The 57,671-nt window shown below is 39.5% G+C and carries 52 protein-coding genes and 1 pseudogene (1 of these 53 running past the window's edge); 17 read left to right on the top strand and 36 right to left on the bottom strand.

From position 1 onward, the window contains the following. The 12 genes from I2483_RS11905 to corA all read right to left on the bottom strand — a co-directional run. Positions 1–494: the 5' end (the start) of a DEAD/DEAH box helicase gene (locus I2483_RS11905; RefSeq protein ID WP_186671838.1), read on the bottom strand. 952 nt of this gene lie to the left of the window's left edge; only the first 494 of its 1,446 coding nucleotides appear in the window; it begins with the start codon at positions 492–494; the stop codon falls past the left edge of the window. Between the two features lie 157 nt (positions 495–651). Further along, a complete protein-coding gene (gene ptsG, locus I2483_RS11900) occupies positions 652–2,697 on the bottom strand; it encodes a glucose-specific PTS transporter subunit IIBC (protein WP_207277420.1) in 2,046 nt (681 codons plus the stop codon). Between the two features lie 310 nt (positions 2,698–3,007). Beyond that, positions 3,008–3,850 (bottom strand): glucose PTS transporter transcription antiterminator GlcT, encoded by an 843-nt coding sequence (gene glcT, locus I2483_RS11895; RefSeq protein ID WP_207277419.1) that lies wholly within the window; start codon positions 3,848–3,850, stop codon positions 3,008–3,010. Positions 3,851–3,935: 85 nt separating this feature from the next. Continuing rightward, positions 3,936–4,910, bottom strand: a complete 975-nt coding sequence (locus I2483_RS11890; protein ID WP_207277442.1) for a quinone oxidoreductase family protein — start codon at positions 4,908–4,910, stop codon at positions 3,936–3,938. 15 nt (positions 4,911–4,925) lie between these two features. Then, positions 4,926–6,698 (bottom strand): acyl-CoA dehydrogenase family protein, encoded by a 1,773-nt coding sequence (locus I2483_RS11885; RefSeq protein ID WP_255550415.1) that lies wholly within the window; start codon positions 6,696–6,698, stop codon positions 4,926–4,928. Next, positions 6,688–7,449 (bottom strand): 2-phosphosulfolactate phosphatase, encoded by a 762-nt coding sequence (locus tag I2483_RS11880; RefSeq protein ID WP_207277418.1) that lies wholly within the window; start codon positions 7,447–7,449, stop codon positions 6,688–6,690. Before I2483_RS11880 ends, I2483_RS11885 begins: the two co-directional genes overlap by 11 nt. After that, positions 7,446–8,510, bottom strand: coding sequence for a phosphotransferase family protein (locus tag I2483_RS11875; protein ID WP_481886340.1), 1,065 nt, complete (start codon positions 8,508–8,510; stop codon positions 7,446–7,448). The genes I2483_RS11880 and I2483_RS11875 overlap by 4 nt, the downstream gene beginning before the upstream one ends. Positions 8,511–8,560: 50 nt before the next feature. After that, positions 8,561–9,424: a 3-hydroxyacyl-CoA dehydrogenase family protein gene (locus I2483_RS11870; RefSeq protein WP_207277417.1), complete on the bottom strand. Its 864-nt coding sequence runs from the start codon at positions 9,422–9,424 to the stop codon at positions 8,561–8,563. 3 nt (positions 9,425–9,427) lie between these two features. Then, positions 9,428–9,997 carry a TetR/AcrR family transcriptional regulator gene (locus tag I2483_RS11865; protein ID WP_207277416.1) on the bottom strand — a complete coding sequence of 190 codons (570 nt, stop codon included), beginning with the start codon at positions 9,995–9,997 and terminating at the stop codon, positions 9,428–9,430. Further along, entirely contained in the window at positions 9,994–10,767 is a 774-nt protein-coding gene (locus I2483_RS11860; protein WP_207277415.1) for an SDR family oxidoreductase, read from the bottom strand. Before I2483_RS11860 ends, I2483_RS11865 begins: the two co-directional genes overlap by 4 nt. Positions 10,768–10,769: 2 nt before the next feature. Next, positions 10,770–11,996 carry an acyl-CoA dehydrogenase gene (locus I2483_RS11855; protein WP_207277414.1) on the bottom strand — a complete coding sequence of 409 codons (1,227 nt, stop codon included), beginning with the start codon at positions 11,994–11,996 and terminating at the stop codon, positions 10,770–10,772. A gap of 441 nt (positions 11,997–12,437) precedes the next feature. Beyond that, positions 12,438–13,400, bottom strand: coding sequence for a magnesium/cobalt transporter CorA (gene corA, locus I2483_RS11850; protein ID WP_207277413.1), 963 nt, complete (start codon positions 13,398–13,400; stop codon positions 12,438–12,440). A gap of 301 nt (positions 13,401–13,701) precedes the next feature. On the opposite strand from corA, the gene I2483_RS11845 reads away from it, so the two are divergent. After that, complete coding sequence (locus I2483_RS11845; RefSeq protein ID WP_207277412.1) at positions 13,702–13,968, top strand: DUF5658 family protein; 267 nt, start codon at positions 13,702–13,704, stop codon at positions 13,966–13,968. Positions 13,969–14,158: 190 nt separating this feature from the next. Here the strand turns inward: I2483_RS11845 and I2483_RS11840 are convergent, their stop codons facing one another. Further along, complete coding sequence (locus tag I2483_RS11840; protein ID WP_186671681.1) at positions 14,159–14,476, bottom strand: spore coat protein; 318 nt, start codon at positions 14,474–14,476, stop codon at positions 14,159–14,161. Next, positions 14,473–14,670 carry a ferritin family protein gene (locus I2483_RS11835; protein WP_255550414.1) on the bottom strand — a complete coding sequence of 66 codons (198 nt, stop codon included), beginning with the start codon at positions 14,668–14,670 and terminating at the stop codon, positions 14,473–14,475. Before I2483_RS11835 ends, I2483_RS11840 begins: the two co-directional genes overlap by 4 nt. A 56-nt stretch (positions 14,671–14,726) precedes the next feature. Here I2483_RS11835 and I2483_RS11830 point away from each other — a divergent pair, with 56 nt between their 5' ends. The 3 genes from I2483_RS11830 to I2483_RS11820 all read left to right on the top strand — a co-directional run bounded on the left by I2483_RS11830 (position 14,727) and on the right by I2483_RS11820 (position 18,396). Beyond that, positions 14,727–15,056, top strand: coding sequence for a hypothetical protein (locus I2483_RS11830; RefSeq protein ID WP_207277410.1), 330 nt, complete (start codon positions 14,727–14,729; stop codon positions 15,054–15,056). A 204-nt stretch (positions 15,057–15,260) separates the two neighbouring features. Beyond that, positions 15,261–15,878, top strand: coding sequence for a YIP1 family protein (locus I2483_RS11825; protein WP_207277409.1), 618 nt, complete (start codon positions 15,261–15,263; stop codon positions 15,876–15,878). A 541-nt stretch (positions 15,879–16,419) separates the two neighbouring features. After that, entirely contained in the window at positions 16,420–18,396 is a 1,977-nt protein-coding gene (locus I2483_RS11820) for a methyl-accepting chemotaxis protein (protein WP_207277408.1), read from the top strand. 165 nt (positions 18,397–18,561) lie between these two features. Here the strand turns inward: I2483_RS11820 and I2483_RS11815 are convergent, their stop codons facing one another. The 3 genes from I2483_RS11815 to I2483_RS11805 all read right to left on the bottom strand — a co-directional run bounded on the left by I2483_RS11815 (position 18,562) and on the right by I2483_RS11805 (position 20,583). Then, positions 18,562–19,083, bottom strand: coding sequence for a 5' nucleotidase, NT5C type (locus I2483_RS11815; RefSeq protein ID WP_207277407.1), 522 nt, complete (start codon positions 19,081–19,083; stop codon positions 18,562–18,564). Between the two features lie 474 nt (positions 19,084–19,557). Further along, positions 19,558–20,112 carry a hypothetical protein gene (locus tag I2483_RS11810; protein ID WP_218624946.1) on the bottom strand — a complete coding sequence of 185 codons (555 nt, stop codon included), beginning with the start codon at positions 20,110–20,112 and terminating at the stop codon, positions 19,558–19,560. Between the two features lie 93 nt (positions 20,113–20,205). Further along, entirely contained in the window at positions 20,206–20,583 is a 378-nt protein-coding gene (locus tag I2483_RS11805) for a PH domain-containing protein (RefSeq protein WP_207277405.1), read from the bottom strand. Between the two features lie 594 nt (positions 20,584–21,177). Between I2483_RS11805 and I2483_RS11800 the strand changes: the two genes are divergently transcribed. From I2483_RS11800 to I2483_RS11780, 5 genes are all read left to right on the top strand, one after another. After that, complete coding sequence (locus I2483_RS11800; RefSeq protein ID WP_207277404.1) at positions 21,178–21,687, top strand: ferritin; 510 nt, start codon at positions 21,178–21,180, stop codon at positions 21,685–21,687. A gap of 532 nt (positions 21,688–22,219) precedes the next feature. After that, positions 22,220–22,552, top strand: a complete 333-nt coding sequence (locus I2483_RS11795; RefSeq protein WP_186671695.1) for a DUF485 domain-containing protein — start codon at positions 22,220–22,222, stop codon at positions 22,550–22,552. A gap of 15 nt (positions 22,553–22,567) precedes the next feature. After that, complete coding sequence (locus I2483_RS11790; RefSeq protein WP_186671697.1) at positions 22,568–24,118, top strand: solute symporter family protein; 1,551 nt, start codon at positions 22,568–22,570, stop codon at positions 24,116–24,118. Positions 24,119–24,177: 59 nt separating this feature from the next. After that, positions 24,178–26,121, top strand: a complete 1,944-nt coding sequence (locus I2483_RS11785) for a DUF294 nucleotidyltransferase-like domain-containing protein (RefSeq protein WP_255550413.1) — start codon at positions 24,178–24,180, stop codon at positions 26,119–26,121. 32 nt (positions 26,122–26,153) lie between these two features. Continuing rightward, on the top strand, positions 26,154–26,819 hold the full coding sequence (locus I2483_RS11780) for a 3'-5' exonuclease (protein WP_207277403.1): 666 nt from the start codon (positions 26,154–26,156) through the stop codon (positions 26,817–26,819). A 93-nt stretch (positions 26,820–26,912) separates the two neighbouring features. Here the strand turns inward: I2483_RS11780 and I2483_RS19415 are convergent, their stop codons facing one another. The 8 genes from I2483_RS19415 to argC form a co-directional block, all read right to left on the bottom strand. After that, positions 26,913–27,041, bottom strand: a complete 129-nt coding sequence (locus I2483_RS19415; protein ID WP_255550412.1) for a hypothetical protein — start codon at positions 27,039–27,041, stop codon at positions 26,913–26,915. Beyond that, positions 27,034–27,342 carry a hypothetical protein gene (locus tag I2483_RS11775; RefSeq protein ID WP_346267724.1) on the bottom strand — a complete coding sequence of 103 codons (309 nt, stop codon included), beginning with the start codon at positions 27,340–27,342 and terminating at the stop codon, positions 27,034–27,036. Before I2483_RS11775 ends, I2483_RS19415 begins: the two co-directional genes overlap by 8 nt. A 165-nt stretch (positions 27,343–27,507) precedes the next feature. Then, positions 27,508–29,049 carry an S-layer homology domain-containing protein gene (locus I2483_RS11770; RefSeq protein ID WP_207277401.1) on the bottom strand — a complete coding sequence of 514 codons (1,542 nt, stop codon included), beginning with the start codon at positions 29,047–29,049 and terminating at the stop codon, positions 27,508–27,510. A gap of 173 nt (positions 29,050–29,222) precedes the next feature. Continuing rightward, positions 29,223–30,170 carry a stalk domain-containing protein gene (locus I2483_RS11765; protein WP_207277400.1) on the bottom strand — a complete coding sequence of 316 codons (948 nt, stop codon included), beginning with the start codon at positions 30,168–30,170 and terminating at the stop codon, positions 29,223–29,225. A gap of 219 nt (positions 30,171–30,389) precedes the next feature. Continuing rightward, a complete protein-coding gene (locus I2483_RS11760; RefSeq protein WP_207277399.1) occupies positions 30,390–31,544 on the bottom strand; it encodes an acetylornithine transaminase in 1,155 nt (384 codons plus the stop codon). After that, entirely contained in the window at positions 31,541–32,320 is a 780-nt protein-coding gene (gene argB / locus I2483_RS11755) for an acetylglutamate kinase (protein ID WP_207277398.1), read from the bottom strand. The genes I2483_RS11760 and argB overlap by 4 nt, the downstream gene beginning before the upstream one ends. Next, positions 32,283–33,509 carry a bifunctional ornithine acetyltransferase/N-acetylglutamate synthase gene (gene argJ / locus I2483_RS11750; protein ID WP_207277397.1) on the bottom strand — a complete coding sequence of 409 codons (1,227 nt, stop codon included), beginning with the start codon at positions 33,507–33,509 and terminating at the stop codon, positions 32,283–32,285. Before argJ ends, argB begins: the two co-directional genes overlap by 38 nt. Positions 33,510–33,524: 15 nt before the next feature. Further along, positions 33,525–34,559 carry an N-acetyl-gamma-glutamyl-phosphate reductase gene (argC, locus tag I2483_RS11745; RefSeq protein WP_207277396.1) on the bottom strand — a complete coding sequence of 345 codons (1,035 nt, stop codon included), beginning with the start codon at positions 34,557–34,559 and terminating at the stop codon, positions 33,525–33,527. A 216-nt stretch (positions 34,560–34,775) separates the two neighbouring features. Here argC and I2483_RS11740 point away from each other — a divergent pair, with 216 nt between their 5' ends. Beyond that, a complete protein-coding gene (locus I2483_RS11740) occupies positions 34,776–35,555 on the top strand; it encodes an enoyl-ACP reductase FabI (protein ID WP_207277395.1) in 780 nt (259 codons plus the stop codon). A gap of 189 nt (positions 35,556–35,744) precedes the next feature. Here I2483_RS11740 and argH read toward each other — a convergent pair whose 3' ends face one another. The 5 genes from argH to I2483_RS11715 all read right to left on the bottom strand — a co-directional run bounded on the left by argH (position 35,745) and on the right by I2483_RS11715 (position 42,418). Beyond that, on the bottom strand, positions 35,745–37,073 hold the full coding sequence (argH, locus tag I2483_RS11735; RefSeq protein ID WP_207277394.1) for an argininosuccinate lyase: 1,329 nt from the start codon (positions 37,071–37,073) through the stop codon (positions 35,745–35,747). After that, a complete protein-coding gene (locus I2483_RS11730; RefSeq protein WP_255550417.1) occupies positions 37,074–38,588 on the bottom strand; it encodes a Na+/H+ antiporter NhaC family protein in 1,515 nt (504 codons plus the stop codon). Positions 38,589–38,756: 168 nt separating this feature from the next. Next, positions 38,757–39,860 carry a Ger(x)C family spore germination protein gene (locus tag I2483_RS11725; protein WP_207277392.1) on the bottom strand — a complete coding sequence of 368 codons (1,104 nt, stop codon included), beginning with the start codon at positions 39,858–39,860 and terminating at the stop codon, positions 38,757–38,759. A gap of 2 nt (positions 39,861–39,862) precedes the next feature. Next, entirely contained in the window at positions 39,863–40,942 is a 1,080-nt protein-coding gene (locus I2483_RS11720) for a GerAB/ArcD/ProY family transporter (protein ID WP_207277391.1), read from the bottom strand. Between the two features lie 3 nt (positions 40,943–40,945). Further along, positions 40,946–42,418, bottom strand: a complete 1,473-nt coding sequence (locus I2483_RS11715; protein WP_255550411.1) for a spore germination protein — start codon at positions 42,416–42,418, stop codon at positions 40,946–40,948. Between the two features lie 353 nt (positions 42,419–42,771). Here I2483_RS11715 and I2483_RS11710 point away from each other — a divergent pair, with 353 nt between their 5' ends. Then, on the top strand, positions 42,772–43,674 hold the full coding sequence (locus I2483_RS11710) for a cation diffusion facilitator family transporter (RefSeq protein WP_207277390.1): 903 nt from the start codon (positions 42,772–42,774) through the stop codon (positions 43,672–43,674). A 48-nt stretch (positions 43,675–43,722) separates the two neighbouring features. Here I2483_RS11710 and I2483_RS11705 read toward each other — a convergent pair whose 3' ends face one another. Then, entirely contained in the window at positions 43,723–44,706 is a 984-nt protein-coding gene (locus I2483_RS11705; protein WP_207277389.1) for an LCP family protein, read from the bottom strand. A 276-nt stretch (positions 44,707–44,982) separates the two neighbouring features. On the opposite strand from I2483_RS11705, the gene I2483_RS11700 reads away from it, so the two are divergent. Together I2483_RS11700 and I2483_RS11695 are read left to right on the top strand one after the other, a co-directional pair. Continuing rightward, positions 44,983–45,564, top strand: a complete 582-nt coding sequence (locus I2483_RS11700) for a branched-chain amino acid aminotransferase (protein WP_207277388.1) — start codon at positions 44,983–44,985, stop codon at positions 45,562–45,564. 14 nt (positions 45,565–45,578) lie between these two features. Then, positions 45,579–46,523 (top strand): TRM11 family SAM-dependent methyltransferase, encoded by a 945-nt coding sequence (locus tag I2483_RS11695; RefSeq protein WP_255550410.1) that lies wholly within the window; start codon positions 45,579–45,581, stop codon positions 46,521–46,523. Positions 46,524–46,592: 69 nt separating this feature from the next. On the opposite strand, the gene I2483_RS11690 is transcribed toward I2483_RS11695, so the two are convergent. Then, positions 46,593–48,140 (bottom strand): sensor domain-containing diguanylate cyclase, encoded by a 1,548-nt coding sequence (locus tag I2483_RS11690; RefSeq protein WP_207277387.1) that lies wholly within the window; start codon positions 48,138–48,140, stop codon positions 46,593–46,595. A gap of 328 nt (positions 48,141–48,468) precedes the next feature. Here I2483_RS11690 and I2483_RS11685 point away from each other — a divergent pair, with 328 nt between their 5' ends. After that, positions 48,469–49,650: an ABC transporter permease gene (locus tag I2483_RS11685; RefSeq protein WP_207277386.1), complete on the top strand. Its 1,182-nt coding sequence runs from the start codon at positions 48,469–48,471 to the stop codon at positions 49,648–49,650. A 51-nt stretch (positions 49,651–49,701) separates the two neighbouring features. On the opposite strand, the gene I2483_RS11680 is transcribed toward I2483_RS11685, so the two are convergent. The 3 genes from I2483_RS11680 to I2483_RS19675 form a co-directional block, all read right to left on the bottom strand. Beyond that, on the bottom strand, positions 49,702–51,087 hold the full coding sequence (locus tag I2483_RS11680) for a leucyl aminopeptidase family protein (protein WP_207277385.1): 1,386 nt from the start codon (positions 51,085–51,087) through the stop codon (positions 49,702–49,704). A 62-nt stretch (positions 51,088–51,149) separates the two neighbouring features. Further along, positions 51,150–52,061: a hypothetical protein gene (locus I2483_RS11675; protein ID WP_207277384.1), complete on the bottom strand. Its 912-nt coding sequence runs from the start codon at positions 52,059–52,061 to the stop codon at positions 51,150–51,152. Between the two features lie 178 nt (positions 52,062–52,239). Further along, entirely contained in the window at positions 52,240–53,946 is a 1,707-nt protein-coding gene (locus tag I2483_RS19675; protein ID WP_207277383.1) for a MutS-related protein, read from the bottom strand. 144 nt (positions 53,947–54,090) lie between these two features. Here I2483_RS19675 and I2483_RS11665 point away from each other — a divergent pair, with 144 nt between their 5' ends. The 3 genes and pseudogenes from I2483_RS11665 (at position 54,091) to I2483_RS11655 (ending at position 56,506) form a co-directional block, all read left to right on the top strand. After that, a complete protein-coding gene (locus I2483_RS11665) occupies positions 54,091–54,765 on the top strand; it encodes a DNA alkylation repair protein (protein ID WP_255550409.1) in 675 nt (224 codons plus the stop codon). Positions 54,766–55,232: 467 nt separating this feature from the next. Next, the gene (locus I2483_RS11660) at positions 55,233–56,144 is read left to right on the top strand and encodes a DMT family transporter (protein ID WP_207277381.1); all 912 of its coding nucleotides are present in this window, start codon (positions 55,233–55,235) and stop codon (positions 56,142–56,144) included. Between the two features lie 33 nt (positions 56,145–56,177). Next, positions 56,178–56,506 (top strand): annotated as a pseudogene (locus tag I2483_RS11655) (tRNA-binding protein). 344 nt (positions 56,507–56,850) lie between these two features. Here the strand turns inward: I2483_RS11655 and I2483_RS11650 are convergent. After that, a complete protein-coding gene (locus I2483_RS11650; protein ID WP_207277380.1) occupies positions 56,851–57,288 on the bottom strand; it encodes a VOC family protein in 438 nt (145 codons plus the stop codon). Positions 57,289–57,671 lie beyond the last annotated feature (383 nt).

Here is a 57,671-nt window from a genome sequence, read left to right as displayed (position 1 = left end):
TCAATAAAGCCCATATTTAGCATTTCATCAGCTTCATCAAGTACGAGATATTTAATTTGGTCAAGCACAAGCGAACCTCGCTCAATATGATCAAATACACGCCCTGGTGTTCCCACAACTACGTGGCATTTTTGCTTCAGTTCTTCTTTTTGATAAGCATATGGAGATTTCCCGTAGACAGCAGCTGCTTTAATACGCTTAAAACGGCCAATGTTTGTAATGTCTTCTTTGACCTGGTCTGCAAGTTCACGCGTCGGTGTTAAGATTAGCGCCTGTGGTTTATTCTCATCCCAGTTCACCATTTCACAGATGGGAATTCCAAAAGCCGCCGTCTTACCGCTACCCGTCTGTGATTTGACAACTAAATCGTTTTTAGTAAGTGCCGCAGGAATTACTTTCTCCTGCACTTCTGTAGGTGAAGAATACCCAAGCCCGTCTAGCGCCCGTGTAATCTCCTTGCTTAAGTTATAATTTTGAAATGTCATTGTAATCAGCCTCTCATTCTAAGTGTATTATCTCACAAACAGGGGCCATTCGTCAGTTAAGGAAGTCTTCTGACACTAATTATAAGGGTGATATATATATAAAAGAAAGGAATCAGCCATTTTATTCATGGCTGATTCCTTTCTAAAAGTGCGTGGTACCCATTATTTATTTTTTAATGGTGACAATGTTTTCTTCTTTCAATTCAACAGTACCTGACTTATTAATAACGACTGATTCACCCTCAAATAGATTAGTGAAGATAATCGGAGTAATGATTGAAGTCGCATGTTCCTTAATATAATCAACATCGAACTTCAACAAAGGTTGTCCTTTTTTAACACGATCACCTTGTGCAACTAAAGCTTCGAAACCTTTACCCTCTAATTTTACTGTATCAATCCCAACATGAATTAAAATTTCTCTTCCTGAATCAGCTAGAATCCCTAGTGCATGTTTTGTCGGGAAGAAAGTAACAATTGTCCCGTCAACCGGTGACACAACAGTACCTTCTGATGGTACAATCGCAAAACCGTCGCCCATCATTTTTTCGGCAAACACAGCATCAGGTACTTCTGAAAGCGGCTTAATCTCTCCTTGTATCGGTGAAACAAACGCTTGATTATTTTCATCCAAAGAAACTTTTCTTTCAGTAATAACCGGCTGTTTTACTTCTTCAGAACGAGATCTTTTTCCACTGATTACGTCTTGAATTTGACCTTTAATAATCTCAGATCGCGGTCCAAATATTGCTTGAATATTATTTCCAACAGTAAGCACTCCAGCTGCTCCAAGTTGTTTCAACCGCTTTTTATCTACTTGGTTCTCATTATTCACAGATACACGAAGTCGCGTAATACAAGCGTCAAGGCTTAAGATATTTTCTTTTCCGCCCATTGCTTGTAATATTTCAAACGCCAAATCATCCGCTGCTACACCAATCTCACTAGACGCATTCTCTTCTTCAGGTTCGCGGCCAGGCGTCATGAGGTTAAACTTCTTAATAGCAAACCGGAAACCAAAGTAGTAGATGACTGCAAATACGAGACCAACAGGAATGACCATCCAAGCATTCGTCTGCGGATTTATCGCACCAAAGAGAATATAATCAATTAAACCTCCAGAGAACGTCATACCAATTTTCACATCTAAAAGATGCATGATCATAAATGAAAAACCTGCAAAAAGTGCATGGATTCCAAATAATACTGGCGCTACGAATAAGAATGAGAATTCAATTGGCTCAGTGATTCCCGTCAAAAATGACGTAAGGGCCGCGGATCCCATAATTCCCGCCACAATCTTTTTCCGTTTAGGATCTGCGCAATGATAGATGGCAAGAGCTGCCGCTGGAAGACCAAACATCATAAATGGATATTTCCCAGTCATGAATGTACCGGCTGTAAGTTCTTGTACACCATCTTTAATTTGTGCTTGGAAAATCGGGTTATCACCTCTGATAACCTCTCCCGCTTGATTGATATACGTTCCGAATTCGAACCAGAATGGTGTATAGAAAATATGATGGAGTCCGAATGGAATTAACGAGCGCTCAACTACACCAAATACGAATGCTGATAGAGCAGTATTCCAGTTAAGAACAAAGTTTGAAAACACATTTAATGCTTCTTGTATTGGTGGCCAGATTAAGATCATTAGTAATCCGAGGACAACGGCAGAAGCTGCTGTAGCAATCGGTACAAATCGTTTCCCGGCAAAAAAACCAAGGTATGATGGCAACTCAATATCGTAATAACGATTGTACATCGCTGCGGCAAGCACCCCAACTATTATTCCTCCAAATACACCTGATTGGAGCGATGGTACTCCGAGTAATAGTGCATAAGCCGGGTCTCCCCCTTCTAACACCGTTTTTGCAGAAAGACCGAGACCCGTTCCCATCGTGGCATTCATAATTAAATAGCCAACAATTGCGGCAAGTGCAGCAACGCCTTCACCGCCTGCAAGACCGAGGGCAACCCCAACTGCAAACAGAATAGGTAAGTTACCAAAAATGATAGCTCCCGATTCCTCCATAATAGATGCAATCTTTACAACCCACCCACTATCAAGGAATGGGGCAAAATTCGTTAATACTGGATTTTGCAAAGCATTACCAAATGCTAATAATAGACCTGCCGCCGGTAAAATCGCTACCGGAAGCATAAGTGATTTACCGATTTTTTGTAAAACACCGAAAACTTTTTTAAACATAGTAAAACCTCCCTTTATACATGATTCAGTCATTGGATCTCTTCATTGCCCTGAAAAACGGCATAAAAAAACATGAGTATAAAAGAAATTGAAATAGCCATCAAAAAGTTTCCCTCTCGAAGCTGTATCAATCATCTTTGTACTCATGCCTGATTCTATCAGTAACACGTATGAAGATAATATGTTATTAAATTATATACGAATAGCTAGTAAAATACCTATTAACTAATCCAATGACTTTAAAATCAATCCTACCATAGTTAGATTAATTTTTCAAACAGATTTTAATATCAGTAATCGTTCCAAATTATTATTCGACTCTTGATTGAATCCGCTGTAAATGAAGTGTTAAATAAACTGCCTCAGCATCATAAATTTCCATTTGTAATGTCTGTTGTATCACTTTGATCATCTTCCAAGCAAGATTGTAACAAACTGGATACTCTGTTTTTAACAGTCCCGTTATTTTTTTCGGTTCTGCAATCCTCTCTCCCCGCACTACCCGTTCAATTGTAAAACGAAGATGGCGGATCAACCGCATATAATCAATACTGTTTTTATCAATAACTACTTCCAGTTGCTCTTCAATCATTTTGACAAGCCGAACCATTAACTCTGAATGTCTTGTTAAATCACGCACATCTTTATTCACTAGGGCACTGTGAATATGTAACGCGATGAAACCAATTTCACCTTCAGGGAGTGCGACAGTTAGCTGTTTATTAACCATCGCCGTAACTTCAGCAGCTATTTTATATTCATCGGGATAAAGTGCCTTTGTCTCTAGCAAAAATGGGTTGCGGATTGCCATGCCACGCCTCATCCGACTGACCGCGAATACTAAATGGTCTGTGAGCGCAACATGAATATGTTCATTCAGTGGCATGTCAGACCTCGCTTGAATAATTTCAACAGCGGAAATAAGTACTTTCAATGTATCTTCATCAAGAGTAGAAAGAAGTTGTTTGTACTGCTCCTGCTCCTTAGGGTCATTCAACACAAATAATTTTTCAACCTTTTCTTGAATAATCGGTTCTCCACTTTTTTTCCCAAAGCCAATGCCTCGACCAATTAAAACGACCTCATTACCATTAACATCAGTTGCAATGAGCACATTATTATTCAACGCCTTCTTAATCAGATACGTTTTCATCCATCTATCCCCATTATCTTTTCTTGACTCTATTCTAGCACTAATCTCATTTGAATAGGAGCTTGTTATGCTCGTCATGGGTGTATTAAGGGACCAAAACAAGTTTTCCCATCGTTTTTCTCCCCTGCATCAGTCGATGTACATCCGCAGCCTCTTCCAGTCTGTACGTGCCGCCAATCGTCAGTGCTAAATCACCGCTCTCAATAAACCCAAGTAATTCCTTGAAACTAGCTTGATACATGTCATAATTTTTCATAATTTGTGGCAGGAAAAATCCGATGACAGATTGATTGCGGCGCATCAATTCTCCAGCAAGTAATGGTGAAGATTCACCGCTTGCTGCACCAAATACAACCACACGACCAAATTGGGCAAGACATTTCAGCGTCTTGCGGAAAATATCGCCACCGACCATTTCAAGTGCTACATCCACACCTTTCCCGTCGGTTAGTTCACGGACCTTTAATTCCCAACCTTCTTCTGTGTAATTAACAACATGATCGGCACCCATTTCTTTTGCATGCGCCAATTTTTCAGCACTGCTTGCAGTGGCGATAATCTTGCCTGCCCCGAAGATTTTTGCAAGTTGGACTGCAATTGCTCCAACCCCGCCAGCTGCCGCATGAACCAGAACGGTTTCTCCTTTTTCAAGCCGTCCCATTGTTTTTAAAATATGGTAAGCCGTCTGCCCTTGCAAGGGTAGCGCGACTGCATTTACAAAATCAACACCGTCAGGAATAGGTGCAAGTGCCATCTCATGAAGGTTGACATACTCCGCATAACCTGCCGATTCGATTAGAGATACGACGCGCATACCAGGTTTATAACGTTTAACGTCTTTTCCTACTTCGGTAATAATGCCGGCAACTTCAGCACCTGGCATGAACGGCAGCGGAGTCGGCACAACGTATTTCCCTTCACGACGCGCGATATCTGCATAATTCACGCCAATCGCCTTCACTTCTACTAACACTTCTTGATCACCGACTGTTGGTGTATCGATATCTACTAGCTCCAACACATCTGGACCTCCATACGCTTCAAATCGAATTGCTTTCATCATCAAAATCCCCCTTTAAGATATATACTGCCGTGATTCATTAATGGTTTTCGCAATAGCCCTCTTCGTTTGGATTGTTCCTTCACGCGCTAGTTCACTCAATCGATTTATCACATCAGCAACTGCTGTCTTGCGCTTCTCTCCTGTTGTTACGCCTGCAATCAATTTACGGGCAATCATTTCAACTTTGAATAGCGTATCGTCAATCAATGCTTCTGTCAGTTGCACTTTAAGGGCAGATTTTTCTTCACCCTTTTTTGCAATTGATTTCTCAGTTCGCAGTACAGCAGATTCAGCTGCATATAGTGCAATTGCTATGTCGGCCAGTCTCAGTAACGTTTCTTGCTCATCAACAATACGAGCTGCAAAAGCTTCATAAGCTAAGCCCATGGACAGCAAAAACACATTGCGTATTGCACGGATTGCTTCTTTTTCACGAGCCAGAATGTCACCCGGTAGCGCAGTTGATTGCTTTAGTTGTGCAACAGCTTGACCAACTAGCTTCGGAAGTGGGACTATTCCTTTCCCCGCCTGTTGCAAAAGAGCCATTGGAATGAGCAATCTGTTGATTTCGTTCGTGCCTTCGAAAATGCGGTTAATGCGCGAATCACGATACATTTGCTCTACCTTGTACTCTTTTATGAAGCCATAACCGCCATGAAGTTGCAGTGATTCATCTGCAACGTAATCCAAGGTTTCAGAACCAAATACTTTGCAGATAGCAGTTTCAACCGCATACTCCCTCATTCTGTTCGCAATAAGCTTCGTGTCACTTGACTCGTCCAATTCACCAAGTGCATCTTCAAGATAGGAAGCAGTTCGGTATTGAAGTGACTCTGCTGCATAAATGCGGATGGCCATATCAGCAACTTTTTCTTCGGTAGCTGTAAATGATGCGATCGTCTTGCCAAATTGTTGACGTTCATTCGTATAATCAATAGCTAATTTGAAGCTGTATTTGGCGGCTCCTGTACAGGCAGAACCAAGATTGAAGCGGCCTAGATTTAGTACGTTCAATGCGATATGATGTCCTTTTCCGATTTCACCTAATAAGTTCCGGACAGGCACTTCACAGTTGTCGAAAAACACGGCTGTCGTGGACGACCCTTTGATGCCCATCTTCTGTTCTTCTGGTCCGAGCGATAAGCCTGGAAAGTCTTTTTCAACGATGAATGCCGTGAACTTGGTACCATCGACTTTTGCATAGACAATGAACGTATCGGAAAATGAAGCATTTGTAATGAACATCTTCGTTCCGTTCAATAAATAATGCGTTCCTTCTTTATTTAATAGAGCTGTAGTAGATGCAGCTAGGGCATCCGATCCAGCAGAAGGCTCAGTAAGGCAATAAGCGCCGATAAATTCACCAGATGCAAGCTTCGGCAAATACCTTTCTTTTTGCCACCGCGATCCGAAATACGTAATCGGTAACGTTGCGATACATGTGTGATTGGAATGTGCAACGCTATAACCGCCTGCAGCACCGATAATTTCTCCTACAAGCCCTTTCGTAATTTTATCGAGGCCAAGCCCACCGTATTTCTCGGGGATACTATGGGCTAGCAATCCCAATTCTCCGGCTTTTCCAAGGAGTGACCTGACAAGTGTAAAGTCCCCTCCTTCAATTTGTTCATTGTGAGGCCGCACTTCTTTTTCAATGAACTTCTTCGCTGTATCAGCAATCATCTGGTGTTCAGCTGTAAAATCTTCCGGGGTGAAAATAGCTTCTGGCTGCGACGTGCTGTGTAAAAATGAAGTACCACGATAGGTTAGTTGTTCAGTAGTCAATCGCTTTATCCCCTTTCACAATCATTTTGTCGTTGTCAAATTCGGGTACAACCTCAATCATTCCTCTACTAGCGGAATAAAGAATATCTTCCTCCAAACCCGCTTGCATAAGCATCTGACCCGTCAAAGATGTTTTGAGTAGCGAAGCGGCATTTTCCTTATTCCCTCTATATAAATAAAGGGCTGCTTTCGCAGAATCCGTCAGTTTCCAAGACTCATTTAGTCGGAGTAATTCATCAATGACATAGCCTGCCCCGTAAAAGTCCTCTAGGGAAAACTGCTTCATGGTTCCAGCGCAGATTAAAATGATTGAATCGTCCGCGTGTTCTAGCGCTACTATTTGTGCAACTGCTCGCCCATTAATCAAAGAGGCGGCGAATACCTTTTTGGCATGCGCAACATGACGAATAGCGACGGTGCCATTCGTTGTTGAAAGGATGATGGTTTTTCCCTTAGCTACATCTTTAAGAACAGTCGGAAGCGGATCCACAAAACCTTCAATCGTTAGTCCTTCAGATTCTCCGGCAATAATCGTCGTCGATTTTTCAAATCTTGCCGCTACCTTCAAGGCTTCCTCCCCGTCCATTACTGGGATAATTTCCTTTGCCCCATGATGAAGAAGCGAGGCGATTGTCGTTGTGGCAAGTAAAACATCAAACACAACTGCCACTTTATCTTTATCAATCAACTCTGGCAGGATAGCTTCTTTTTGAAGAATGACATGAAGCTTCGGTCGAGTTACTGCTATCATTTTGTCGTTCCAATCATCGCTTGCTTGACAAGTATTTCTACAAATTTATCCATATGGGCGAAGCGTGCATCTGTCGTTTGTCCGTTTTTATAGCGGTAATAAATTTGCTGACAAATGACCGCGAGTTTAAAATACGCAAAGGTACTATAATAATTAATGTTCGTCATATCCCGTCCACTTTTCTCGGCGTAACGCGCAATAAATTCTTCCCGTGTGAAAAATCCTTTTTGAATCGTAATCGGCGGTTTACCAAGTCCATGCAGTAGCTGATTCGGATCATCCGCCTGCATCCAATAACTTAGCGCCGCCCCGACATCCGCAAGTGGATCTCCAACAGTCGTCATTTCCCAGTCAAACAAACCTGTCATCTCGGAATAATCAGGTGAAAACATCGCATTGTTTACTTTATAATCATAATGAATAATCGTTGGTTTAGCTGATTCAGGAATATTGTTTTGTAGCCAAGTCGTTAGTGCCGCAACTTCCTCAATAGCAGATGTCTTCGCTTTTTCATAGCGTCCAATCCAGCCTTGGACTTGCCTTTCCAAGAACCCATCCGGCTTAACCATCTCAACAAGTGCCGTTTTTTTATAATCAATTGCATGTAACTCCACAAGTTTATCAATCATAATTTCAGATACTATTCTTCCTAATTCTTCAGGTGAATTCGTACCACTCGGAAAGCCTGTATCTAGAACAATTCCGTGCCGTCTTTCCATAATGAAAAACGGGCTACCTATAATTGATGGATCATCAGAAAAGACAAGTGGTTTGGGTGCCGTTGGATAAACGGGATGAAGTGCAGCTAATACATTAAATTCTCGTTCCATATCATGCGCTTTGGCAGCAACTGGACCATTTGGAGGACGTCGGAGTACAGCTTGCCAAGTCCCAATTTCAAGTTCATAGGTTAAATTAGAATGGCCCGTTCCAAACTGCCGAATTCCAAGTTCACCTTCTGGTAAATCGGCACAATTCTCCCGTAGAAATCGCAAGAGAACTTCTGCGTCCAATCCTTCTCCCTTTCGGACAGGTATCGTATCCTTAGTTGTTGTTATCACCCTAATCACTTCCTATTCTCTTGATGTTAAGTCACCCTTATCAGCCACAACTAATAGGAATAGAACCCTTGTCCCGTTTTCCGACCTAAATGACCTGCTTCTACTTTCTGCACAATACATGCAGGAGGCTTGTCTTCCTGATTTCCCGTTTCCGCGAATTGCTGCTGCATGACAAAATTCACAACATCGGCGCCGGATAGATCAATAAGTTCAAACGGTCCCAATGGATGCCCAAGCGATTTTTTCACGATTAAATCTATATCTCTAAAATCAGCAATTCCATTTTCATAAAGTGCAATTGCTTCTTTATGAATAGCGCCTAATATACGGTTAGCGACAAAGCCGGAAATTTCCTTCCGCAAGATGATACCCATCTTACCGATTTGATCGCAAACAGCCAATGCAGTCTGTGCTGTTTCTTCAGATGTTTCTTCACTCATGACGATTTCCACACACTCCATAACGAGGGGTGGGAAGAAGAAGTGTGCGTTACAAACCTTGTCAGGACGTTCTGTTACTTCTGCAAGCAACGAGTTGACAATGGTTGAACTGTTAGATGCTAGAATTGTATGTTTTGGTGTAAGACGGTCCAGCTCCCTAAACAATTTCTGTTTACTAACTAGTTTTTCTACAATCGCTTCAATTACAAAATCTGCATCTTTCGCGGCTTCGTTTAGATTATCCGTAAACGTGAGATTCTGAAAAGCAATTTCCTTGCTAGCCGCAGTTAACTTCCCGCTTGCAACCCATTTATCCATACGCTTTTTCAAGCCCTTTTCTGCATCCTTCAGTGCTTCAACATTTACATCCTGCAATGAAGTTCTATATCCTCCAAGCGCGCACAGCATAGCAATTTGATGCCCCATTTGTCCCGCTCCAACAACAAGAATATGCTTAATTTCATTCGCACTCATCATTCATTCCCCCTTCAAATCAATTCCGCGTAAGATGAAATCCATATACATAATCGCAAGCTCTTTTGACGATACATTCCCTGTTGGATCGAACCATTCATAACTCCAGTTTGTAACTCCCAGAATCGCAAAGGTAGTCATTTTAGGTTCAAGACTTTCTCGAAATTCCTTCTTTTCAATGCCCTCCTTAATGATTTTCTCAATAGCGAGATGGAACATTCTGCGTTTGTTTTTTATAACACTACTGTTTTCCTCTGATAAATGACGCATTTCCCTAAAGTAGACACGTACGTTTGAACCTTGTGTTTGGATATCGTTAATGAGCATCCCTACAATTTCAGTTAGCTGATTTCGACAACTGTCATTGCTGTCTAAAACCTTCTGTTGTCTGCTTAATAAATCATCGATATAGCGAAGATGGATGTCCATAAGAAGCGTTTCTTTACTCGTGAAATAATAATAAAAGGTCCCTTTCGTCACGCCAAGTGACTCAACGATGTCCTGAACAGATGTGGCACTAAAGCCTTTACGTTCAAAAAGTTGAATGCTTTGTCTTGTGATAGCCTCTTTCATAACGTACTCATTCCACCATCGACAAGCAGGATATCCCCTGTCACGTAGTCAGATGCTTTCGAAGCCAAGAATAGTGCGACGCCCTTTAAATCTTCGTCAGACCCTAAGCGGTTTAGCGGTGTGGAATTAAGGATGTAATCATGCCCCTGTTCAATTGTGGCTTTCGACATTTTGGTTGGGAAAAACCCTGGTGCAATCGCATTGACGTTAATGTTGTGCTGCCCCCATTTAGCCGCTAGATCTTTCGTAAATGTAATAACTGCCCCTTTACTGGTATTGTAGCCAATGGTATCCATAAAGCTCGGATGCGTCCCCCCGAGTCCAGCAACGGATGCGATGTTAATGATTTTCCCGCTTCCTTGCTCAATCATGACCTTTCCAACTTCTTGACTCATCAAAAATGTGCCATTGACGTTTACGTCCATTACTTTTCTCCAAGCTTCATACGGCATGTCAACAACAGGCGCTCCCCAAGTTGCCCCGCTATTATTGACGAGTATGTCTATCGTTCCAAAAATCTCCATCGTCTCTTCAACTACACGTTTTACGTCTTGCTGTTTCGTCACATCACATGCGAGCCCAATCGACCGAACACCTAGTGCTTCCAGTTCTTTACTCATTTCACTACAGGCTTCAACATTGCGCGAACACAGCACAACGTTTGCCCCCGCTTCCGCAAATCCTCTTGCAATTTGCGCTCCAAGCCCTCTACCTCCACCTGTGATGATTGCTGTTTTTCCTGTTAACTTAAAAAGGTCAAGTACGGTCATTATTAGTTCCCCTTTCCGTGAGCGGCATATTTTTTTAGTTCCAGACGTGCGATTTGATTGCGATGTACTTCATCTGGTCCATCAGCGAGACGCAGCGTTCTTGAATTCGCCCACTGTGCCGCCAATGTATAGTCTCCGCTTACACCCGCTCCACCGAATGCCTGAATAGCGCGGTCAATTACACGCAGTGCCATATTCGGCGCTGTCACTTTAATCATCGCGATTTCTGCTCTCGCTTCTTTATTGCCTACCGTGTCCATCATATAAGCTGCTTTTAACGTCAAAAGGCGTGCCTGTTCGATATCAATGCGCGATTCTGCAATCCATTCCCGAACGACGCCTTGCTCGGCAATTGATTTCCCGAATGCAGTACGTTGTTGGACACGAATACACATTTCTTCAAGCGCACGTTCAGCAGCGCCAATTAACCGCATGCAGTGATGAATTCGTCCAGGTCCTAGGCGCCCTTGTGCGATTGCGAATCCTTTTCCTTCGCCCCACAACATGTTTTCCGCCGGTACACGAACATTGTCAAATGTGATTTCCGCATGTCCGTGTGGCGCATGATCATAGCCAAATACGGAAAGCATTCTCTCAATCTTGACTCCGGGTGTATCAAGTGGCACTAAAATCATCGACTGTTGCTCGTATTGCGCAGCAGTTGGATCATTCTTGCCCATGAAAATCGCAATCTTACAACGCGGATCGCCTGCGCCGGACGTCCACCATTTACGCCCATTTACTATATACGCATCCCCGTCACTGATAATGCTTGACTCAATATTAGTTGCATCGCTTGAAGCGACATCCGGCTCAGTCATCGCAAAACACGAACGGATTTCGCCATCCAAAAGCGGTTCGAGCCATTGTTTTTTCTGCGCTTGCGTTCCATATCGCACAAGTACTTCCATGTTTCCTGTGTCAGGTGCATTGCAGTTAAATACTTCTGGACCAATTAAGGAACGGCCCATAATTTCGCATAGTGGTGCATATTCTATATTGGTAAGCCCTGCACCCAGTTCACTGTCAGGGAGAAACAAGTTCCATAGGCCTTTCTCGCGTGCCTTCGCTTTCAACTCTTCCATAATTGGCGGATTTTGTGCCCAGCGATTTTCTTGCGCATTTAACTGTTCGTCAAAAATCTTTTCATTCGGATAAACAAATTCGTCCATAAACGCTGTCAACTTCTTTTGTAATTCAATCGTCTTTTCCGAGTATGAAAAATTCATGATTTTTCTCCATCCTTTCATTCTATGAATAATATGTGTACCAACCGGTCGGTATGTTCAGAATATAGTAACTAGTCAATATATTAATACTTACAAGTTCAATAATCAAGTATATATGGTGAAATTTAGGATTCCGTTGAATTCGCTACGGCGCTCGGGGATGCCTCCCGCCCTAAGCCAGATGAGATATCCTTTAACCTATATGGGATAAACTCTTGGCATTAACTGTATAATTTCTGCGAAGAACGCAGAAATTATACAAACCGAACTCTTCGTTGTTCGGTTGGCTACCCCTTTTAAGGCGCCTTCGCTTAGTCTATGTAGAATTTATTTGTTCAACATATATAGTTTTATAAAGCTAGGAAGAACAACTTTAAAAAGGCGCCAGCTATGTAGACGCTGACGCCTTTCGATAAATCTATCCATTCAAACGGCTACCATTCAAGATTTAAACATACCCAACCAACCTTTATATTTAAACAACGCCAACATAGATGTCCCTATTACAAGCATAACAATTAATACGATGATGTATCCATATCGCCAAGTAAGTTCCGGCATGAACTCAAAATTCATCCCGTACACACCCGCTATAAATGTCAGGGGAATGAAAACGGACGATACAATCGTCAGTATCATCATAATACGGTTCATCTGATTCGAGTTAATCGATAATTGGCTGTCCCTAATATCGGTTGTTAGCTCCCGATTCGATTCAAGAATATCTCCAAGTCGCAGCAAATTATCATAGATATCACTAAAATAAGCTTGTTCATTCGCGGATAACTTGATCCGTTCTGAGTTTATTACCCTATGTAGAAGTTCATGCATCGGCAAGATTGTTCGCCTTAATCGCAATAAATTGCTACGGACGTCAAATACAGAGTCCATGGATAAATGAACCGTTGACGGAGAAAGCATGTCTTCAATATCATCCAGATGATCTTCGATTTTATAAAGAACCGGGAAATAATCATCGACGACTTTATCGATGATCTGATGCGCAACGAAAACATGCCCCTTCTTCCATCTCCCTGGATTCTGAATAATCTTTTCCCTCGCATTTTCTAGCCCCTGAACCGCCGTGTAATGAAAAGTGATGACATAGTTTTTTCCGAGATACAGATTTATCTCTTCAGCTTTTATCGTTTCATGATTTATGGCATGCAATACAAAGAACGCATAGTCATCATAATAATCCAATTTCGGTCGTTGAAGACGGTTCAAACAATCTTCAATAGTAAGTGGATGAAATTCAAAAAATGAATGCAACAAAGAAGCCTCTTCTTCTTCTGGATTTTCAAAATCCACCCAGTACCATTTGAATTGACGAGTATGTATGTCTTCTAGCGGAAAATCAAACAATAATTTATTCTCTTCTGTAAGCCCCATCGTTCGGATCAAACAAACACCTTCTTTCTAACTCAACAAACCCTATTAAAAAAGTAGTAAATATAATGGCATAAAGAATTCCATTGAATTCGCTACGACGCTAAGGGATACCCTCGCTCAATTTATATAGTATACAAAAGAAAATCATTAACCGCATTGTTCGCACTCTTATTATCCTAGTATGAATTCCCACGGTTTATCCCAAACTCTATGTAGAACTTTAACTATTGTCAACATGGGAGGCGTTACTATTCAAGAACTTAGAGTTATATTTCCCGCTCGTAAAACACTAATTATCGCTGGGATTCTTCTTTTGCTATTGGCCGTTTCCGATTCATTCTTCACCGATTTTGGCATTCAAAAACAGTATATCACTGAAGCAAATCCATTAATGGCGTTCATCTACGACACAAGCATTCTAGGATTTTACGCCATTAAAATTAGTTTGCCCTGTGCTTTACTCTATTTACTGACAAAGATTGAACCGAAAAGGTATTTAAAACTATTGATTGGATCAGCACTTCTGCTGTACAGTGTCGTTCTAGTTCAGCATATTTATTGGCTTTCATTCGTCTTTTAGGATTAAGTGCCCAAAAATAGACACCACTCAATTGACTAAGTGGTGTCTATTTGTCGTCTACGAAATTATAAAATTTTGTACTGTGGATAAGTTGAACGTAAAGATTTTACGTCTAGACTCCAACGCCTAGCCCCTTGAGCCGCTTCTGTCTTGTCGGGGCTGAACAGGCGCTTGCGCTTTAGTTCTTTTGTTATTTTAGTTGTTGTTTGTACTCGGTGTACTCCTGATGAAGAGCTGTAACTTCACTAGGTTCAGCAGGTGTAATCGAGCACCAGCCATGTTGAAATTGCAGATCATACAATTTCCGATGTTGCTGCGATGTTTCTTTCATCATATCAAATAGTAACGAGTAGTACTTTGCATTACTCGCTTCAGGCATTGCAATTGCGTAGGAGTTGCACATATTTTTTTCTGTGGCTAATGCTGTACTTAACAGATCAGAATCATTAACCGCGGACTTTTTAGAAAGCTGAGTTTTAGGATTTTGAATTTTTTTAGAAGAAGTCATTGCACATTACCCCCGTTTTCATTCAGGATAGTTAGCAAATTATCATAGTGCGTCAAGTGCATTTTCCCTGCTTCATCGAATTGACGCTTCAAATCGGGCAGTTGGCAGTTTTGAGTGGCTTGTCGATACTGTTTCACAGCTAGCAAATTCGAATTCAGCATATTTTGCAAATAGCCAATGTCTGATATAGACACCATCCTCGGGGGCTCAAAATAAAGTATCTTCTGTTGTTCCTGTGGTTCGGGTTGCTTTGATTCTTGTGATTGGGGCGGTTGTTGTTGTTGTTGTTCCGGTTGTTGCTGCTGCGGCGGTTGTTCTGTCTGTTGCTGCGGCGGCGGTTGTTCTGCCTGTTGCATCTGCTGCGATTGTTGTTGCTGTTGTTCTTCTTGTTCTTGCTGTTGAATCTGTATCTGCAGTTCGAGTTGTTGAAGTTGTATTTGCAGTTTCTTTAGTTGTTGAAGCTGTTGTTGTGATTGCGCAGACTCCACACTTCTTAGCTCCCTTCAAACAATTTACCTTTAGTATGAATCTTGATTCAGAAATTATACCGTCTGAAGTGAAAATACCAGGCTATGAATGAATCAATTCAGAATCGAATCATGTCCTGGTACCATTTAAATAGATTGTTGCTAAACAGGAACACGCTTCGGTTTACGTCTCATATAGTATAAGTAGAGGAATTACCATTGGATTCTGACCGTTATTGATCCTAACAAATGTATAAAAAAATCGAATAATACAATTCCACATGGTTCGTATTATGACGAAAAGGAGCAATTTAAGAATGAATCCGCTATTTTCGATTTGGACACAGCCGAGCAACACAATTCGATATATTATTAATCATAAATCGATGATGTACCCATTTATGCTAATTTCCATTTCCGCGCTTATTAATAGCATTATGGCATTTGCAGACTTAGGCTTATTTAACGGTTTGTCATTATTTACAACACTCGTTGTCGTTCTTTTTTCTAGCTTATTTTCAGGGCTGGCTGGCTGGGGCATAATTATAGTTGCGTATACATGGATTGGTAAATTATTAGGCGGGACAGGAACAATGCGAAAAATGGGCCTCGCGACTGGGGCCAGTACAATCCCTATGATTTGGACAGCGCCTATAGGATTCATCGCAATTTCCCTCTACGGACAGCAGCTTTTCGCTACACCAACTGGCTCGCTAGGTACCAATATGTCCGTGGGCTTCTACTTCTTTCAAACCTGGATTATGCTGGCGATTTCTATCTTCTGCCTTACCGTCGAAAGTAAAGCAATTGGAATTGTTCACAACTTCTCTGCATGGCGCGGTTTTGGCACAATGATGTTATTTATGTGCTTTATAGTCGTTATTTCAATCATTATCCTTGGGTCCATATTTTCAATTCTTCTTGCTAGTATTTAGTTATCATTTAAGAATGATAAAGCCATTCTGTTACGAATGGCTTTTTACGTATTTACTTCGAAGGTTGTCTAGCATTTAAAAACTTCAGATTAAACGACAAAGTTCTATGTTTTTCATCACATAACGCTATTATTCTAGTAAATCCGTTTACGATGAAATTTTCATTATTTTTCTAAACGAATAAATAAGCCTATATTCTTCAAGATGAATTGCATAAACATCTACTTCAGAAATCGCCTTTTAATCGAATGAAGCTTAGGTATTATTGGTTTTTCAACTTAAATTCAGCCATAAACTTTCCCCTTGTTTTGGTTCACTTTAATTCCTCTACCTTCCTTTTTTACTTTTCTTCAATAATCACTCCTTCCATATAGAATATTATGACATGTTCAATTCTTTAGTTTAGTAGTAAGCTAATAGTTAATGGGTAAATCTGATTCCTTAGTTCTACATATTTTCACGTAGCTGACTAAGTAACCATGCACTATTTTCCCGATTTTCTAAGACTTAAAACACATGAATAAAGAAAGAGGTTAGCTGGATGAAAAAAATCTTAATGGGCCTGCGAAACATTAAAACGAAATTAATTACGTCTTTTGCAATCGTGTTAATTATTCCTGCAATAATTATTGGAGCACTCGCTTATATGACGGCCAAAGATGCAGTTGAATCTGAGATATCGGCAGGTTTTACTGAAAATATCAACTTATTAAACACAACGATTGACAATACTATGCAATTAAAAACACATGATATAAATACTTTTTCTACAAATATAACTTCAAGGCTATATCAGGGAGATAGCAGTCCAGAACTACGTGAGAAATTCACTCAGTACGGAGAGCTGCATCCGGAAGCCGAAATCATTTATATAGGTACAGACAAAGGTTTGTTTATACAAGAACCTGATGTAGGGATTCCTGCGGATTACGATCCTAGAAAAAGACCTTGGTATATAGAGGCGATGGACAATAAAGGTGAAGTCATTATTTCAGAACCTTATATATCAGCTAGTACAAATGAAATGGTTGTTACCCTTTCTCAGGCAACAAAAGATGGTTCTGGCGTTGCAGCAGTTGATATCAACCTAAACCATTTACAAAAAATAACCAATCAAGTGAAAATAGGTAAATCGGGATATGCCGTTCTAGTAGACAAAAGTAAAAGGTATATCGCACACCCTACCGAAGCAGCAGGAAATGAAGTAAATATTGACTTAGCCGATAGACTTTTTGCACAAGAAACCGGACAGTTTGACGCTAAGTTTGATGGTGAAGAAAGATTAACGGCTTTTGTAACCAATGAATTAACCGGTTGGAAGCTTGCGGGATCTGTAGCTACCTCAGAGATTAATGCTGCAGCCTTACCCATTCTACAAAGAACTGCCTTGATTATCTTGCTCGCGATTATTATTGGGGCGGTAGCCGTTTACTTTATTATTAACTCCATCATTAATCCAATCAAAGACCTAAAAGAAAAAGCAATTACAATAAGCCAAGGGGACTTAACACAATATATCGTTGTGCAATCTAACGATGAAATCGGACATTTAGGACAAGCATTTAACGACATGCAGGAAAGTCTCAGAACATTAATTAAAAATGTTGAGAAAAGTGCTGAATTAGTAGCCTCCTCCGCTGAAGAATTATCGGCAAGTGCTGAACAAACTAGCGACGCCACAGAACAAGTCGCAACTTCAATACAAGAAGTTGCCTATAGTGCCGAGATGCAAACAGATGGGGTAGATTCGGCCGCACAATCGTTAGCTACTATTTCTATAGATGTTACGCAAATTGCAGAAAGCTCTACGATGGCTTCTGAACTTTCTTATCGCGCGACGACTGAGGCTGAAATAGGCGGTCAAGCAGTAACGGATACAGTGAACCAAATGACCTCTATTCAAAAATCTGTTATTGAATCAAATACAATTACCAAGTCTTTGCATGAACGATCTAAAGAAGTACGCTCGATTTTGGATGTCATTACGGGTATTGCCGGCCAAACAAATCTACTTGCTTTGAATGCTGCAATCGAAGCAGCGAGGGCTGGTGAGCATGGCAAGGGATTTGCTGTCGTAGCTGATGAAGTACGGAAGCTTGCGGAACAATCTCAGAACTCTGCAACTGAAATTCGTGAAATCGTGGAAGGCATTCAAGTGGATACAAAGAACTCTGTTGAAATCATGGAACGTATTACGGAAAATGTACAACAAGGCGTAGATGTATCGAATGAAGCCATTGAGAAATTCAATCAAATCATTCACAGTATGCAAGAAATCACGCCTCAAATGGAAGAAATTTCGGCCACCGCCCAACGAGTATCTGCATCTGTTCAAGGAGTCACTGTCACAACAAATGAAATTGCGAACAGTGCGCAAGGTAACGCGGCAGCTTCCCAAGAAGTAGCAGCGTCTTCAGAAGAGCAACTAGCTTCGATGGAAGAAATTTCTTCATCGGCTGAGTCACTATCCTTCATGGCAGAAGAATTAAAAGAATTGATTTCTAAGTTTAAGTATTAATTGATCTTAGATTTCATCATGATTAGAAGCTTAACTTTCTCTTGTATGAATAGAGAAAGTTGAGCTTTTATTCTAGAATTCTATAAAACAAAAAGACATCCCGAATTGCACTTGATTTCTGTGCACTTTGGGATGTCTTAATATTACCTTCGTCTAAAGAATCCACTAAAGAAAATAGTCCGCGACTTCTTTCCAATTGTTTAAACGTGTATAGCCGGTTGCATTTGTATTATGTGGTGCGGTAAAAAGCATTGGTCTCCCTTGAAACGCTTCCAGATTGCTTGGCGTGTCATCTATTAGATAATCTGCATGAATAATACTTTTATCACCACAGAACACGAAATTCTTTTCATTCAAAAAGCTGAAATGTTTTTTTAGCCATTGATATTTTGGCGCTAAAGAAGCTGGAAACTCCATTGCAGCGGTTACAATATAAATTTCATACTGGGCACTTAATTCTTTTATGACTTCTTGGCTGTCCTTTATCACTTCTAATTCCAAGAAAAATGATTCGTTGTCTAAATATTGATCCACCTTCATTTCAAACCTATCATCTAAATCCGCAAGTTTTTTCCCCTGCAAATGTTGAGGGGTGTAATTCTCTTGGAATTCTTCATTGAATAACTCCAGACATTTAGTACTAAAATGCGATATGACTTCATCCATATCGATTGCGATTCTTATCACAGAAATTTCTCCTTTGTTATTCGTCGTGAACTACCGAACATTTTAGTGGCATGTTTCGGAATTCAGTCCTATTCACTGTTTCTTCATATTACACCATTCAATGATGAATATTATAACAGTTTTGGTTAGTATTTGGTTTTTCGTCAATGTATTGGGAGTTAGCTAGATGCTATTTACATACCCGGGACACCATTTTTGCCCTTCAAATTGTGGCAGAAGCTGGCACCGAATTCAATTATATAGCACTGGACATGAAGGAACCCACGTATCTTGCTAGCCGCCTTTTGATTTGGTAAACTTGCGTTAATAATAGGTTATCTAAAAAAGACCGCTTGACGTTGGTGCGTCAAACGGCTTTGTAATAGGTAGTTCCCTCAACGAGGATTGGCCTGATAGTTGAAAATAGATACCTGATACTAAGACAATTCGAAATTGAATCAGGACAATGTGCTATAAATTTTCACCCTCAACTTTTCATTTCCAGACAGTCATATACTTCTTACGGTATTTGATATCTTCTTCCACCCCAATTAAATCCAACGCAAGTTGTTTAATCTCTTCCTCTTTTAATTCATCATATAGTTTTTTCAAGCCTTGAATCATATCAAATCGAATCAAGGTGTAATTTTTTTCATGCGCACCGTTTCGAAAACGATCTTCTATATGATTAAGCACAATCTCTTTTTGTTCTTTTCCAGCTAATCCGACCTGCCATATCGATTGCAGGCTATGTCGGGCAGTAACAAATTTCGGATCCTTGGTCACTTCCCATACCGCTGAAAAATCGCCTACTATGCGTTTTTCAGGATCACTTTTCGCTAGACCTACTAGGAACTGAGCCCCCCTGGATCTTCGGTGATTATCTTTATCTGTTAGCCATTCCTTTAGTTGGTCCCAAACTTCATAAGCCCAGTCAACTTCCTCTTTTATAGCTGCATTAATCGCATTAAATGCTTCAAATTGAAGATTTTTGTCCTTTGCTTCCAAATTTTCGAAGTAGGATTGGGTTACGCTGTCCACTTTTTTCATCTCCCACAATATAAAGTTAATTACTGATATAGGTGGCTTTTTCTAAGACAACCTAGAATTGTATCGTAATCAAGCACCTGAAATTGACCTAGTTTATTTCAGAACGTATTCTGCAAGTACACTTTGTACTTTATAAATATTCAGGGATTTATTGAATTTCTTTTGAATTGGTGTCGAACTTCCAGATAGCCAGACTTTCAGTTCAGCATCAAGATCAAATGTTCCTGCGGTTTCGATTGAAAAATGCACAACACTTTTGTATGGAATGGATTGATACTCAACTTTCTTTCCCGTTACGCCCTGTTTATCAACAAGTATTAATCGCTTGTTCGTAAATATTAACAAATCTCTAATCAGTTTATATGCATGTTCCACTTTTTCAGTAGGTGTAAGTAAATCTTTCAGTTCTTTCTCTACTTTGCTCACTTCAATTTCAGACGCATTTCCCATCATTCCATCAAAAATACTCATTATAATTCCCCCAATTTATAGTTTTTTAAAGCCCCTAAAATAAATACTGCTCGGTTTGGTAACTCATATATGGCCCCCTTCGGCAAATTAATGAATTACCCCATAGTCCTATCATTTTACCATATATGGCAGGTAGTTTGTCTGATAAGGAACAGTACCGGGTTTACGAAAAATTATGAGGCAAACATTAAAGCCGCCTTCCGTAATTGGATGAGGCTATTTTCTTTGCATATAAAAGCAATGTCTGAAGATCTTCAATTGTTCCTTGGGCAATCATTTTTATGACTTGAACAACGTTCTTCTGCCACATTCAATGGGGCCTACCTATCGCTTGCTGATACTACCATAAGTAGTAGTGAACAACCGTAACTGCTCTGAATAAAGAATGGTTTCAATTTTGTCAGGAGCCTGACATTCGTATTTAACCTCTATTATTCTTTGACCACAGAAATAATCGAAAATTGTTGCCGTCTCCTGTCACACAAATTCCGAAGACGACATAATTCCGCACTTTCAATCAAAATACGTGATTGTAAATCTAGATTAGGCTATGATAAAGAAAGGATTGTCCTAACAATAAAAGGAGGCAATATGATGATCAGTCTACGACTAGCAGACGCTCTAAATCAGCAAATGAACAATGAGTTCGACGCCGCACAAGCTTATATGGCAATGGCTGCTTATTGCGAGCACAATAATTACGCTGGCTTTGCCAATTATTATCTTCAACAAGCTGAAGAAGAACGTTTTCACGGCATGAAGATTTACAACTATATGAATGACCGCGGGATACAAGCTAAATTCTCCGCAACGTCAGAACCAAAAATTGAATTTTCTTCAATATTAGATACATTTGAATCTGGTTTACAACAAGAAAAAGGCGTTACCAAGAACTTTTATGAATTAACGGACCTCGCTTGGGAAGAAAAAGAACATGCTACGATTTCATTTTTGAGATGGTTCTTGGACGAGCAAGTTGAAGAGGAAGCATCTTTCGATACACATATCGAATACCTGAAACGCATCGGGGAAGATAAAAATGCATTGTATATTTATGAAAAAGAACTTGGCCAACGCAACTTCTCTGCAGAATCTGGAGAATGAATTCGTCCCATAATTTAAAACACCCCTCACTTCCTTGATGAAGATGAGGGGATTTTTGTGATTTATTGGATGATTAGCCTACATTTCTTATGCATCGCACTTTCCTCTACTAACATGTTGATAGGTTACTAATAGTCGTATGACTTCACCCAATATATACTGCACTATTGGATTCTTAAATAGGCCGCCTTACTAGTGGTAGCAGGAGCAAATTCAATGGGATTCTTTATTTCAAACATATATCTTTAAATTGTTTCCATGAACTATACGAGCCGCTAATTCCCCGCAATCTAATAAGTTCCTTCTAATTCCCCACCGTGACAAAATAAAGTTTTAACTATTCAGAAAAAACACCTTGTACGTTAACAGTAAATTTGGTAATGTGAACTTAGCTTCCTGTTATTCTATTCACATTTTTAATAGTTTCAAAACATTTTTGACAAATATTTGATAACGCTTTCATATGAAAGGAGGTTAATTGTCCCAATAGGCTACTTGTTTTCGATACTTTATAAAAAAAGGGGATGAAATCGTGGGTAAAAGTTCGAAGAAAAATCAAGTTAATTCGGGATTGGATTATGAAAAAATTATCAATACACCTGAATTCAAAAAATTAGTCAAACGAAAAAGAATCTTTTCTACTCCTTACATTATTTTCTTTTTTATTGCCTATTTTACACTACCCATTCTCACAGGATATACAACCATACTTGAGAATCGCGCTATCGGTTGGATGACTTGGACATGGGTGTACTCATTAAGCATGTTCGTCATGGTGTGGGTATTTACTTCTATCTATATGAATAAAGCGAAAAGCTTTGATATAGATGTTGAAGAAATTCTAAAGAAAAATGTTGTAAATTAAAGGGGGTATTTATACATGGCGGATATTATATCAATAGCAATTTTCGTTGCAGTCATTGGACTTACACTCGGAATTACCTACTGGGCTGCTAAGCAGACAACAACTGCAAGTGATTTTTACACGGCTGGGGGATCATTAACCGGATGGCAAAACGGAATGGCGATCGCTGGAGACTACTTGTCTGCTGCATCATTCCTTGGAATTGCCGGTGCAATTTCTTTAAATGGATTTGATGGATTTTACTATAGTATCGGCTGGTTAACAGCTTATCTTGTGGTTTTATTTTTAATCGCCGAGCCACTTCGTAATCTAGGGAAATTTACGATGGCTGATATGATTGGAGCACGCTTTGGAGCAAAAAAAGTTCGAGGCGCTGCAGCGTTAAATACAATTACGATTGTATTATTTTATATGCTTGCTCAGCTTGTAGGTGCAGGTGCACTTATTAAATTACTTCTCGGAATTGACTACTGGATTGCAGTACTAATCGTTGGTGTCATGATGACAATCTACGTATTATTCGGTGGTATGACTGCAACAAGTTGGGTTCAAATTGTGAAAGCAATTTTACTTATGGTAGGTACCATTGTTATTTCGTTCCTCGTTCTGTTAAAGTTTAATTTCAACTTTATTGGCATGTTTGATGCCATGAGAACTGCAACGCCACACGGCGATGCCTTCTTACATTCGGGAATAATCTATAAAGATCCGATTGGTTTGATATCTGTTCTAATTGCACTCATTTTAGGTACCGCTGGCTTACCGCACATTTTAATGCGTTTCTTTACGGTAAAAGATGCAAAAACAGCTCGTTCTTCTGTTATTTATGCAGTTTGGATAATAGGTATCTTCTACGTTCTAACCATTTTCCTCGGATTCGGTGCAGCTAAGTTTGTTGGCGTGGATGCAATCGTAGCTGAAAATGCTGCTGGGAATATGGCTGCGCCAATGCTGGCAGGTGTGTTAGGTGGTTCAGCATTAGAGTCATTTGTTGCAGCAGTTGCGTTCGCTACGATTTTAGCAGTTGTCGCTGGATTGGTATTATCAGGTGCATCAGCAATTGCACATGATATTTACGCCGAAATTATCAAAAAAGGGAAAGTAACTGAGAAACAGCAAGTAAGAGCTGCAAGATTTGCTGCAATTGCCGTGGCTGTTTTCTCCATTATTTTAGCGCTCGGCGCGGAAAAATTGAATGTCGCGTTTCTTGTTTCACTCGCATTCTGTATCGCGGCATCAGCGAATGTTCCAACAATTCTTTTTACAATCTATTGGAAAAAATTTAATACAACAGGTGCAGTTGCCTCAATGCTAACTGGTTTGATTGTCGCGCTCGTTCTTGTTGCATTAAGTCCTAGCGTTATTAATCCCGTAGAAGGAGCGGCATTCTTCGTTGGGCAACCACTTTTCCCATATTCAAACCCTGCCATAATTTCAGTTCCTGCAGGATTCTTAGCAGCAATTATTGGTACACTCGTTTCATCTAAGAAGTTCGAAGCTGAAGAAATTTCTTATGCTGAAGTGAAATTTAAAGCAGAAACAGGTTATAGAGAACTTGAGCGATAATTCATTCTAAAAAATCCCCCTCCCTAGTTTTTTGTAGATGAGGGGGATTTTTCTTTAAAATGATGAAGGTGGTGGAATCCATAATGAACAGCGAACAACAAGAAATTTATAAGAAAGTTCATGACCAGCCTATTTTTAGAGGATTATCTGGTGCGGAATTTGCTGAACTAATGGCTGAATGCAAACTTACCTATTACCGAAAGGCTAAAAAAGTGGACTACTTTAGGACGCCTGATGAAGGATTGTTACTCATTTTAAAAGGGACAGCAGAAATATTCATAGAAGGCAATGATGGAAAATCCTTTGCTCTTGAAGAAGTTCAGGAATGTGAGGTAATCGGGCTTTCAAACATTGCTTATTATTTAGGTGAGTCAAATCGGCCACTTGATAGACACCATCTCGAATTGGTAATAGTGGAAGATTCCTATTGCTTGCAAATTCCTTTCTCTGTCGTACAAAAAAGATTAGATGATACGGATGTCCGCGACGCCATATTGAAAAGTATGTCTATTCGACTAGCTAATGTCTACGCTTCCCTTGGTGAGCAGATTAAGTTGTCAGACGAATGGGGGGAAAGCGAGCCTTATGTACGTCGTGTAGAAGACTTTATGAACTCCCCTGCTATTACAGTCTCAGAGGACGCGGCGGTTCAGAAAATAGCACGAATAATGGTTGATAACTCAATCAGTTCTCTAATGGTAGTCAATCAACAAGAGCAATTAACGGGTATTATTACAGAAAAAGACCTTGTACAAAGAGTCGTTGCCCAAGGGTCAAACGGCGAACTAAAAGCGGTAGATGTTATGACAAAAAAGCCTCATACTATTTCACGTCATGATTATTATTACGAAGTACTTTCGGCGTTTTATAAGAATGGGGTAAAGCACTTACCAGTCGTCCAAGGTAATCGTCTGGTTGGTGTCGTTACACTGTCAAATCTGATTTCTAAACGGGACCGTGGATCAATGGGCATATTAAAGACAATCGAAGAGTCTTCTTTTGACAATCTACCTATCGTTAAAAATGCGATTTATGATGTATTATCAAGTTTAATTAATGATGAAATCTCTACCATTCATACGTTGCAGATTATTACAAAGTTATACGATCGACTCGCACGGCACTGTGTGAAGCTTGCTGTACAGTCATTGGAGGGGCAAGGCAAAGGTAAGCCGCCAGTTCCATTCGCGTGGTATCAGATGGGCAGTGGTGCCAGGGGCGAACAATTCATGTTGACGGATCAGGACCATTTCCTTGTCTACACTGACCCCTATGAAGGTGATAAGAAAGAAGTAGAGACCTATTTCTCATTGCTCGGGGAAGTAATTGTTGAGCATATGGAGAAAGCTGGTTATTCCAGATGTGACGGAAAAATGATGTCTAGCGAGGCACAATGGCGCGGTTCCGTTACTGATTGGCAGCATCGTCTGCGCAGTTGGGCGTTGAAGGCGACTGATAATGATTTATTACTTGGCTATAATTTTTTATCTTTTCGTTTTCTACTGGGTGATGCATCGTTACATAATCGGTTTGCTCGGATGGTACAAATCCAATTGAAGTCCTCGCAAACTTATCTTTATTATATGGCGCAGCAGGAACAAAACAAGCCCATACCGCAAGTAAGTCATTCCTTCTTGGCATTATTTAAAGGAAGAGGAACCCGCGAAGTCATCGATATCAAAAAAAACGCATTATTTCCAATGCATCATTGCCTGCAAATACTGAGCGTACAAAAAGACATCGTTTCCGGTACACCTTTACAATTAATAGACGACCTAGTGAAAAAAGGTGAACTGTCTTCTGGATTTGCGGATGATATACGTCATGCGTATGAAATTGCACTGAAAACAAGAATTCAACTGTCTTGGAAAAAACATTTGCGTGATGAATCTTTTACAACTGAAATTCAGTTTGCTTTGATTCGTAGATGGGAACGGGATGAATTAACAACGATGTTAAAGACAGTCCACGCATTGCAATCACATTTACTAGCAAAATTATAAGCTGTTTTCAGTTTTGGCATGGAGGTATATGTATGTTTTGGAGAAAACAACGATTAAACTATAAACTGGATCAATCATTTCTGCTGGATACAAAGTTGCGTGATATGCCGTTTACCGTCTTTGATACCGAAACGACCGGGTTCGCAATTGCTGCATATGACGGGCTTATCGAAATTGGGGCTGTCCATGTCGATAAATTAGAAGTGACTGATCGTGTGTTCCAGACCTTTGTAAAACCTTTAGGTGAAATTCCAGAACATATTACAAAGTTAACCTCGATTGAACAACATCATGTGGAAAATGCACCTACTCCACTTGAAGCAATTGAAAGCTACTTTCAGTTCATTGAAGATACGAAGAGCGGCGGATGGATTGGACATCATGTAAGCTTCGATACACTGGTCATAAAAAAAGAATTACAGCGTGTGAAATGCTCATATGAAGAACCACCGTCTTTTGATACGATCGATTTAATCAATTATTTGAATCCTTCTTGGGATCAGCGAGATCTGGCAGAATACGCCCGGATATTTGGTACACGAACATTTGAACGTCACCGTGCGCTTGGAGACGCACTGACAACGGCTCATTTATTCATCGAATTATTGAAGCGTCTTGAAGATAAAGGAGTTTTAACGTTGGCGGATTTACTACGGTTGAAACATGGCAAATTGCTTCTGAAGAATGCTAGATTTTAGCTATAATGAATAAAACAGGACCCGTTGATTTATTAGGAGTCCTGTTTGCTCTAGTTTCAGCTTTTTGCTTGTATGATGAAGATATACTCTTAATCATACTAAGTCGTCGACTTCCGTCAATTCTCTTAAATTTGTTGAACCGAAAACGAGGAGAAGAAGAAATACAATTAATATGACCGTATTGATAAATTTACTGGCGTCAAAACTGATTGTTTCACCCACGTCCGTTCCTCCTGCCTTTATCCATTCGCCTTTTGATTCCCTCGAATACCTCGTCTAATGTCAAATCCCCGTTTTTCTCTAAAAAATCAGCCATTTCATTCACTTTGTTATCGTTCAGGTTCTTGAATTCCCCCAACAATGTAACGGAAATAACGGGTTTATCTCTATACAATTGTGCCGATTCAACTTTCAGTTTGCCAAGCAAAAGGAGTGATGCGGCTACGATTTCAAGATCTTTCCCCTTCAAGAGATCGCCCAGCGTGTATTTGGAATTTGGATTTTGATTAAAATTATTGTACACGCCTAAACACATCCTTTTCGGGATAGTGATTCGTACTTTGCTGCCTCATTGTTTATCTTATGTTGAAGGCTTAATCTTTGTGTTTGGAATTCCTTGGTAGCTTTTCATATTTCCTTATTTTTGAAAATTAAATCATAAAAAAACACCCCTAAGGATGCTTTTACTTTATTTCAAATACCTTCTTGAGCCCGCATAGTTTGCTTTGTATGGGTGTGTATCGATGGATACTATTTCGACGTTTCTGCTTGAATTGGGTGCATGTATCATTTGACCTTTTCCGATATACATGCCGACGTGATAGACCTTCCCTTTGCCTTGATTGTACGCAAAGAATAGTAAATCGCCTGGTTGCATATTTTTCCTTGCAACAGGTATACCATTGACCGCCTGAACGAATGAATCACGTGGAATCATGATGCCATGATTTTTGTACACCGAATGGATTAGACCCGAACAGTCAAAGCCAAAACCTGATATACCCGACCAAACATACGGCAGTCCCAGGAACATCTTCGCACTATCGACGATGTCTTGTTGGGTTGGTTTTGGTATTGCCGCAAAGTTTTTAACAACTTTAGCATCTTGCTTACGCAAATATTTCACACCATTGGCAGGCGTTTGAACATGCAACCAATCGCCTTCTTCCTTAATGACAGGAAGCATTGTTGTATAACTGATATCCATGAATTTATTGGTCTTTTTTGGTTCATTATAAAGAGTAGCGATATTCGTATCGACGATTGCTAGCTGGCAATCTGTATAATCAGTCGTTATTTCTGTCACATGGGATTTCGGGACCCATCCAGGATAACCTGCTTTATTCCTAGGTGTGTATTGGTCCTTTACAGCAATTTCATGCCAATTTCCGCTACTTTTCAAAATGACAACTTCCTGTCCAAATAGGGCCTGCGTATCCGTTCGGCCAACGAGCCACAACTTTTGGCTGACAGACATTCCTTTCGCCCACTTTTCGATGTCGGTAGGGTTCGAAATTGATGGACGATCCACTACACGATTGTTGTTCGGTGCTTTCCATAAGTTTGTCATTTGCACAGTAACAACAGCCGTTTTTTTACTGTCAGACTTATAACAGACGGGCTGTTTTTTAAATTCCGGATTCAGTATTCTGGCGATGAACACACCAAAATTCGCTTTCGTAATGAATGCTGTCGGTTTATATGTATTGTTTGGATAGCCCGTTGTAATTTCATTGGCGAATAGTATTTTAATCGAATCAGACGCCCAGTATGCTGGATCGACATCTTTGAAAGCCTGTTCTGTTGTCCCCTTCAACTCAAAAGCCTTGACTAAAATCGCTGCCATTTGCCCTCTAGTTAGCTTATCATTCGGCATGAATTTTCCGTCTGCATTGCCGTTGACGATACCCTCATCACTTATTGTAGCTATAATTTCGTATCCTTCGTCCCCTGAAATGACGTCGGTAAAGTTTGGATTGGGTCGATCTACCGTTTCGAGACCTAACGCCCTGATAATCATAGCTGAAGCTTCCAGGCGGGTAATTTCCTCATTCACGCCAAAGTTTTGTGCAGGGTCCGCAAAAATAATGCCGCGCTCCGCCAAAAAATCTAATTCTGCTTTCGTTCTGTACTTATCATCGACATCTTTAAATAAAGGTGCCGCAGAAACAGTGCCAAGTGTAGTGAACATAACTAGCAGTGCAGTTAAAAATAGCATAAGTTTTTTCATCAAACATAAACTCCTTTTCTATTGATAGATTGTATATTAACAGTACAGTAGATTAAACATTCTGTATAGTTATTCTTCATTAATAGACATAGAAAAAAGCCTGAAACATCCGCCCTATTATAGGGCAGTCCCATCGTTTCAAGCTTTCTTTCAAATACCATGCTTTTCGGTTATTAGTTTTGGATTAATAGCTCAAGGAAGTCTTCCGAAACGTATGTTTTCATACCTTTTAGTTCAGGTGCAACTTCGAATTTGCGGATGCTTTTATTATAGCCATACATGTTATCGCCACGTTTAATTGTGAATGAACTGTTATCTAGAGTAACAAGTGCGCCATTGACTTTTGGTTGAGAAAGGACATGGTACCCAAGATGCTCAGCAACTTTACGAAGTGGAATCATCTTGACGCCATTTTTCATATAATGGTCGCTAGCGATGATGTGTTGTACGCCTGTTGGTACTTCCGGTTTTACATCAGGCTCTACTTCAGGTGCTTCTACTGTTGCATTATCCAAAGCAATAATTTTAGTTGGTGTTGTTTGTGCTGGTAGGCTTCTCGTTGTGATTGAGTAAAATACCATCAATTCTTTACCATTCAACTCTTTCAATTCGATTGCTTTGCCTTGTTGATTGTAAAGGGGCGTATCCTTCCCGATATTCAATTTCAACTCGCCATCCAAACTTAAGAATTCTTTGTCAAACTGGCTGACCTTCACTTCACCAAAGACTTCTTCATTGTTTACAACGACAATTTCAGGTGTCACTGTTGTGGGATAAATCAAGATCATAGGCTTGTTTTTATCGTAATAAGCTGCGATAGTGGCACCCTTTTTTAGTTCTGCTGGTTTTAGAGATTTAGTCGTCCCACTATTGAATAGCAGGGAGTCATCATTAATACGCAAAATTGTAATCATTTTATCTTCATTTTCAATCGTTACACGGATTCCGGCTTCTTCTTTTTCAATTTCTTGAATGACGCCCGTAGCTTTCATAAAGTTTGTCGTGACTAGTTCTTTTTCGCTAACGGCTTGTGTAACCTTTTCCTGTGCTTGTGCAGAATAGCCACCTACTACGCTTCCTGCTAATAGTGCTGCTAATGCGATTGTACCGATTTTCTTCATTTTAATTCTCTCCTCACTTTGCGTTACTCTATGAATCTGACGGGGGGACATTGGTAAAAGTTACATTTATTTTATCCGTTCCATTACGGGATATGATTGGTACTTTCGATTTTAGGCTAGGAAAACAAAAAGACCCGCTATTTTAGCGGATCCGTTCGTTTTAACCTTCAGACAGAGGTCGATTGAATAGCGCTTCACTGAACGCCTTAATTCAAATGGTCATTTCGTTAGTACAGTTTTTTCGGCGAGTAAAAGGGCAGTAAGAATAGCAACTGCTTGGTCGATTTCTTCATATGTAACCGTTAATGGTGGTAATAGTCGTATGACATTTGCTCCCGCTTGAACTAACAGCAAACCTGCTTGTTCCGCCTGTTGAATGAATGGCAAAATCTCCTCTTCGCATTCAATGCCTAGCAACAGACCCGCCCCACGGATAGAGAATTGGTCTTGCGGCAATAAAGTCTGCAGCTTCTCAATCAGATACATCGATTTATCTTCGACTTCTTGCAGGAACTTTTTCTTAAATATAATATCAACAACTGTTTGTGCAACTGCAACAGCTAACGGGTTGCCACCAAATGTTGTACCATGAGTCCCTGGTCCGAATGAAGGAAAAAGCTCACTTGATCCAAGCATAGCACCAATCGGGAAGCCCCCACCTAATCCTTTAGCAAGTGTAATGATATCTGGCTCAAGGTTTGTCTGCTCATAGGCGTAACGCGTTCCCGTACGTCCAATACCCGTCTGTACTTCATCGACAATAAGTAAGATCCCTTTAGACTTGCAGATAGTTGTTATTTTTTGTGCAAATTCGGCATCAATTTGATGGACGCCTCCCTCTCCTTGAATAACTTCTAACATAATTGCAGCTACATCATCGTCGATTGCAGCTTCCAATTGCTGTTCATCATTGTATGGAATGATACGAAATGTTTCCAGTAGTGGCCCAAACCCTTCGCGAACCTTGGCTTGCCCTGTCGCAGACATTGCGCCAAATGTCCGACCATGAAAGGATTGTTCAAATGTAATGATGACGTTTTTCTGTGTATGTTTTCGAGCTAATTTAATGGCTGCTTCGTTTGCTTCAGCACCACTGTTACAGAAAAACGCGTGACTGAAAGGCGTCTCTTCCACCAGCTTTGCAGCTAACAGTTCCTGCTCCGGGCTTTCAAATAGGTTTGAGACATGCCATAGTTTTTCACTTTGCTTTTTGACTGCTTCGACGAGCGCTTGATGCGAATGGCCAAGACTGACGACCGCGATTCCACTTATGAAGTCGAGATAGTCTTTTCCCTTGTCATCCGTCACGACCGTACCTCGCCCTTTTACTAGATGGACTGAACGACGTGCGTAATTTTGAAATAGCGTAGTCAAATGAAAACCTCCCTGTATTTAACTGTGGTTCCTTCTAATTGCTGACCGACAATTTGCACTGACGGAATACCTGCACCTAAACAATCAAGTGCAGCTTTCACTTTTGGCAACATGCCTCCATAAATTTCACCTGTTTCAATCCACTGGACAATTTCTGTTGGTGATGCAGTTTGTTGAAGGCTTCCTTCTATTTGAATACCCGGAGTATCCGTCACAAGAAGTAGGCTGTCTGCATGAATCGCCAGCGCAATCTTACTTGCGACGGTGTCCGCATTAATATTGAGGGGTGCTCCATCTTCTGTTGCACCGATACATGAAATAACTGGCACTATTCCTGCTTGAAGAAGTGTTTCTATTAATTCGGTGCGGACATCCTGAATTTCTCCAACAGAGCCATACAGTTTTTCATCTAATATCGTGCAGGTAAGCAGTTTCCCATCATATCCGCTAACGCCTATCGCTTCAATTCCACCTTTATTTAATTGATGGACGAGGGCAGGATTCACTTGACCTATTAATGTCGATTGAACAATCCCCACCGCCTCTTTGGACGTCACCCGGATACCGTTCACTACGGACGATAACACGTTGTTTCTAGCAAGCTCTTTATTAATAAAAGGTCCGCCGCCATGAACAACTACTACATCATGACCGTTTTTTTGTAATTGTATAACATTCTTAAAAAAGCCTTCATTCAACCCTTCCAGCATACTTCCGCCGAGCTTTATAACCATTCGTTTACGAGCGATATGTTGCGTTGATTTGGACATAGTCATATGTTAAATCGCACCCCCATGCTACTCCTTGACCATTTCCCTGATGAAGATCGACCACAATCTTCACTTCTGGTTGTTTTAAATAAACAAGTAGTTGTGCTTCCGAAAATGGAACAGGCTCCCCGTTTTCAACAACAGTTGTTGGTCCAATCTTAATTTTTATAGAATTCGGATCTAGCGTCGCTCCACTATAACCAACAGCCGCGATAATTCTTCCCCAGTTTGCGTCACAGCCAAAGATCGCTGTTTTCACAAGTGGTGAACCAACCACCGTTTTGGCAATCTTACGTGCTTCTACATCCGTAATCGCTCCTGATACTTCAACTTCAATAAGCTTCGTCGCGCCTTCACCGTCTTTTGCAATCATTTTCGCAAGGTCTTGAGAAACAGCATGCAATGCTTCCGTGAATTGTTCCCAGTCCGGATGTGCCGGCGTCAGCGAATTATTGCCTGCCATCCCATTTGCCATTACAAGCACCATATCATTCGTGGATGTATCGCCATCCACTGTAATCGAGTTAAACGTCAAATCCGTCACCGTTTTGAGGGCAGCTTGCAGATGAATTGATTCGATTTTAGCGTCCGTTGTGATAAAACCAAGCATTGTTGCCATATTCGGGTCAATCATTCCCGATCCCTTTGCAGTTCCGGCGATAATGATTTTTTTGCCGTCAATCACTGTGCTATATGCTGTATTTTTCGTTACAGTATCTGTCGTTAAAATGGCCTGAGAAAATAGAATTGAACCTTCTAATTCAGAACTTGGTTCCAGTTTTAGGATTCCTTTGACAATCGGCTCCATTCGCATCATTTCACCGATAACTCCAGTCGACGCGACTCCAACTAACTCAGGTGCAATGCCAAGTTTTTCTGCTGCCTTTTGTTGCATGAGGCGAGCGTCTTTCAATCCTTGCTTCCCTGTACAAGCGTTCGCATTTCCCGAATTCACAATGATTGCCTGCATTTTTCCTGCCAGCTGTATTGCTTCTTTTGTGACAAGTAGTGGCGCAGCCTGAATTGCATTCGTTGTAAATACGCCCGCAACATTTGCTGGTACTTCACTAACGAGCAATGCCAAATCATTTTTCTTATGTTTAATCCCACAATGCATTCCTGTAGCTTTGAAACCAATTGGGGACACGATGTTATTTCCCGCTATACGCTTCAGTGCTAAAACTGTTGTCGTCATAATACTCCCCCTAAGTTAGATGAATGCCGGGACAAGTGACAGGCCGGTTATTTCCGCTAGACCGAATTGTACGTTCATGTTTTGAACGGCTTGCCCTGCTGCGCCCTTGACTAAGTTGTCAATGACAGAAACGATTGTCGCCCGATTCGTTCGCGGATCAACTTTCACGAGGAGATCACAATAGTTCGAGCCATATACTTGATTGGTACCAAACTTATCTTTTTCTTGCAAAACGCGAACAAACGGATGATTGGCGTATGTTTCCTTTAGACAATCAATTAGCTGAGCTTCCGACACCCCTTCCATAACAGGTGCATAACTCGTTGCCAAAATTCCCCTTGTCATTGGAACAAGATGCGTACTAAATGTAATGGGTGGTATTTCTTTTGCAAAGGATGCAAATGCCTGCTCAATTTCCGGAATATGCTGATGCTGATTTAATTTATAGATGGCTGTATTTTCATTCGTTTCGCTGAAATGCGTCATTTGGCTTGGCTGATTGCCAGCACCAGATACACCGCTTTTTGCATCAATGATTAACTGGCTCGCATCGATTGTATTTTCTTTCAACAGTGGCAATAGCGACAACAACACCGCAGTTGGGTAACAACCCGGATTGGCAATTAACTGTGCTTGTCGGATTGCATCATAATTCCATTCAGTTAATCCATATACACTTTGCTCAACAGCTGACGCCGGTGCAGGTTCTTTTTTATACCACTGCTCATATTGAGACAGATCTTTTAAACGGAAATCTCCTGACAAATCGATAAGCTTTGGCCCTTTTCCGATTAAAGGAGGAAGCAATCTACTCGCTACACCAGCAGGAGCACTTGAAAAAACGACATCGAATTCTGCTAATCTTTCTAGCTCTATTTTTTGAAGTGGCTGATCGACTATATTCATAAGATGTGAATACTTATGCGAAAACACCATTCCTTCTTCAGATGAAGTGAATAATTCGATTCGTTCAATTTCAGGGTGGTTATGCAGTAGCCGGATGAGCTCAAGCCCACCATAACCTGACGCGCCAATGATTCCTACCTTCATCACAATCACCCCTGTTATTAGTTATTCTTATTATATGTATGCATAATTATAAAGTCAACTGTATTTTTATTTATTTCAAGCATTACATTTTTGAATGCGTTTTCATTTCTTATGTCGTGGCTATTCACAATTTCTAAGCAAATATGCTATAATTTATTTAGCATCTGGTACTAATAATAGGTATATACAATTTCTTTACTTACTCAGGAGGTTACTATGGAAGATTTACTTAAAATTAAAGGGAAAAATATTGTTGTAATGGGCGTGGCGAATGAACGAAGCATTGCTTGGGGCGTCGCAAAAACACTTTTTGCAGTCGGTGCAAATGTTATTTTCACATACAGGAAAGAACGTTCACTCGCGAAACTTGAGAAGCTGTTAAGCTCAGCCGGTTACGAAGCAAAACTAATCGTGCAATGCGATGTGAATGAGGATGAAAGTATCCACGAAGCGTTCGGAAAAATCGGTGCCGAAGTCGGTACTATTCACGGAGTTGTCCACTCGCTTGCATTTGCGCATGCTGAGGATTTGAAAAATGACTTTGTCGAGACTACTAGAAGTGGTTATGCATTTGCGCAGGATACGAGTTCTTATTCGCTTATTGCAACTGCTAGAGAAGCCCGTCCATTCATGACAGACGGCGGTTCGATCGTAACAATGAGTTATTTGGGCGCACAGCGTGTGCTTGACGGCTATAATGTGATGGGGGTTGCTAAAGCAGCACTTGAAGCATCAGTCAGATACCTGGCGTTCGATTTGGGGAAAGAAAATATCCGTGTCAACGCAATCTCAGCTGGTGCGATTCGCACACTGTCTGCAAAAGGCATCGCTTCCTTCAATACGATTTTGACGCAAATTGAAGAAAATGCTCCATTAAGACGCAACGTCACACAAGAAGAAGTCGCGGACATGACACTTGTTACGTTGAGCAATCTATCCCGCGGCGTAACTGGTGAAATCATTTATGTAGATGCTGGCTATAATATAATGGGTTAATAAAAACAGCTTGAAAGGACGAATTTGTCCTTTCAAGCTGTTTTTGTGTTTACAAATGGAGAGTGTTAGCATATATTTCCGTTGACCGAGCATATATCACGACAACCAATCATATAACCCACCAACCGATCACATAACACCACTAACCAGTAAAAAAAAGGACTGTCCACAATCAGACAGCCCCTCCCTTTATTTCCCCACTTGTTTCATCAAGTGCTTATTCCCTTTAGTAATGATATTTTCATAATCAATATAATCATATATATCATCCGTAATCTGTTCGCTGAATTTAGCCAACTCTTCCACCGTCAAATCCTCGATTGCTTTCTTTTGTTGCTCGCAGTAAATGATCAGTTTTCCAACGATTTCGTGCGCGTCACGGAATGCTGTCCCTTTGCCTACTAAATAATCGGCAACTTCGGTTGCATTAAGAAAACCTGCTTTAATCGCTGCTTTCATATTATCCGCATTGACTTGTAACGTATCAATCATTTTCGACATGATTTCGAGGCAATCCATTACGGTATCCAGTGCATCGAAAAATTGTTCTTTATCTTCCTGCATGTCTTTATTATAAGTAAGTGGTAATCCTTTCAACGTCGTCAGCAATGAAAACAGAGAGCCATAGACGCGTCCCGTTTTCCCTCGAATTAATTCCGCAGCATCAGGATTTTTCTTTTGCGGCATAATGCTACTTCCCGTTGAATAAGCATCTGCCATATCAATGAATTTGAATTCTTGGCTGCTCCACAAAATAAGTTCTTCACTCAATCGGCTCAAATGCATCATAATAATTGAGAAATCCGACATCAATTCAAGTAAATAATCGCGATCGCTAACGCCATCTAGGAAATTATCCACAGGTTTTGCAAATCCTAATAACGCAGTTGTCACATCACGATCAATGTTATGTGTTGTACCTGCAAGTGCGCCGCAGCCTAATGGGTTTTCATCTAAAATTTCAATCGCATTGCCAACGCGTTTTTTATCCCTACTGAACATTTGTGCGTACGCACCTAAATGATGACTAAAAGTAACGACTTGCGCGCGCTGTAAATGTGTATAACCAGGCATGATTACATTGTTTGCCGCGCCTTTAGTGTTCAGTGAATCGATAAGCATTTGAAGGCTGTCCATTACTTGTGCTGCCTTGCCTTTTGCATACAAGCGCATGTCTACAGCGACTTGGTCATTTCGACTACGTGCTGTATGTAATTTCTTCCCTGTTTCCCCAATGCGTTCCGTCAGATGCATTTCTACGAACGAATGGATATCCTCGTAATTGCCTTCAATTTTAATCGTACCCGTTTCAATATCTTGCAAAATAGATTGCAACCCACCCACAAGCAGTTCGCCTTCTTCTGGTGTCAATAAATCACAGTGCACCAGCATCGTTACATGTGCTAAGCTTCCTGCGATATCCTCTTTATATAATCTATGGTCCACAGGTAATGATGTATTAAATTGCTCCATTATTTCATCTGCACGACTGGTAAAACGTCCGCCCCAAAGTTTCATTTATACGCCCACTCCTTTTTTGTATTTTCTAGCATTCAGTTTCGATAATAAAATCACTGCCAAGACAAGAAGAACTACTGTCAACAGTAACGTCAATGCGCTACCTGTAATACCTGCAACGATAAATCCAACTAACGCAATCGAACCGTTAAGAAGGGCATACGGGAATTGTGTTTTCACGTGATCGATATGATCGGCTCCCGCCCCTGTCGATGATAAAATCGTTGTATCTGAAATCGGCGAACAATGGTCTCCGAAGATGCCTCCTGATAGGACTGCTCCAATACAGACTAACAGATGCGCATCGAGTGCGACAGCCATTGGTATGGCAATGGGTAGCATGATGGCAAATGTCCCCCAAGACGTCCCTGACGCGAGTGCCATTCCTGCACCAACGAGGAAAAGAATTGCTGGGATAATGAAAGCAGGAACATTTCCTTGCATCACTTCCACAATAAAGTTTGCTGTCCCCATCTCATTGATTACTTTACCTAGTGACCATGCTAAGACTAGTGTAATCGCGACATACACCATTTTCTGCATTCCCGATGTATAGATAGAGAAAATTTCATTAAACTTTTTAACTTTATAGATAAGCATTAAAATGACAATTGTTATTGCTGCGAATAAGTATGCCGTCGATAAAGCAATCCTAAAATCATTCCCAGGTACTGGTTTGATAGGGAATCCGAATGAAACTAATAGCCCGAATAAAGTTATGAATAGTACTAATAGTGGAAGTAGTATAAAACTTGCATGACTTCCCTTGGTCATATCTTCACCTTCCTCCGCCTTTCGAAGAGGTGTTGACGTTGGCCAATAAAGTGCACCCGTTTGCTGTATCCTTCTTTCCGCTTTCGCCATAGGACCGAAATCCAGTTTTGCTATGGCCATAAGCGGCACCATCGTTACAGCTAAAATTGCATAAAATTGAAATGGAATGACCTTTACTAACGTACTGAATTCAGAGGTCGTAATGTTCAACAAATCAAATTCATTTTTAATGAGCCCCATTATATATACACCCCATCCGATGAACGGGATTAAAACGGCCACTGGAGATGATGTTGAGTCAATGATCCAAGCGAGCTTCTCTCTAGAGATTTTCGCTTTATCAAAAACCTTCTCAAAAACGGGACCTACGATAAGAGGTGTTCCAATATCGGAGAAAAAGATGAGTACTCCACCAAACCAAGCAGCCAGTTGCGCCTTCACGCGTGTATTAATAAAATTAGTAGCTTTTTCTGCAAGAGCCGCACCACCACCCGATTTCTCCATAAGCGCAACAAATCCTCCTATGAAAAACAGTAAAACTAATACAGCAGCATTGTAGCTATCTGCCACTTGTGGAAACAAGTAATTTCCGATTGTCTCCATTGTCGCTTCAAGCGGACGACCGCCGACCAATAGTAAAACACCAAAGTATGTACCAGAAAATAGCGAAATGACAACATTCTTCGTTACCACAGCTAATATGACCGCAAGTATTGGTGGTAGCAATGATACAATACCCATGTGTTCCAATAAAACCCCTACTTTCATTCACCTTTATGTATAAATATGAATTATATTTTATAATTACATGATTAGCAAGAACTATTAATAGGAAAATTACATTTGAAATTTTCGCGGTTCAAAAAGCGTAACCCGTCGATACGCTTTTTAAATTATCTATAGGGCAATCTACTTTATAGTGCCTGTGTTAAGTATTTTAAACTCCACATCTACCTTGTATTCTGTCGTATCTATTAGTTTCTGCGTTAATTCTTCTGTCCATTTTCCTTTGTGATGCATTCTAAAGTTCTCACTGAATCCCACTGGATCAACTTCTAATTCTTGTAGTTTTTTTAGTAAGTCTTCTATTTCTTTTTTTATGTGTTTGCTAATTTCTTTTTCAAGTTTTTTACTCTCGTCAGCGTTACTAAGATCCCGCTTACCCTGGTATTCAACAACCACTCCCTCTAATTTAAGTGAAATGGACAATTCCGGAGATTCAAGACTTTTATTACTCTTTACTTTCAAATCATTTTTAATTTGTTCTAGAAAAAGTTGTTGATCATGTTCATTTCCCTTGAATTTAATTGCCATTGGCGAAAGCTTATGAATTCCTATCAACGCTTGAATTAATAACGATTCATGATTCGTAATCGTTTGAATCATTTTTTCATCATCAAACAAGGCGATACTCGTGATTTTAAGCGATTTCTCTTTTTTTTCTAAATAAGGAATCATCGTATGGAATATCGGACTTGTTTGGGTATTCATATACTCCTGAACCGTTGTAAAAGGACTAAATGAATTATGGAGTTTAGGCTGAAACAAATCATTCAAATAAGCATCCATATGTTCATTTTCCGGGTAATCAGCTTTTAAAATATCTCCTGCATTATCTTTTACAATAACAAGTCGAACTTTGTTCCCAACCGTTGAATCTCTATAAAAATGTTCAATTACTTCATTCATCTTTCCACTCTTCGCAAATTCTTCATTAAATAAAATTGTTCGTAGCTGGTTTAAAATAATCATTTTGTCTGCTTCTGAAGATATTGCGACCAGCCCTTCTTGTATCATTTCTGTATTAGCTGAATAGACTTCCGTAAGTACTGGAGATTCGCCCATTGGTTGGGGTATAGATACGGTCATCCTCATTTCTTTATCATTCACATAATCAAGGGCAACACTACTGACCAACGCAAAATCTTCCACGGAGCCTCGCTGGCCAACTTGCGTACAACCCATTATAAAAACTGAACATGTAATGAGCATTAGTACTATAATTTTCCTCATCTTTATCCCTCGTTCTTTTTTTGACTAAGTACGTGGATTATACATAATACAGCCGGCCATATAAGCATTACATACATAACGGAAAAAATACGTTCAAACAGTAGCTTTTGGAACTCTACCATAAATGGAAATTGTACAATCGCGTAGACTAACCCTGCAATAATGTATAGATGTGCCTTCTTAGATGTTGAACGAATTGAGTCTAACCCTAACTTTGCAACCCACAAGTAGGTAGCGGTCGTTGATAAAATAAGAAAAACCCATATCGTCATGGCTAGAACATCAATTCGATCAAGAAATGATAATTCTACTTCTTTAAATAAGCCTAAAACTGGATACAAAAGATTTTTAAGTTGCCATTCTGAAAAATACATTACACTCACGAAAGTAAATACAAAGGTGAAAAAGACCGATATCCATAATCCAAGTGAAGCATGTTTCAATGCTTTTTTTTGATTGATGATATGCGGAAAATAAAACGAGATTAATTCGAAACCGCCGACCGCTAGTAACCCATTTTTAGTTGCTGTGTAAAACTCTTGCCGATTGAAGTTAAAAATAGGCATCATATGACGAATATCCCCCGCAACAAATCCCCATTTCAAAAAATAAACGGATCCTATTGTTATGAAAAAGGCTATTATACAAAATCGTGCGATTGATTTGATTTCGCCGCTTACGATGTAAATGAGCAAGAGTAAAAACATGATAAGAGGGCCTGTAATTGGACGGTCAATGAGTACACTAACTTGGATTAATTGAAAATAACTTGCGCAGACGGCTGCTATAACAATGATGAAATAGAAGAGCAGAACAGTATTTATGCTTTTCCCTAACCATTTGCCAAGTAGTTTTTCATGAATGACGAATAAATTATCGTCACGATATTTTAAACCCAGCCATATAATCGGAATAAGTGCAATATTTGCGATAACCCCAAATATTAGTGGCATCCACCACTGACTGTAGCCCATTGAACTTAATCGATTTGGCAATGACAAGACAGTAGCCCCTACAATAACGTTTTGAACGAGAAACACGACATGGTAGCTATTCAGTACTTTAAATTTATTTTTATCCATTGCTTATTCCTTCTTTTCTACGGGAGGTGATTTAGTACTCTGTGCTCTTGAAATACCCGCCTTTTGTCTACGGTACAAAGTTGGCACACGTAAGACGCTGTTTAGATAATCCGACCATTTTCTGGGTATTACGGGTGTCATAAATGGAGTCCCTAAAGAAGTTAAGGTTAATAAATGATGAAAAAGCCATGCAAATGCAATCATCTGACCATATAGTCCGAACATGCCTGCGGCCACAATAAATAAATAGCGAACAGAACGACTCGCGTTACTCATTACAAAATTCGGCGATAAAAAGGATAACAACGCTGAAATCGCGACTAAAACGATAAGTATATTACTTACAAGACTTGCTTCAACTGCGGCTGTTCCAATGACAATCCCGCCAACAATCCCAATCGTTTGACCAATTTTCGTCGGCATTCGTGTGCCGGCTTCTCTTAATATTTCAATAACAAGTTCCATAAATAGCACTTCAAGGACAGGCGGAAAAGGCACCTTGCCTCTAGACTCTTGTAAGTTTAGTAACACATTAAAAGGCAACATTTCTGGATGATGAGATAGCACTGAAATATACGTAGGTGTTAATATTATCGTTAAGAAAAAACCAAAAAAACGAAGAGCACGGAGGAGTGAGGCTGTCGTCCATCGGTTATAATAGTCTTCTGGGGAAGTAAATAGTTCGAAAAATGAAATTGGACAAATCAATACTGCTTGACTATTATTCATTAAAATAGCGACTCGCCCATCTAGCAAGTAGGTTACTGCAGCATCTGGTCTAACCGTTGAAAGGTATTGTGGGAATGGTGAGAGTGGATTGTCATCCATTAGCTGTTTTAAAACAGTGATATCATTAAATCCCGGATGTTTAATTTTAGCTAATTTTTTTAATACTTTATTCAAATTTTCCTTATTCACGATATGGTCCATATAAACTACAGAGATTTTAGTATTTGTTTCAGTTCCTATAGTGTAGTCCTCACTTTTTAGACCTGTGTTTTGGAGCCTTCTTTTTATTAGCGATAGGTTTGTTTGTAACGATTCAGTAAAGGCATCTTGCGGACCAATGACACTGGATTCGGTATCTGTTCCAATAATTGAACTCATAGGAGGGCTATATGTATGAACTGTTATGAATAGATTTTTTTCATGAAAATAGACTATCGTTTTTCCTTCAGTGATTGAAGATAAAATACCTGAAAGACTGACTTTCTCTGGCACATCAGCCGATTTTAGTAAATCTTCCTTTTCATCTAACAAGGGAGAGATCACAGTTCTGTGCAAAGTGAGTTTTTCGATAAGTGAGCTAAAATAAATAATGGTCACAAGCTCATCGGATGTCTGGATATCTTTAAATACGGCATCATTTATACCGGCTAATTCTTTCTTAATCGCGGCAATTGTAATGAGAACTTTGTCATTCTGAGTGGACTTTACTTCATTATTATTAGACATACCACCATCCGAAAAACCCATCTCTATCACCTTCTTTATCGTTTAATAACCTTATCAATATTTCCCAAATCACAAAGGTTTATACAAGTAAGGAACTTCTATACTAAGACAGCAAGGTATGGAATCCAGCTATTTTCGATATTTTTATTGGAGATTGCATATTTAATTTATGATATGACCGATTCGAAGTCCTCAACCTTTTCCTTGCTGTCTGAATCTGGCAGTGTTACAATTGGAAAACGTCTTAATTTAGCGAGTGATACCTATGCATGCATTCAACCTAACCGATTATACGAATACCCCAAAACCTTGACAGGAGCCTGTCAAGGTTTTTTGTTTCCCTCGGGAAAGATATTAATAGGAGGTCATCATTGATGAATAAACATAGCCATTCAAGTGCTTCAATAATTGCGGTTTGGATCAGTTTAATAAGCAATATCCTCCTAACAGGCATTAAACTTGTTGTGGGTTTTCTCTTTCAAAGTCCGGTTCTTCTAGCCGACGGTTTCCATAATGCCGGCGATGTGATTGCCAGCGGTGCGGCCTTAACCTCGATGCGAATATCTAAGCGCCCCGCGGATGATGACCATCCATATGGACACGGAAAAGCGGAAGTAATCAGTTCTGCCGTTGTGGCACTGATTTTAGGAATTGCCGCACTCTATATTGCATTTGAAGCAATTTCTGCACTTTTTGAGGAACCAGCTAAAGCTAGTTTAATTGCTTTACTAACTGCTTTCATTTCGCTTATATGGAAACAGGTCTTGTATGTCTATACAATCCGGATTGGTAAATTGACCAATAGTAAAGGGTTGATTGCGACCGCCTATGATCACTTGGCAGACGTCTATGCTTCCCTAGCAGCTGTTGTGGGAATCGGGCTTGCACTCATTGGCGATCTGTACAACATTCACTTCCTAGCTTACGGTGACCCCGTAGCGGGTATCATTGTGTCGTTTTTAGTGCTCAAACTTGCGTATGAAATTGGAAGAGAAGCAATGGACGTCCTTATGGAGAAAAACATAAGCCAAATCAGACTGGATGAATTCGCGGCTTTAATCATGACAATCCCTGAAGTGAAACGGATTGATCGTTTGCGCGCGCGGGAACATGGTCATTATATTCTAGTCGATCTGCGTGTTGGTGTGCCGGGCGAAATGACAATTCAGGAAGGGCATGATGTTTCGCATAAAATCAGGGATACAATCATGGAATGTAATGAAGATGTGGATGAAGTTTTGATTCACTTGAATCCTTGGTATAAAGAAGACGACTAAAAAAGTTGCGTACATGTCAATGACATGTACGCAACTTTTATTGATTACTCAATTTTTTTCTGGAAGTATTTCTTCTTCTAACTCAGCGTCTTCCACTTCGTCCTCAGTCGATAAAAACTGTTGTAATGCCTGTTTGTTTTGCTCGAAATCGATACTAAGAACTTCCCCTGCCGCTACACGCTTCTCTTCAAAAGAGTGTTCAACAGGAATTCGTAGCGTCTCTATTTTATCAGTCTTGCCAAGTAGTAAACCTTTACCGATTGTAAGGATTGTTCGATTATCGACATTTGTATTAACGTAAGGTTCCACAACACCTAGTAACTTAGGTAAGTTTAGTAAACTGTGGACGCTTACGGCTTCATCCTTTAATTTCGACAACGCTTCCTGCTGCCGTTCCACTCGCCCATAATCATTATGTTTATCGTGGCGGAAACGCACATAGCCAAGTAACTGTTCGCCATTTAGCAATTGGTTTCCAGGCTGTAATGTCATTCCAATTCCATGAGACATGGCATAAGGAATATCAACTTCTATCCCATTAGGAGCTACAACGTCTACAATTTTCGAAAATCCAGTAAAGTCAACAATTGCATAGGAATGAATATCAATATCGAAATTTTCCTTTATCGTTTGTCTTACAAGTTCTGGACCCCCAATAGAAAAGGCAGCATTCATTTTATGGTATCCGTGACCCGGGATATCCACATACGTGTCTCTCATAATAGATACAAGTTTCATCTGATGAGTCGCTTGATTGTAATGAGCAATCATTAACGTATCAGCTCGTGCATCTTCATCTCCCCGCGAGTCACTACCTAATAATAGAACATTAATTTCACCAAACTGAGGATCTGCACCTTCAAATTCATCAAACGACGCGTCTTCTTTAAGCATTCCTTCGTCTGCCAAAGACTTTCCGCTATAGTATTGAGTTACCCCATATGCGATTCCTGCTAACAGAATCACTGCAGTCACTATAAAGAAATTCCTTAGTCCTTTACGTTTCTTATTTCTACGCTCGCTTCTTTTCATTCATAAATCCACCTATCGTTAAATTCTATGTCATGTCTTGTTTACTTACTATCCATTGTTACCTACACTATAAAAATTCTATAGTTGTCTAGACATCTTGTCAACAATCGCTGGTCTTTATCAAGATTTCCCCTTCTCTTTATTTGACACCTTATCTGTGGAATAATTCAAGAAAATAGATGTTACAAAATAAAAGCCTAACGGAACAATGTAGGCTATACTAAGGTATAAGAGGAATGCAGTTTAATCCCTCTCTAGTCAAGGAGCTGATCTGAAATGTTAAAAAAACAGATGGAAAAGTATATTGCAGAAAATACGCTGGATAATAAAATCGAGTTCTTTAATGTGGATAAAGAGTACGCCGCCAAACATCAATTGATTGCTGGGGATGTAACCGTTGTAGAAAAAGCGTTTCAATTCAGCGCCATCGAACGCTGCGTTAAAGAAACGGAAAATTTGATTCGAGAAGAAGATCAGAACTTTTTAAATGACAGCATTTCATATTTAAAAAGTCATATGAATGAATTCGTGTACGTAGAATCAAATGCTTTTGAAGTTATTAGAGTCGACGCCGTCGTTCTGGAACTTGATGATGTCTTTGAAACGTACACTGCCTTATTTGGACTGAAATTACAAAAGAAATTCGGGAATGACATGAAAGCATATCTTGACGCACATTTACACGGCGATGGTGCAAAATATAGTGTCATGTTTTCCAATGAAGACGGATTATGGGATATAAATTTTGCACTTGACTATATAGAAGGTTTTAGTGAAGACTTATCTTTTGTTGAAGTTTATCAACTTATGTACAACTTTATATTCAAATTGATTGAGACCGTTGATGAAGCGCAGTAAAGGATGGGAATTAATTGAGTGATTTAGATTTTATTTACACATATACGCAGCACACAGATGAGCATGATTTGTGCATGTTAGAGATGAGATCCTTTTTCGGCTTTGATGTCACTTCTACCGTGTTGAGAAGTTCTATTAAAATCAATCCAAGTCGCAGTGCATTTATGAAAGAACGACTGGATGTTATGTATGAAAGTGACAGTCTTGATGGAATTTCACAACAGGTTGAACAATACGATATAAGTAATTCTACATTTAGGGTCGTCAGTTTGAATACAACGGATCTCGATTTGACGAAAAAGATTGGACATCCGGAACGTCGGAAAATTGAGCGAGAAATTGGCTTACGTATCAATGGTACACCTGATTTAGTAAACCCGCCCGTCAATACGTTTGGCATAGTTTTATTGGATGGTAAGTGGTATTTCGGGAAACTTGTTGAAAGTGAATCGGTCTGGTTCCTTCATCAGAAAAAACCACATATGTACTCTACGGCATTAAGTACACGTGTCGCAAGAGCTGTAGCTAATATTGCGGTTCCACATCCCCAGGGTGTACGAGCAATCGATCCTTGTTGTGGCATTGGAACCGTACTAGTTGAAGCATTGTCAATGGGTATTAACATCGTCGGACGGGATATTAACCCGCGTGTCGTTTTAGGTTCGAGAAAGAACATTGCCCATTTTGAACTCGTGGGTAGTGTAGATGTCGGCCCTATTGCCGAGGTTGTTGACGACTATGACGTCGCGATTATCGACATGCCTTATAATCTCTTTACACATATTACACCTGAAGCGCAACTTGAAATATTGAAGGAAGCACGCCGCTTTACAAAGAAAGTCATCGTTGTCACGATTGAAACAATCGATCATATGGTTGAAGAAGCTGGTTTCGTTATTACGGATCGTTGTGTAGCGAAAAAAGGGCATTTTATCAGACAAGTACTTGTTTGTGAATAAAAGAAAAGACCTCGTTCAAAGAAGCGAGGTCTTTCCTTTTGTGATTTTGCAGCAGGTATTTCCCCCTAATTAAACTCCGGATAATACAACTCTATTTCTTCCTTCTGTTTTTGCTTGGTACAATGCCTTATCTACTCTGTCGTATAATTCTTCTATTGTTTCCAGATTTTCACGATAACCACCAACACCTAAAGAAATCGTTATATAATCATTCGTTGGGGATAACGATGTTGAAACGGTCGTTCGAAGCCTTTCGGCGATAACCATTGCTTCCTGAACATCCGTTTCAGCCAATAAAACAACAAACTCCTCCCCCCCCAATCTGACACATACATCGTCCCCGCGTAAGATATCGCTCATTTTTTTCGCGAGAAACCTAAGTACTTCATCTCCAATTTGATGGCCGTAATTGTCATTGACATCTTTGAAATGGTCGATATCAATCATTATAATCGAAAACTGTTTTTTGTCCGAAGTCCACCTTGTAGTAACTTTGTCGCCATATCTACGATTCTTTAATCCGGTAAGAGGGTCTGTGTAGGAGCGTTCTTTATAATTCTCTACCCTCAACTGCTGGTCTTTCGCATATTCATGAATTGTTTCATTTAATTGCTTAGCCTCAAAATACCATGTTGGAATGTCGGCATATTGGTTTTGCTCATCGTTATCCTTTAGTTTTGCCGAAAACATTGCCAATTTGCGCAACGGAGATGATAATCTTTCAGTCAAAATAATAGTTAACAGGAAAAAAAACAGGACAAAAGGAAGGGCGTACAATAGCATTTTGTATATCATCCCCTTCAACGGTTTGACGCTTGTTTCATAAGGTGTTTGGGAGACAACTCCCCATCTACTCGACTTAATGTATGTGTAGCCGGCAAGAAATTGCTTACCTTCTGAGTTCGTAACTTTTTGTGCACCACTTTCATGTCCTAGTATTTTTTGCGCGACTTTATTTTCGTTGACTATTACCCCGATTCGTTTTGGATCCGGATGGTAAATCAACATCCCCTTATTATCGACTACCCAAACATAAGAACCGTCCGTAGCATAGTGTTCGTCAAAGATATTATTAATAATATTATCTTCCTGCAAATAAACCGTGCCGCTTAAGAAACCCAGGTATTCATTTTTTTCATTCCACAAAGGGGTGGAGACTAGAATGAGCAGTCTTCCGGTTGCGGCTTTATAAGGCACGGATATAAGATTTTTTCTTTTAAGGAGTGCTTCTTTTGGACCCTCGGTTTCCAGTTTTTTTCCTACTATGCCCAATTCCGGCGAGGTAGCAAGTACCACTCCCTCTTTACTTATAACCGATAGGGAATTAAAGTTTTTACTGCTAGTTAATAGATCTGCAAGTGTGCTAGATAACTTTTCAACGTCATCAATCTCTGCACTAATTTCGGAAGCTTTAATTTGCAAATTACTTTGCATTCCGTTAAATACTTCCTCCGTCAAACGTGCCAATTTCATTGAATAGACTCTGTTGATTTCTAGAGAGTTATTTATTAAATTCTCTTTTGTTACATAATAGCCAGAAAGCAACGTGATACTGAGTATACCAATCATCGCGAATGATATTAAAAACATTATCCAGAAACGTAATGTTTTGATCATATGTATTACCTCTTCTTTAAGTTGTATTTGGTATCTATCATTATATCGGTTATAAAGGTGACAGTTGAATCACTAACATTAGTAGAAATAGAAACTAAAATATCACTAATCAGTTTTATGCAGTATGAGAGGATTCCAATCCCCCTATATATGGTATATAATTCAAGGGATGTCCATATTTAAATTGTAACACTGTTAAATAATTATATTTAGGTAATAAACACCATTACATTCACAATGACGCTTCGGTGATTTTTGTAAGGTGCCTTTGCTCAAACTTTAAATTTCTTCAACTATTAAATAGTAAGAGTTGAAAGATGGTGATGTAATGGAAGTTAAGTCAATATGGGATGAAAGATTGAAAGAGTTTTACATGGAAATCGTGAAATACTTTTCTCTTATTGCAATGGGTGTATTTTATTCCTTTATCATCTTTGGCAGTATTTCTCTTTATTACTACATGAAATTTCTTCAATGGTTACCTCCCCATTTTCCAACCGAAATGATAGCATCATTCGTAATTACATTCACTTTTTTAAAGGCTAACGTTCGTACATTTGTCAAAAAAGCTGATGTTATCTTTTTAATGCCAGCGGAGACAGCGTTATCCTCCTATTTTAAGAAATCGATGTTTTATAGTGCCTTTATAGATGCAATCAAATTGATAATCATGCTACTAATTATTAGCCCTTTACTAAAACAAGGGGAAATTTTCAATGCCGTATCCATTATTACTTTTTCAGGCTTAATCATCTTAAACATTCGCCTGACTTGGATTGAACAATGGCTAACTACTAAACTTCAAAAGCTCTTCCACAAAGTCATTCGGTTTTCAACATTTTATACCCTTACTTATTTTATGTTTACAGGTGAGTGGGCAATTTCAGTGATCTTGTTGTTTGTCAATTTCCTTCTATGGTTCTATGTATTTACTACGCAGGATAAAGGGATTAATTGGAGTTTTTTAATAAACCAAGAAGAAAAGTCCCTGTTAAAGATCTATAAATTTATTAATTTCTATATTGATGTCCCTCACCTTAAGCATTCATTTAAACGGCGGAAGCTTTTAGGTTGGTTGTTAAAAAAAGTAATAACTTATAAACTTTCTTCTTCCTACACGTACTTATTTTCACACTTATTTATCAGGTATAATGAATTTTATTATTTGTATGTGAGATTAACCTTAATCGGGATTGGCGTTAGTTACTTCTTTCCTGCTTATGGCTGGTTTGTTGCTTTTCCACTATTACTTTTATCCGGATATCAGTTACTCCCTTTACAATACTCGATAAATGACAGTTCCCGTATTTATCCCGTATCAACTAAGACACGTAAACAGTCTTTTCAAAAACTACTAATGAGCCTATTAATCGTACAACTACTTTTTTTCAACTTGGCTTCGTTTAATCCTATTTTTGATCTAAAAGTCGTTGTACTAATCTCCATGGAGTTGCTAGTTGCATACTGGTTTGTTTACTTTTTCGCATCGAAACGCATTTTTGTTCAGTAAATTTAATAACCAAAAAAAGTGCCCAGTATGATAACTGAGCACTTTCTTTTTTCAGTTTGAAACAAATGTTGTATAGTCGGCCAAGAGACGTGCGCCGTAGCCTGTTGCAGATTTCGCGTAATATCCTGAAGCGCTGTTTTTACTCATCATGCCTGCCATATCGACATGCAACCATTTACTATCTTGCGGTACAAAACGGCGAAGGAATAAGCCTGCTGTAATGGATCCTGCCCCGCCTAATGAACTGATGTTATTCATGTCCGCATAGTCACTGTCTAGGGACTTATCATACGCTTCGACTAATGGCATCGGCCAGATGAAATCACCGTTTTGATCACCAATTTTTTTCATTTGGATAGAAAGTTCTTCATCTCCGAAAACACCACCGATTTCAGTGCCAAGTGCATTGACGATTGCACCTGTAAGCGTAGCGATATCGACGATGTATTCCGCTTTCCACTCGCCTGCACGAATAAGTGCATCTGCTAAAATGAGACGACCTTCCGCGTCGGTATTGCCGACCTGTACTGTCAATCCATTTTTGTAGGTGATGACTTCACCTGGTAAGACAGATGTGTTATCTGGCATGTTTTCCACGATTGGAATAAGTGCCACGACATTTACTTTTGCTTTCGATTTCGCAAGCAATGTGAGTGCACCTGAAACGGCAGCTGCTCCACCCATATCCATGCGCATATCACTTAAGTCTTTGCCGCTCTTCAAGCTGATGCCGCCTGTATCGAATGTCACGCCTTTACCGACGAGTGCCACAAGCGGTTTAGACGCGTCGCCTTTGTAGACGAGTTCAACGAATGACGGCTTGTAGATACTACCACGAGCGACTGTCAGCACGCCGTTCATTTCCATTTCCTCAAGTTGATTTTTGTCAAAGACATTCACTTCAACGTCAGTACCTTCAAAGTTTTTCTTCAGTACTTCTGGGAATGTTTCTGGATTTAAGACGTTGGACAGTTCATTCATCAAGTCGCGTGAGAACGCAGTTGCTGCCGCACGCATCTTGCCTGCTTCGACGAACGGCTTTGCTTCTTCTCCGACTACATGAAGTTCAGTTTGGAATGCTGTGACATCCGATTTGTATGTAACAAACTGGTATGCCCCTAGTTCCCACCCTTCTGCAAATGCTGTTAGGACAGATTCTTTATCCAACTTTGCGTAAGCATGCGAAAGAATTTCTGCTTCAATAATTGCTGTTCCGGCTTTTTGAGCGCTTACATCACGAGCAATATTCCCTGCTGTTGCGCGAACTTTTTCAAGTGTCGCCTCTTTTTCTTTGCACTCTTTTACTACAATATAATGCGTTTCTTCGATTATTACAGAACTATGCCCCGCCTTTTGATTGGCTACAAATTGTTTGATTGCAGCATTTTCCGAAACAATTGGATCGTTCGCAAAAATAACTTTTACTTCATTAGACATATGAATTCCCCCCGGATAAATTATTTCGACTTCTAAAATAGTTTATCACAAGTTGTCCAACTTCAACGAATTATCTTTTTTCTGGAAAGCTTTCGATAAACACGCGGTATATATCTCTTCCATTCTTCTCTTAATTCATCCCACTGAACAATTTTCCACGGGTTGAAAAAAGTTTGCCCGTTCTTATTAAAAAATAGTTGATTTTCGATGCAATAGGCGGCGTGCTGAATGATTTCCTGCTCATTCACCCACACTACGACATCACCTTCTCGGAATTTTTGGTCCATTAGTGAATAGCCTACATTTTTCAATCCTTCAATAAATGTGTTTTGAAATACCCATTCGTAGATAATCCACTCTCGTTTTGGATTTGTACTGATTGCGTAAAGTACTGCGGCTAGACAGTTAGCTCCTGGCTCTGCAGAAAACGTATTTGCATACTTTTTTAGATGTGCCGGTATGTTTGTTGGAATCTCCTTAGATGTCCAATTGTCATATTCTTGTGCATATGCTTTGATTGCTTCTTCTTGATAAGAATGAGGTAGTTTCATCCACATGTCTTTTTGGATAACGATAACTTGCCGGTCATTCACATTGATGATGTGTTCATTAGGAAGTGCCGTCGTTTTAGAAAAATAGGAGAGCGGAAAAATTAAACCTCTTCCCGCTGCATGTTGCATTCGGAATAAAGCTTCTTTATCTGGTAGGGGTAGAGTCGTTATCCAATCTGGCTGCGCAACAATTACAAATTGAAAGTCTTTTAAAATAGCCCAAGTCGTATAACTGTTAACCCACTGAATTTGGTTATATGTAGAATATCGTAATTCATCTCTCGGAATCACTAATGCCCCTTGTAAATCACTTCCAATCGTTATCAAATCTTCTTCACGCAGAAAAAATAAATCTTTTTCCGGTACATGTTTTTCAATCCAAGTGTCAATTTGCTGTTTGGTTGGGTGTATCTGAACGTTCATTTCCCTGCACCTCCTTATCTATATATATTGAACACATGACTACCTATATAAACTGAGCTAAGGCGCCTTACAAGGGGCAACCGAAGCCCTAAGACTGGCGACGAAGTTGCTTGGCTTAGGGCGGGAGGTATCCCCGAGCGCCGTAGCGTATTCAATGAAAGTCTTCATTTCAGCATATCTAGTTATAACCCTTCCACTGATCTTTGTCGGCTGATTGCTCTCCAATCCCTTCCCACTCACGTAAACGCGTGAAATGTTGCGCTAGGCCATTTGCTGTTTCCGTTATTCTTGCCGGATAGTCAAGTATTTCAAGAAGCCTGATTGCATTCCTTGTTAGTGAAGGACCTGGATGGACCGTATAATCAAACTGGATTTCACCGTTTTCAATCGATTCTCGGAAGTGATGATTTGTATACCGATACTTTGCCATTTCGGTCAGTTCTATATCATGAGATGCAACCACATTGATGCCATTATTTGCAGAAAGCCACTCCATAATTGCAGCAGATGCAGCGATCCGCTCTATCGTATTTGTTCCTTTCAATATCTCATCTATAAAGGAGATGCATGGCTTTTCTTCCTCAATCAACTGAATAATTCGTTTGAGCGATTTAATTTCGGCGATAAAATAACTATCCCCATCTAATACATTGTCCTGTATCGCCATAGATGTCACGATAAAGCTCGGTTTCATCATCCATTTTTCCGCCAATGCCGTATTGATAGTCTGTGCCAAAATCGCATTAATAGCGATTGCTTTAATGTACGTTGACTTTCCGGATGCGTTGGAGCCAGTAATCAACGTACATTTGCCAAGGGTCGATGTATTTGTAACTGGCTTATCAATAAGTGGGTGAGCCATATTTCCGAATGAAATTTCTTCTTTACCAATAAAAATAGGCGTACAATATGTATCAAGCGATTTACGGTAAAACCCGACGGCAATCGCAGCATCGAGTTCACCAATACGCTCCCAAACTTTACGGTACTCCTCTTTATGATTGGATACCGTTTTGATGATTTTATTATAAGAAATGAAATCCAATAAAAATAAGATTCGAATGTACTCAAAAATAAAATCAAATTCTCCGCCGCCTTCTTTTCCAATAGCAACAATTTTTGTCAACGTCAATACTTTTTTGATAGGTTGTACCTGTTGTTTGAATTCCTTTGCATATCTTGTGAATTCAGGATGTTTGGCGGACGCTAGGCTTTTTGCAGCATGAATGATGGCTGCTACATACGAGACGGCAAACAGTTCATTTTCTAACATCGATTTATTTCGATAGTAAATGATTGTATTGAGTAGAAATGATCCTAAAATAAGCATAATCCCGTATTTCAAACTAGAAAACATCAGGGTGATTGACACGATTGGCAGTACACCCAATAGAATATAAATAGATGCATGTTTAATTTTATTGCCTTGGTTTTCGTGAAAAAATGATGATGAATTTGTATAATTTCTTTTTCCTAGACCTGACAATATCAGAAGAAGCTCTTCCCTTAATTCCTGATTGCTTGCCAATAAGGTATAAAGTTCCTCATTATTTTGCACCTGTACAAGGGATGGGTTGATATCTCTAAGCTGATTGAATAAGTATTCTGACCCTACAGTGGACTGTGTATAATTGAGCTTTTTGAAAACTTCATTCATCGCTAAGTCATCCCACGTCAACTGATCTACGCCATCATACCCTAATTTAATGTTTTTCTTGTTTTCCCAGTAAGATGAAACTGTTTGGAAACTCTCACTAGCCGCGTGGAAGTGCCCCGATTCCCATTCTTTCCGGAACTTTTTAAGTTTCTTGTTGTTTTTCGTTAGGTAATGATAAACGATAAAAACGACCACTATTAGTATGATAATGATTAAAGAATTCACCACTTTAACCACACCCTTCTTTATATGCCTTATTATGTAATACGTTTAAAAAGATTGAAAGTTTCATTTTTTTGTTTTATTATCATTCTCGGCCTTTTATCATATTTGTGGCACTTTTCTTACTCAAACCTTCTGGAGGTAATTACATTGAAAAAAGTATGGAATCATCAAGGAATTTTTGAAAAATTTGAAGCGAATCGCAACGAGGAACTAGCTGGACCGATGACTGCCTATATGAAAGGTCATTTCCCTTTCCTCGGCATCAAGAGTCCACTTCGTAAGCAATTATTAAAAGAGCAGTTTGCGGAATGCGCGTTGCCTGAACCTGGACAACTTTTTAATGAGGTATGGAAACTATATAATCTTCCAGAGCGGGAGTACCAATATTCAGCATTTGCTCTGATTGAGAAAATGAAAAAGCATCTAACAACAGAAGATTTCCCTGCTTTACTTCAATTGATTGAAACGAAGTCATGGTGGGATAGTGTCGATTCGATTGCTCCACATTTTGCTGGTCGTATTGTAAAACTTGATCGCGATTACGGCGAAAAAATCATGCTGGAGTGGTCTCTTTCTAACAATATGTGGACAAACCGTTCTGCGATTCTTCATCAACTAAAATTCAAACAAGAGACGGATACGGATTTATTATTCGAGATTATCAAACAACATTCTAGTTCAGGTGAATTTTTCATCCAAAAAGCGATTGGTTGGGCTTTACGGGAATATGCCAAGACGAATCCGGATTGCGTGAAATCATTTGTGGATAGACATCATTTAAAACCACTTAGTAAAAGAGAAGCTCTGAAACACTTTAAGTGAAAGTAATAAGACATCTGAAAATCAGTAACGGGTTCGGTTGATGGGGAGAAAAACGCTATAGACAGTGTAACTATCATACTAATCGGTATATTTTTCAACAGTAAATTAACAATATAAATGGCAAATAAAAACGCTCAGAAGGTGGCGTTCTTTTGACTTATATTCACTATCCTTATTTTACTATAGTACCAGTTAGCTCAATAATATTATTGGCATGGCACTCCGTTACATAGTCAAAATAGATTTTCTACTATTAATAATTTACAACCTCAACTTATTTTGTAATTAGTATAGATATTTGGTAAAATAAATGCATTACTTAATATTAAAAAAGGGGTGAACAATTATGTTTTACGCACCTTTATTCGAAAATGATGTACCAGTAGTACTCTCCCGCTCTTAATGGAGAGATAGCTACTTCTCTCCGTTAAGGCATATAAAGCCTTAATTAAAACGGAGGGTATAAAATGAAAAACACACTATTTGGTTCTTTATATTTAATAATAGCTTCAAGTATCTGGGGAGGTATGTATGTTGTCGTTAAAGTATTAGTGGCAGTCATACCACCATTAGAACTTGTATGGATGCGTTATTTAATAGCATTAGTTGCACTAGTCATAATTGGACTGGTGACTAGACAAAATTGGAGAATTAATAGACGACACTTTGGCATTATAATTGCTATTGCAATTATAGGGTACGTCATTTCCATTGTGACTCAAGAAACAGGTACAATGCTTTCTACTGCACAGATGGGTGCTATTATCACTTCCACAACACCCGCATTTATGGTTTTGTTTGCTAGTTTAATCCTTAAAGAACGTTTAACTTTAAAGAAGGCTATTTCAGTTAGTTTAGCCACTATTGGTGTGATTATCATTGTTGGAATTGATGATATTAATATGTCTAGCATGCTTGGTGGAGTATCACTTATTATCGCAGCATTAACATGGGCGTTAATGTCTGTACTCATAAAACGTATACCAAGTGATTATTCACAAATTGTCGTTACGACCTATGCTACTTTAATTGCTGTTGTTGTTATAACTCCTTTTGTTATACCAAAATTACCACAAATTGATATGAACGATTTAACTAATCCAACCATTTGGGGAGGATTAATTTATTTGGGTGTAATATCGACATCTATTGCATTTCTATTATGGAATCGTGGATTACAAATGTTAAGTGCCTCCAGTGGGGGAGTTTTCTTTTTCTTTCAACCCATTGTTGGAACATTATTGGGATGGTTAATACTAGGTGAAACGATTAGTATTACCTTTTGGATAGGTTCTATTTTAATTCTCTTAGGGGTCTTACTAGTTATTAAAGATGGACAAGAAGAACAAAAACCCCCTAACCATTCTTTTTCTCAATAAATAATGTGAAAACAAATTTTAGGAGGCATTACTATGGCAACTTTTGACGATTTCCAAAAATTAGATATGCGTGTTGGAGAAATTACAAGAGCAGAAGCTTTTCCTAAAGCAAGAAAACCAACCTATAAATTATGGGTGGACTTTGAGAAGAGAAAGGAATTAAACAAAGTAGTGCTCAAATAACAGATTGTTATGATTTAAATGAACTTGTCGGTAAACAAGTATTAGGAGTAGTCAATTTTCCTCCTATGAGAGTTGCTGATTTTAGTTCAGAGGCTTTAGTGATGGGTGTTTATTCAGAACAAGGTATTGTTCTTATAGAACCTCAGCAAAAGGTTAAAAAAGGTGACCGTTTAGGGTAAGGGTGTTATGTACACATAGCTTAAAAATTCCACCTAAAATCAAAGTCAAAGTTAAAAAACACAAGTGGTATCATTCACTTGTGTTTTTTATTTTTAATAGTCATTCAAACAGCCTGTTTTTTTAAAGTCAATGTTTCACTAACCTGCATCTTTAGTTGAATAAAAAAAAGGGTGCTAAACCCCTAATTGAAGTAAAGCAACCCGTTAGTTGAATTAGAACAGAAACGCTTACATAACAATCGTGCCCGCTTGCGGAACAACTTTATCGACGTGATTATCTGTTTCACTGGCGGTCTGTCAAAATCCATTAATTATTGGCCCTATAACTATTAATTATCCATAATTTATTTGATTTTCTCCGCCAACTCTAAAATAATTCCCTCTGGCCCTCTGCAGTAGCATAACTTATACCTTTCTTCATAGTGTAGTATCTCACTAAAGATTTTCGTACCTTTCTTTTTCAACTTGGCAACAACAGCATCAATATCTTCAACAGCAAATGCAATATGCCGGATACCCGGAGTATTTGGAAAAGGTTGCTGAATATCTCTTTCATCTGACGGATTATAAAATTTGATTAGCTCTATCCACACCTGACCGTCTTGCGTCCCCAATCCTACACATGCTACTTTAACGTCATTAAGCCCAAATACCTGATTTATCAACTCTCCTTCCATTTCCCATTCCCCATGCACCTCAAGGCCAAAATCGAGAAAAAAATCTTTAGCGGCAGAGAGATCATTTACGATTACACCCACATGATCTATTCTATGGATCTTCAAATCTCATACCTCCTATGTTCCTGTTATTTTGCAATAACTTGTATTCTTGATAAGTTTGTTTGTAATTCTAATTCTAATTCGCTAAAAACAGAAAATATCCTTGTCCAATAAACTGGCCCAATTGTTGAACAGGAAGAGTGAAGCTTATTCAACAATCACGCCCGTTTAAGGCAAAACAAAAGATTATAAAAAGACATACTGTTGTTTGCTTCAAATAGTAATTGAGAATAAATCAAAGCACAGTTCATCTTATGATAGAGAATAGTAATTTGGCTAAGAGATACTTTCTTCAACTAATGATGCACGTCGTTTCATTTTGTTTTTCAATGTTTAAACTCCAAACTGTTTAAAATGATGGTCAAGGTGCTTGTATATTCCTTTAC

The sequence above is a fragment of the Sporosarcina sp. E16_3 genome, assembly GCF_017347125.1.
In the GTDB taxonomy this organism is placed as follows: domain Bacteria; phylum Bacillota; class Bacilli; order Bacillales_A; family Planococcaceae; genus Sporosarcina.
This window is presented reverse-complemented; position numbering and strand designations above follow the sequence as displayed.

Coding starts and splice junctions, on each gene's coding strand:
- ptsG (WP_207277420.1), bottom strand. CDS start 2,697: ATGTTTAAAAAAGTTTTCGGTGTTTTACAAAAAATCGGTAAATCACTT.
- glcT (WP_207277419.1), bottom strand. CDS start 3,850: ATGAAAACGTATCTGATTAAGAAGGCGTTGAATAATAATGTGCTCATT.
- I2483_RS11890 (WP_207277442.1), bottom strand. CDS start 4,910: ATGAAAGCAATTCGATTTGAAGCGTATGGAGGTCCAGATGTGTTGGAG.
- I2483_RS11880 (WP_207277418.1), bottom strand. CDS start 7,449: ATGATAGCAGTAACTCGACCGAAGCTTCATGTCATTCTTCAAAAAGAA.
- I2483_RS11870 (WP_207277417.1), bottom strand. CDS start 9,424: ATGAGTGCGAATGAAATTAAGCATATTCTTGTTGTTGGAGCGGGACAA.
- I2483_RS11865 (WP_207277416.1), bottom strand. CDS start 9,997: ATGAAAGAGGCTATCACAAGACAAAGCATTCAACTTTTTGAACGTAAA.
- I2483_RS11860 (WP_207277415.1), bottom strand. CDS start 10,767: ATGACCGTACTTGACCTTTTTAAGTTAACAGGAAAAACAGCAATCATC.
- I2483_RS11855 (WP_207277414.1), bottom strand. CDS start 11,996: ATGAATTTTTCATACTCGGAAAAGACGATTGAATTACAAAAGAAGTTG.
- I2483_RS11840 (WP_186671681.1), bottom strand. CDS start 14,476: ATGACTTCTTCTAAAAAAATTCAAAATCCTAAAACTCAGCTTTCTAAA.
- I2483_RS11825 (WP_207277409.1), top strand. CDS start 15,261: ATGAATCCGCTATTTTCGATTTGGACACAGCCGAGCAACACAATTCGA.
- I2483_RS11820 (WP_207277408.1), top strand. CDS start 16,420: ATGAAAAAAATCTTAATGGGCCTGCGAAACATTAAAACGAAATTAATT.
- I2483_RS11810 (WP_218624946.1), bottom strand. CDS start 20,112: ATGAAAAAAGTGGACAGCGTAACCCAATCCTACTTCGAAAATTTGGAA.
- I2483_RS11805 (WP_207277405.1), bottom strand. CDS start 20,583: ATGAGTATTTTTGATGGAATGATGGGAAATGCGTCTGAAATTGAAGTG.
- I2483_RS11800 (WP_207277404.1), top strand. CDS start 21,178: ATGATCAGTCTACGACTAGCAGACGCTCTAAATCAGCAAATGAACAAT.
- I2483_RS11790 (WP_186671697.1), top strand. CDS start 22,568: ATGGCGGATATTATATCAATAGCAATTTTCGTTGCAGTCATTGGACTT.
- I2483_RS11785 (WP_255550413.1), top strand. CDS start 24,178: ATGATGAAGGTGGTGGAATCCATAATGAACAGCGAACAACAAGAAATT.
- I2483_RS11780 (WP_207277403.1), top strand. CDS start 26,154: ATGTTTTGGAGAAAACAACGATTAAACTATAAACTGGATCAATCATTT.
- I2483_RS11770 (WP_207277401.1), bottom strand. CDS start 29,049: ATGAAAAAACTTATGCTATTTTTAACTGCACTGCTAGTTATGTTCACT.
- I2483_RS11765 (WP_207277400.1), bottom strand. CDS start 30,170: ATGAAGAAAATCGGTACAATCGCATTAGCAGCACTATTAGCAGGAAGC.
- argB (WP_207277398.1), bottom strand. CDS start 32,320: ATGACTATGTCCAAATCAACGCAACATATCGCTCGTAAACGAATGGTT.
- argJ (WP_207277397.1), bottom strand. CDS start 33,509: ATGACGACAACAGTTTTAGCACTGAAGCGTATAGCGGGAAATAACATC.
- argC (WP_207277396.1), bottom strand. CDS start 34,559: ATGAAGGTAGGAATCATTGGCGCGTCAGGTTATGGTGGGCTTGAGCTC.
- I2483_RS11740 (WP_207277395.1), top strand. CDS start 34,776: ATGGAAGATTTACTTAAAATTAAAGGGAAAAATATTGTTGTAATGGGC.
- argH (WP_207277394.1), bottom strand. CDS start 37,073: ATGAAACTTTGGGGCGGACGTTTTACCAGTCGTGCAGATGAAATAATG.
- I2483_RS11730 (WP_255550417.1), bottom strand. CDS start 38,588: ATGGGTATTGTATCATTGCTACCACCAATACTTGCGGTCATATTAGCT.
- I2483_RS11725 (WP_207277392.1), bottom strand. CDS start 39,860: ATGAGGAAAATTATAGTACTAATGCTCATTACATGTTCAGTTTTTATA.
- I2483_RS11720 (WP_207277391.1), bottom strand. CDS start 40,942: ATGGATAAAAATAAATTTAAAGTACTGAATAGCTACCATGTCGTGTTT.
- I2483_RS11715 (WP_255550411.1), bottom strand. CDS start 42,418: ATGGGTTTTTCGGATGGTGGTATGTCTAATAATAATGAAGTAAAGTCC.
- I2483_RS11710 (WP_207277390.1), top strand. CDS start 42,772: ATGAATAAACATAGCCATTCAAGTGCTTCAATAATTGCGGTTTGGATC.
- I2483_RS11705 (WP_207277389.1), bottom strand. CDS start 44,706: ATGAAAAGAAGCGAGCGTAGAAATAAGAAACGTAAAGGACTAAGGAAT.
- I2483_RS11700 (WP_207277388.1), top strand. CDS start 44,983: ATGTTAAAAAAACAGATGGAAAAGTATATTGCAGAAAATACGCTGGAT.
- I2483_RS11690 (WP_207277387.1), bottom strand. CDS start 48,140: ATGATCAAAACATTACGTTTCTGGATAATGTTTTTAATATCATTCGCG.
- I2483_RS11685 (WP_207277386.1), top strand. CDS start 48,469: ATGGAAGTTAAGTCAATATGGGATGAAAGATTGAAAGAGTTTTACATG.
- I2483_RS11680 (WP_207277385.1), bottom strand. CDS start 51,087: ATGTCTAATGAAGTAAAAGTTATTTTTGCGAACGATCCAATTGTTTCG.
- I2483_RS11675 (WP_207277384.1), bottom strand. CDS start 52,061: ATGAACGTTCAGATACACCCAACCAAACAGCAAATTGACACTTGGATT.
- I2483_RS11660 (WP_207277381.1), top strand. CDS start 55,233: ATGAAAAACACACTATTTGGTTCTTTATATTTAATAATAGCTTCAAGT.